The following is a 57,041-nucleotide window of genomic DNA, read 5'->3' on the forward strand; positions in this document are numbered from 1 at the left end:
GCCCCGGTGACGCACACCGCCAAGGGGACGCCGTTGCGGTCGACGATCAGATGCCGTTTGCTGCCGAGTTTTCCACGATCGGTCGGGTTCGGGCCGGTGTAGGCGCCCCCCGGGGGGCGGCCACACTGGCCGCGTCCAGACTCGCTCGGCTCAGATCCAACCGCTCGGCGCGCCGTAGCTCGGCCAGCAATACCTGATGCAGACGATGCCACACACCGGCAGCTTGCCAATCGCGCAACCGGCGCCAGCAGGTCATGCCGCTGCCATAGCCGAGTTCGATGGGTAGGTCTTCCCAGGGAATGCCCGTACGCAAGACATAGACGATGCCGTTGAGGGCTTGCTGATCACTGATACGCGGCCGTCCACCTTTGGGCGAACGCTTCACGTGCGGAATCAGTGACTCGATGCGCTTCCACAGCGCAATGGGGATCTCTTTGCGACGTGTCATGTACGCAACTTTGCCACCAGCGAGGCAAGATTCAAGGGGTTTTGTTAGCCGCTCTTAGTCAATTGGTCGTCAAGGCACGTAATCAGCGCGCCTGCAATTGCGTGCAATGGGTGATGCCCCACCTTGCAGCAGGGGCGCCATATAAACACGCGAGCAAGACAACACGCAGAGACCTCTGAAGCCTTAGATCCAATGCCTACGACCTAGTGTCTTCGGCCTTCTGCCTGCAGTTAACGCAGGTTGACTGCCTGGTTGAACGCAGAAGTTTGACCATGCAACTTATTGTTCGCTTGTTGGCTGCAAGCGATAGCTGCAAGCGAAGAGAGTTCGCAGCCTGCCAAGCACATTCTCCAACGGCCTGTTTTCCAACATCAGAAAAGATAAAGACGCACACCGAGGCGACAAGCAAAGCATGCGGACCGAGCGAAGTGGTAGCCGCCCACGGACAGGTTGCCTCGACAGCGCCCCTCGGTGCCGACATCGGCGAGAGACGGGACCGGTCAGACCCAGCAACTACATGTCGGTTGCGATCTGTAGGTTGCGCCGCACTGCGGGGCGGCAGTACCAGCAACAAACTGATCGTCCTGCGGCATGTCCTGCCATCACTCAAATCACCAGCCAGCAACGACACTCGCGAACGGCACCTTGCGGCGGCCATCCGTTATCGCAGGCGATACCGTTGAGCAGAAGCGAGCGCTGCCATTTGCGCCGCTCGCGTTTCGCAAGATGTCGGAGCTTCCCGCGACCAAGCTATCGATTGCATCTTTGTGCGTCTTCAACTCAGAAGCTCGTTTGCGCATTTTCAACCCACAGATTCGCCTGCCCCGAGCGTCGTAGGCTCACATCGTTGATGAAAAACGTACGGCACGCCATGTCACCGGCGACAAGCGATCCAACAACCTCGATAGCGGAGGCCGCGACGGTCACGGCGATCAAGAAATAGCGTCGCGGGAAGGCATGAGTGCTGAGCAGTCCCAAAGCTCGAGCAACGCATGACATCCGCAGGCCGTCGCAAGCGAGGCATTCGCAGTGGCGGTAGTTTGACTGCCGGCTATCGACTGGCGCTGCGCGCGCCCACCAGATCAAATAAAAACGCCCGCAAATCATTGATTTGCGGGCGTTTAGAACACTGGCGGAGCGAGAGGGATTCGAACCCTCGATAGAGCTTTTGACCCTATACTCCCTTAGCAGGGGAGCCCCTTCAGCCGCTCGGGCATCGCTCCAGTTTTTTGCGTCCTGCCGCGATGTCCGTGGCAGGCCGCGAAGAATACCGGGTAACAGGGGCTAACGTAAACCCTTTATGACGATCAATTCGAAGAATCGTCGCCGTGATGCGCGCCAGAGGCGACCGGCTCGTCCCCACGTTGGATGCGCTGATAAATCTCTTCGCGATGCACAGCCACATCTTTGGGTGCGGTAATGCCAATACGCACCTGATTACCCTTGACGCCGAGCACGGTAACAGTGACCGAGTCGCCGATCATCAAGGTTTCGCCTACCCGGCGAGTGAGGATCAACATTTTGCAAATCTCCTGGAACCGGTGGGTTTCCCACCAGCATCGACGGTCTCGTGAGTGAGACGCGCCCTGGGTAAAGGGACTAGACCAGAAATGGTAGCGGGACATCCTGCTAGCCAGCAAGGCATAGCAGGACGAGTGTTCAGCCCAAGTGTTGCTTGACCCAGGAGGGCACACCGTCGAGTGCGGTCGCAAGGGCGGGCCCGTCCTCGCCACCACCCTGGGCGAGATCTGGACGGCCACCGCCCTTGCCTCCGATCTGACTGGCGATATGGCCGAGGAGTTCCCCCGCCTTCACCTTGCCAGTTGGGCTGCCATTCACGCCGGCGACAAGCGCAACCTTGCCCGCCGATGCACCGGCCAGCACGATCACCGAATCGCCGAGCTGCTGCTTCAAGCGGTCCATCGCCTCGCGTAGCGCCTTTGCATCGAATCCTTCCAGACGTACGGCAACCACCTTGACGCCCGCCACGTCGACAGCACTGGCGCCAAGATCTGCCGTCGCGCCGGAGGCCAACTTGGCCTTCAGCGATTCCAGCTCGCGCTCAAGACGCTTCTGACGCTCGGTCAGTGCACGTACCTTGTCGACCACCTCGGTGGTGTTGCCGCCAAGCAGGCTTGCCGCCTCGAACAAGCGACGTTCTTCATCGGCAACGTAATCCAGCGCACCCTGCCCGGTCACCGCCTCGATACGGCGTACACCCGACGACACGCCGCCTTCGGAGGTGATCTTGAACAGACCGATGTCGCCGGTGCGGCTGACATGGGTACCGCCACACAGCTCGGTGGAATAACCACCCATCTTCAGCACGCGCACGTGCTCGCCATATTTCTCGCCGAACAGAGCCATCGCGCCAAAATCCAGCGCTTCCTGCATGGCCATGTTGTGCACTTCGACACTGTGATTGGTGCGCACCTCGGCATTGACCTTGTGCTCGACCACCGCAAGTTCTTCCGCGGTGATGGGCTGGAAATGCGAGAAGTCGAAACGCAAGCGATCAGGCGCCACCAATGAGCCCTTCTGCTGCACATGTGTGCCCAGCACTTCGCGCAATGCGGCATGCAGCAAGTGCGTGGCCGAGTGGTTGAGGATGGTCTTGCCGCGGCGCTGCACGTCGATGCCGCCTGCCAGCACATCGCCCAGCTCCAGCGTGCCTTCGGTGATGCGTCCGACATGCCCGTAGAACTGGCCGGCGAACTTCTGCGTGTCTGCGACGTCGATGGACACGTCGGTCGTGCTCAGCTGTCCGCTATCACCGACCTGGCCGCCGGATTCGGCGTAGAACGGCGTGCGATCGGTGAACACGATGACCTCATCGCCGGCTTCGGCACGCTCGACCGGGCGTCCCTGTTTGAGCAGTGCGACCACCTTGAGCGCGTCGGCGTCATACGCCTCGTAGCCCAGAAACACCGTCGGCGACATGGTCGCAACCAAGTCGGCGGGCAGTGCGACGCCGCCACCGAACTTGCCTGCCGCACGCGCGGTCTCGCGTTGGCGCTCCATGGCGAACTCGAAGCCCTCCATGTCCACGCGCATGCCGCGCTCGCGTGCGATGTCGGCGGTCAGATCGACCGGAAACCCATAGGTGTCGTAGAGACGGAATGCATCCGCGCCAGGAATCACGTCCTGCGAGCGCGACGCGACGTCGTCGAAGATTTTCATGCCGGCATCCAGCGTCTCGGCAAAACGCTCTTCCTCGGCCAACAGGGCGCGCGCCACGGTGTCGCGCGCAACCACCAGTTCCGGATAGGCCTCGCCCATCAGCTCGACCAGGGTGGGCACCATCTTGCTGAAGAACGGCTGGCGCACGCCCAGCATCCAGCCATGCCGCAGCGCACGCCGAATGATCCGACGCAGCACATAACCGCGCCCCTCATTGGAAGGCAGCACACCATCGACGATCAGGAACGAGCAGGCGCGGATGTGGTCGGCGATGACCCGCAGCGACTTGTTTTCCAGGTCGGCGATGCCGGTCAACGCACTGGCCTTGCCGATCAAGGCCTGGAACAAATCGATCTCGTAATTGGTATGAACGTGCTGCAGGATCGCCGCAAGACGCTCCAACCCCATGCCGGTATCCACACACGGCGCCGGCAGCGGCACCAGGGTGCCGTCGGGCTGCCGGTCGAACTGCATGAAAACCAGATTCCAGATCTCGATGAAGCGATCGCCATCTTCGTCCGGCGAACCGGGGGGACCGCCAGCGATGTGATCGCCATGATCGAAGAAGATCTCGGTACACGGGCCGCATGGGCCGGTATCGGCCATCTGCCAGAAATTATCCGAGGCGTACGGCGCGCCCTTGTTGTCGCCGATCCGCACGATCCGGCTTTCGGGAATGCCGATCATGTCTCGCCACAGGGCGAAGGCTTCTTCGTCTGTGTGGTAGACGGTCACCAGCAGGCGGTCGGCCGGGAGCTTCCAGACCTGGGTCAACAGTTCCCAGGCCCAGGCGATGGCGTCCTTCTTGAAGTAGTCGCCGAACGACCAGTTGCCCAGCATCTCGAAGAAGGTGTGGTGGCGCGCGGTGTAGCCTACCGAGTCCAGATCGTTGTGCTTGCCGCCGGCACGCAGGCATCGCTGCACGTCCGCGGCGCGCACGTAGCTGCGCTTTTCCGCGCCCAGGAACACGTCCTTGAACTGGACCATGCCGGAGTTGGTGAACAACAAGGTCGGATCGTTGCCCGGCACCAGCGGCGCGGACGGCACGATGGTGTGGCCCTTCCCCTCGAAAAACGCGAGGAAGTCACTACGAATCTGGGAAGTGCTGAATTTGGCAGGTGCGTTCATGGGCTGGCATTGGGCGGGCGGCAATCCCGGTCACCCAATGACATGTGGGCGCAGATGAGCGGAACAACCTTAAACCACGAAGGGTAGCAGGCCTGACGCCCTCAGTCCTCAAGGTCGAAGCGCGTGGCGCTACGAATACTGTTGCCATCGAAACCGCGCCGGACCAGCAGATCGGCGGCCTTGCGTCGCTGCGGCAGATCTAACGGACCCTGCTCGCCGAACCGGCGCCGGATCAGATCGCGTGCGTTCTCGGTCCAATCGCCTTCAAACGTCGCCATGGCAGCACTGATGGCCTCGCTATCCAGGCCATGGGTTCCGAGTTCGGCACGAATATGCAGGGGGCCATAGCCCGAGCCCGCACGATTGCGCACCACCGCGGCAGCAAACCGGGTGTCGTCCTGCCAGCCCTCGTCCGCCAGCCGCTCCACCGCCGCCTGTGCGGCATCTGGCTCGATACCGCGCGCCAACAGCTTGCGGTTCAATTCCTTGCGCGAATGCTCGCGTCGCACCAGCAGACCGAGTGCGCGCTGGACCGGCGTCTGCTCCTTGAACCGGCGCCCCCGCTTTGGTGCGGGCTCTTGCTCGTCCATCGTGACGTGTCCCCGATCGCTAAATCAATGCGCCCTCCATGGCGCCTGCCCTCCTGGCCTTCGATAGATCTATCGCGAGAAGCAACGGCACTGACTCCGCCGTCCCCGCGATAGAAAAACGTGCTGGCTTACCGTTCCATCTGCAGCGAGATGTCGCCAAGCGCTTGAGCCCGTCATGCACTGCGAGCACATGACGGAGATAGTGCGTAGTCCTGAGAGGCTCGACAGCAATGGCTTGCTGCCGGCAGCGCTTATTCCTTCTCGGCGTCGTCGCCCGCCTCGCGCGGAGCTTCGGCGGGCTGGAACTTCTCGCGCAGCTCGGCTTCGAGCTTGGCTGCCACCTGCGGATTGTCGCGCAGGTAACCACGTGCATTGTCCTTACCCTGGCCGATGCGCTCGTCGCCATAGCTGTACCAGGCACCTGCCTTTTCTACCAGCTTGGCTTCCACGCCCATGTCGATCAATTCGCCCTCGCGGCTGATGCCTTCGCCGTAGAGGATTTCGGTCACGACCTGCTTGAACGGAGGCGCCAGCTTGTTCTTGACCACCTTGATCTTGGTCTGGTTGCCGATGATCTCGTCGCCCTTCTTGATCGCGCCGATACGACGGATGTCCAGCCGCACCGAGGCGTAGAACTTGAGCGCGTTACCGCCGGTGGTCACTTCCGGGCTCTGACCCGGCATCATGACGCCGATCTTGTGGCGCAACTGGTTGATGAAGACCACCAGGGTGTTGGACCGCTTGATGTTGCCGGTCAGCTTGCGCAGCGCCTGGCTCATCAGACGCGCCTGCAGACCTGGCAGCTGGTCGCCCATCTCGCCTTCGATTTCCGCCTTCGGCGTCAGTGCAGCCACCGAGTCGATCACCACAATGTCGACCGAGCTCGAACGCACCAGCATGTCGGCGATTTCCAGCGCCTGCTCACCGGTGTCCGGCTGCGACAGCAACAGGTCATCGACATTGACGCCCAGCTTGGCAGCGTAGATCGGGTCGAGCGCATGCTCGGCGTCGATGAACGCAGCGGTGCCACCCAGCTTCTGACATTGCGCAATGGCCTGCAGGGTCAGGGTGGTCTTGCCCGAGGATTCCGGACCGTAGATTTCCACGACGCGGCCCTTCGGCAGGCCGCCGATCCCCAGTGCGATATCCAACATCAGCGAACCGGTCGGAATGATTTCGACCGCTTCGATCACGCGATCGCCCATGCGCATCACCGAGCCCTTACCGAATTGCTTTTCGATCTGGCTCAGTGCGGCGGAAAGGGCACGCTTCTTGTTCTCGTCCATCTGGGTGATCCTTGTCAGTGATTTCGGTGTGGAGCAAATGTAGCGGCGGTGTATCGCACAGGCTGAGACTGGCTGCGACACACTCAGATTAAGGTTGCGAACGTTGCGCTGGCAGCGGCGAATCCTGCAATGCCGGCTGGGAAAAACGCCAGCACAGGCATCGGTGCAGCCCTCAGCGATTGGGCCTCAACAGCCCGCAATACAGGCCTTCGATGGCGAAATCCTGATCCGGCAATACTTCGATCGGGGCGTAATCGGGGTTGCGTGGCAGCAGCCGGATGCGGTCCTTGCCGATCTTGAGCAACTTGACGGTGATTTCTTCATCGATCCGGGCCACCACGATCTGCCCCGAGCGCGCGTCGCGGGTACGGTGGACACCGATCAGGTCGCCGTTGAAGATGCCTTCGTCGCGCATCGAATCGCCCTGCACCTTGAGCAGATAGTCGGGCGACGGCGAGAAGAACACCCGGTCGAGCACGACGAAGTCGTCCGACCCGATATCGGCGCCGATCGGCAGGCCCGCTGCCACGCGGCCTAGCACCGGCAGACGCAGCACGTCGTCGCGCACTGGCTCGGCGACCGGCGGCGTCCGCGACTGCGCGCCCTGCCCGGCCAGCCGGATGCCGCGCGCCTGACCTGGGACACGGCGGATCGCGCCCGCCTGCTCCAGTGCCTCCAGGTGATACTGCGCGGCACGTACGCCCTTGAAGCCGAAGGCGCGGGCGATCTCGGTCTGCGAAGGCGGGACGCCGTCGGCGTCGATGCGCTCGGCGATCAAGGCCAGGATTGCTTGCTGGGTATCGGTCAGGTCCATGGTTAGTAGTATTACTACTAACGACGCCATGCGCAATAGCCCAGCGGGCGAGAACCCAGTCGACCGTTAGCGCCGGCTGCGCCAGATCGAGAACAGGATCCAGATGCCGCATACCCCGGCACCGATGAAGCCGCCCACGCCCAGCGCCAGCAGCCAGCGGCTGGCGCTGCCGCCGACGCTGTTCATGACGATCGACGAACCGATCACCAGGGCCGCGGTCACAATGCCCATGGTGAGCCGATTGGCGGCGCGGTCGACCTGCTCGCCGAACTCGCGCAGGGCGCGCGTTTCCACGTGCAGCTGCAACTTGCCGCGCCGTGCGGCCTGGATCAGGCGCTTGAGATCGCGTGGCAGATCGCCGATCAGATCGATCGCGCCGGTCACGGTACGCCGGCTGCGACGCAACATCGCGCTGGGCGCATAGCGCTGCAACACCACGCGCTCCAGATACGGCCGCGCTTCGGTAGCCATGTCGAAATCCGGATCGAGCTGGCGCCCCATCCCCTCGAGGGTGAGAAAGGCCTTGATCATCAACGCCAGATCCGACGGCAGGGTCAGCCCGTGGTCGCGCAGGATGGCGGTGACATCACCGAGCATCGCGCCGATGCGTAGCTCTTTCAGCGGCACGCCGCGGTATTCGTCGACGAACGCGCCGATGTCTTGTTGCAGCCGCGCCTCGTCGATATCCAGGCTGGTGCCGGCCCACTCCAGCAACACATCGATCACGGCGTCGGCGTCGTAGCTCACCATGCCGTGCAGCAGCTGCGCGACCTGGAAACGGCGCTGTTCGGAGACGCGCCCGACCATGCCGAAATCGATGACGGCGATACGCCCGTCGCGCAGATAGAAAATATTTCCCGGATGCGGGTCGGCGTGGAAGCAGCCGTCCTGCAGCACCATCTTGAGCACGATGCCGGCACCCGTGCGCGCAAGCGCCTTGCGATCCAGCCCAGCCGCATCGACCGACACCATGTCGCGCCCGGGGATGCCGTCGATGAACTCCTGCACATTGAGCGACTCGCAGGTCCACTGCCAATACACCGCGGGCACCACCACCTGCGGGTCGTGCGCGAAATTGGCGGCAATGCGCTCGGCATTGCGGCATTCGGCAGCGAAGTCGAGCTCGCGCCGCAGCGACACGGTGAATTGCTGTACCACTTCAGCCGGGCGGTAGCGCTTCAGATCCGGTGCGCGCGTTTCGACGATGTCGGCCAGCCGCGCGAGCAGGCGCAGATCCGCATCGATGGTGTCGCCGATGCCGGGCCGACGGATCTTCAAGACCACCGGCGTACCATCGGCCAGCCAAGCGCGATGCGTTTGCGCCAGCGACGCAGCGGCCAGCGGCTGTTCGTCCAATCGCGCGAACACGCTTTCCGGCTCTGCGCCCAATGCGGCGACCAATTGCGGCCGGATCTGTTCGAACGGCAATGCAGGGACCGCGTTTTGCAGTTCGCTCAGCTCTTCGATCCATTCCGGCGACAGCAAGTCGATACGCGTCGCCAGCACTTGCCCCAGCTTGACGAAGGTTGGCCCGAGCTCCTCCAGCGCACGACGCACACGCGTGGCGGCCGACATCCGCAAGCGGCCCTCGGCGTTGTTCCAGTGCAGCAACTTGCCGGCGCGTTCGAGCACGTCGGCCAACCCGATACGGCGCACCACATCGCCAAAGCCGTATCGAATCAGGACCGAGGCGATTTCCTGCAGACGCCCGAGGTCACGCACAGTGCCAAGTGCCTCCCACATCAGTGCACCGCCTGCGCAGGTTCGAAACGGGTGGCTGGCGCGCTACACGCCTGTGCGCAGGCCCCAACGTGAGCGATCTCTCGATGCGATCGCGCTGCCTTACGAACCGACCGGTCCACTACGACAGGCCCACCAGCATCACGTCCCGGCAAGCCAGCCGCGTGACTCCCCGCCTCACGCCACGCAAGCCGGTGCACATGCATTGCAACAACGCACGACGCACCAGGCGCGCTGCGCCGGATGAGGATGGATGGCAACGTATCGAACACGGCAGTGGGAAACGCGAACATCGGCACACAGGCTGGCGAACAGACTCTAGTTTGTAGCCGATCTCCCTGCCGCTGTCGCGCTTCTGTGCGCTGTGGGCTTAGCGTGGATTGTGCTGCGCACACTCTGCAGCTTCGACTGTGCAGCAGCCAGTGCGGCGTAGCGGCCTCAATACCGCAGTCGCAAGGTCACGCCATAGGTGCGCGGCGCGCCGAGAAACGCATTCCAGGAGCCGGCCTGCAGCGGCGTATCGATGACGATCTGCCGATAGGTTTCGTTCCCCAGATTCTCTGCCCACGCTTCCAGCAGCCAGCGTTTGTCGTCGGCGCCGACGCCCACGCGTGCATTGAGCAGGGTGTAGCCCGGCTGCGCCTTCTGCGGATCCAAATCACTGCCGGCGTTGTACTCAGAAGTGTATTTGGCGCCGACATTGAAACAGCCGGTCAACCGATTGCCCACGGCATGCTCGTAGGTGACCGATAGATTCGCCGACCAGCGCGGCGCAAAGCTCAGGCGGCTGCCAGGCAACAACGCCAACTCTGTATCCGGCAACGGGTCGTCGCCATACGTGGTGTCCGCATAGCTGAGCCCGCCTTGCAGCATCAGTCCGGGCAAGGCGCCCTGCCACAACAGTTCGGTGTCGATGCCGCGCGAGACCACGGTAGGAATGGCGCGCACCACGAAGCTGGTGCCGAGGAAGTTATTGAGCTGGAAATCGCTGAAATTCTGGTAGAACAGCGTCGCGTTCAAGAGCAGGTTGCCGCCGAGCCAGGTGGTCTTGGCGCCGAGCTCATAGCTGTCCACGAACTCGCCTGGAAATGCGGTGTCATCGACCGGCAGGATGCCTTGCACGCCACTGGACAGACCATCGGACGACTGCACACGATCCAGGTTGAAGCCACCGGCCTTGTAGCCGCGCGCCGCCGACGCATAGGTCATCAACGCATCATTCCAGCGATACGCCAGCTTGGCGGTACCGGACCACGCGCGCTCGGTGAGGCGTTGTTCGGTCAGGCGACCGGCGTGGGCACTATTGGCCCACGGCAGGCAGGTGAAGCCGATCACCTGCGGCGCGATGGCCGGCACTGCAGCCGCGGGCACGCCACGTGCGGTCAACGCTGCGCCAATACGTCGCAACGCCACCGGACTCACGCTGCCATTGGGTGCGAAATAACTGGCGCACGCCGGGCTGCCATCTGGATTTTCGAACGCGGATCGCAGCGCCTTGTGTTCGTAGGTGTAACGCAGGCCCACAACCACATCCAATGCGTCGGTGGCGTGCCAGGTGTTGTTGGTAAACAACGCCGCGCTGGTGCCATCTTGCCGAAAACGATCCTGGCTCCCCTGCCCGCGAAACAGGCTGCCCGCAGGCAGACCGGTGGCATCGGCCAGAAACCGCGTCGCATCGGCACGCGCAGCCAACGCCGGATTGACCCGTGCCAGTAGCACGCTGGACAGATAGGGTTCGTACGCACTGCCGAACCGATAGGATTCATTGCGATGCAGGGTTTCATCGGCGTAGAACGCGCCAACCAGCCAATCGATGCTGTCGGTGGATCCGGCCAGGCGCAATTCCTGGCTGAAGGTGCGGAATTTGGTGAGCATCTCGTTCTCGCGGGGTTCGCGATAGAGGATGTCGGCCGCGCCATAGTCGAAATCCAGGCCGTTGACCGACTTCCAATCGCGCAGCGCAGTGATCGAGGTCAGCACCGCATGGTTTAGCCAGGGAGTCGCCCAATCGACCTGCGCCGATACACCGCGGTCCTGGATATCCTGCGCGGTGCTGCGATTGCTGTAGGCACGGCGGCGGGCCGGCTCCGCGCGCGGACTGGTGCCCTGCCCACCCGGTGCCAATGCATCGATCAACGCAGCGGTCGGGCCACGCTCGGTGGTCACGGTGACGCAGCAATTTTCCTTGCGGCTGGTGGCATCGGCTGCCAGGTTGATATCCAGATCCTCGGTCGGTTCCCACAACAGCTGCACGCGCGCGGTCCGCAGGTTCTGGTCGCCATCATCGGTGGCGGTGCGTGGGCCGGCGCCGGTCACCACCTGTTCGAACCCATCGCGACTGCGCCTGGCCGCATAGACGCGCAACGCGCTGGTTTCGCCGAGCGCATCATTGAACGCGCTCGCGACGCCTAGCGCACCGTAGTTGCCGGCGGTGAGTTCGGCATCGGCACTGCGGGTAAAGCTCGGTCTGCGCGTGACCACATTGATCACGCCGGCCGAGGTGTTCTTGCCGAAGACGGTGCCTTGCGGCCCTTTCAGCACTTCGATGCGTTCCAGCTCACCAAGGTCGGCGAAGCTCACGCCATTGCGTGCGCGCGCCACACCGTCGATGACCACGCCGACCGACGATTCGAGCCCCGCGTTATCGCCAACCGTACCGATGCCGCGGATGCGCGCAGTGGTCTGCGCGGCGCTCTGGCTGCTGGTGACGATCAAACCGGGCACCAGCACCTGCAGTTCCTTGATGTCGTGCACGCCGCTGTCCTGCAACAGTTGCTCGGGCAAGACCGAGACCACTACCGGCACGTTCTGCAGCGATTCTTCGCGCTTTTGCGCGGTGACCTTGAGCGCAGACAGCGTCGTCGGCGTCTCATCCGCTGCGCTCTGTGCATACAGACAAGGCGCAGGCAGCGCAGCCAACAGTGCCAGCGTCAGCAAGGTGCAACGTTTCTGTTCGATTTTCATGCGTGTCCCCCCGACGGACGCCTGCGCGATGCGCTGCAGCCAATGCCGCAGCTGGCGCGAAACCTCACCTTAGCGATTTCGCTGCAATCCAAAGCGCGGGTAGCGGAATGCACGGAGCGCACGACGAATGCCGCCCCGCTAGGCATGCATGCTAGCCATGCGTCGCATGCGGCATTACTCAGGGCACGTGGAGACTCGGCGGTTGCAATCACAGGGCGATCCGAAACCACGGCATTGATGGTTTCGATTGCCCGCTCTGATGAGTTACAGCAGCGCGCTCAGGCCACGCAACGCCGCGACCACGGTTTGACGACGGACCGCATCGCGGTCGCCATCGAACTGGAACAACTGCGCTGTGGCGTAGCCGCCGCGGCGCTTCCAGCCGATCCATACCGTGCCGACCGGTTTGTCTTCGCTGCCACCACCCGGCCCGGCGATGCCGGTCACGGCGACCGCAATGCTGCCACCGGACGTCACCAATGCACCGGATACCATTTCGATCACGGTTTCCCGGCTGACCGCGCCATGCACCTCCAGCGTCTGCGGCCTGACCCGGAGCAGCGCCTGCTTGGCCTCGTAGCTGTAGGCCACCATGCCGCAATCAAACCAGTCCGAGGAGCCGGCAATGTCGGTCATTGCCTTGGCGATCCAGCCGCCGGTGCAGCTCTCGGCAGTCACCAGCCGCTCGCGCGCAGCGCGTAATTGGGCGCTCAGCGACTCGGCGAGCTGCAGAAGGTCGTGATCAGTGGGAGACGTCATCGCGGGGGTCAGGATTGGACAGCGGTCACTTTTATCCGAATTTGCCCGCGCTGTCTCCCGTCCGTCGACCGCTCAGCGATCGGTTTTGGTCAGCTTGCCTGTTTCGGCACGTGCCCTAACGCAATGCGGCTCAGCACCGAGGCAACTACAGCGGCATAGCGCCACCTGCGTGACTGTTCCCGCTGATCTGCACACAAAAGGCCGGTCGCGATGCAGGGAGCGCACGCGGCACCGCTGTCATGCCGTCTCTGACGATCCATATCTACGCGTCGCCCGGTGCGTCGTGACGCATGCGATCGGTGGACGGGGCCTGCGATGGGACGCTGGCGCGCAGCTAGCTGCGGCCAGCCCCGTCGAAGCGCCCGTCAGGTCTCCCAGTCTTCCCGACGGTCCGGCAGCATCGCGCGCAACGGCCCGCCGTCATCTCCGGCGGCAAGCCGTTCGGCTTCGACCATCGGCAGATCGACTTCCAGCAACCAACCGTCCTCGTCGGACTGATCGTTGCGCACCACTTCCAGCTGATGCAGCTTGGAACGCAGGCGACCGGCCGACGACGGCAAGCGCAGCTGTCCGGTCAGATGACGCAGATCCAGGCGTTGACCGAGTGCGTGCTGCAGTTCCTGCAAGCCACGCCCGTCGCGCGCCGACACCCACACGCGTTCACGCCGCGCCTGATCCGGAATGCCGTCCTGCGCATCGTGGCGAACTTCGGCACCGTCGATCTTGTCGATCTTGTTGAACACCAGCAACTGCGGCAGATCGCCAGCGCCCACCGCCTGCAACACCTCATCGACTTGCAGGATGCGTTCTTCGCGCAGCGGGTCGGCGGCATCGACGATATGCAACAACAAATCGGCGTCGCGTGCTTCTGACAACGTCGAACGGAAGGCAGCAACCAATTGGTGCGGCAAATCGCGGACGAAGCCCACCGTATCGGCAAGAATCGCACTGCCGCCTGGCAATGCGATGCGGCGCACGGTGGGGTCCAGCGTGGCGAACAATTGATCGGCCACATAGGCTTGCTCACCGGTCAACGCATTGAACAGCGTCGACTTTCCCGCGTTGGTGTAGCCGACCAATGCAATGCGCGGCAATTCGCTACGCATCCGCGCACGGCGCATCTGGGTGCGCTGCACCTCGACTTTTTCCAAGCGCTGCTGCAACTGCTCCACGCGCTTCTGCAGCAGGCGGCGGTCGGTTTCCAGCTGGGTTTCGCCGGGGCCGCGCAGACCGATCGCACCGCCGCGCTGACGCTCCAGGTGGGTCCAGCCGCGTACCAGCCGTGTGGCCATATGACGCAGCTGCGCCAGTTCCACCTGCAGCTTGCCTTCGTGGCTGCGCGCGCGTTGCGCAAAGATATCCAGGATCAGGCCGGTACGGTCGATCACGCGCCGCTCCAGGTAGCGCTCCAGATTGCGCTCCTGACCCGGCGACAAGGTGTGGTTGACCAAGACCAGATCCGCGCCAGTCGCCTCGGCGGCGGCCTTGATCTCTTCCAGCTTGCCGCTGCCGATCAAGGTCGACGGGCTGGGCTTGTCGATGCGTGCGGTGAGCGTTGCCGCCACCGTGGCGCCCGCCGACCTCGCAAGGTCGGCGAACTCCTCCAGCACATCGTCTTCGGCAGGCCCACCTGCATGGGTCTGAATCAACAGCGCGTGCTCACCCTTGCGGGAACGATCAAACACGCGTTACTCCATTACTGCTCGACGTCGTCATCTTCCGCTTGATTACCTTCATTGGATTGCACATACCCACCACCCGGCCCCACGCGCACGTTGCGCGCCGGCACGACCGTGGAGATGGCGTGCTTGTAAACCATCTGACTCACGGTGTTGCGCAGCAGGACCACAAATTGGTCGAACGACTCGATGGTGCCCTGCAGCTTGATGCCGTTGACCAGATACACAGAGACCGGCACCCGCTCGCGCCGCAGCGCATTCAGGAATGGGTCCTGCAACGATTGCCCCTTAGCCATCGAAAAATCCTCTTCATTATTGTTCTTATTGTCCCGGTCGACACCTGCCATCCCCAGCCGGCCCCGGAAACGGGATGTTACACGCCTGAAGCCTGCTGCACAGTGGAACGATGAGCGAGGAAGCCGACAAGTGCGTCGTCCAATTGATGCCGATCACGCTCCGGGTCGAACCAACGTGCGTCGAGCTCGCCACGCAGCCAGGTGAGCTGCCGTTTGGCCAGTTGCCGGGTCGCCTGGATCGCCTTGTCGCGGAACCCGGCCAAGCTGCCGGCGCCGTCCAGATACTCCCAGGCCTGGCGATAGCCGACCGCGCGGACCGCGGGTAGATCCAGCGGCGCAGCCCCTGCGCGCATCTGCGGCAACTCCCGCAATCGCCTCACCTCGGCAAGGAAATCCTGCGCCAGCATCGCGTCCAGCCGCTGCGCGATGCGTGTGTGCAGCACCGCTCTATCTTGCGGCGCCAGCACGATTTTCAAGACCCGCAGCGGCAGGCGCGGCCCGGGCGGAAGCGCCTGCCAGTCGCTGATCGGCCGCCCGCTGAGGCGATACACCTCCAGCGCACGCTGGATGCGCTGCGGGTCGGTAGCGTGAATGCGCGCTGCGGCGATCGGGTCGACCTGCGCCAGTTGCGCATGCAATGCGGCCCAGCCTATCTGTTCGGCCTCGGCGGCGATTGCGGCGCGCACTGTCGGGTCGGCTTCGGGCAATTGCGACAGCCCTTCGAGCACTGCACGGAAATACAGCCCGGTGCCGCCGGCAAGGATCGGCAACTTGCCGCGCGCAACGATGTTGTCGATCGCCTTGCGTGCATCGGCGGCGAACTCAGCGGCCGAATAGATCTGCCAGGGGTCGCGCAGGTCGAGCAGATGGTGCGGTACTGCGGCGCGCATCGCGTCATCGGGCTTGGCCGCGCCGATATCCAGCCCGCGGTAGACCAGGGCCGAATCGACGCTGACGATCTCTCCGTTCCAGCGCTCCGCCGCCTCCAGCGCCAACGCGGTCTTGCCGCTGGCGGTAGGGCCCATCAGGGCGATCGCCAGCGGGCGTCGGTCGGCCGGCATCAGTCCTCGTCCGGCCAGCGAATGGTCGGCGCGGCCGGCGCACCGACCCGCGGGGTCGGAATCGCCGCCACCGCGTTCCAGACCTTCAAGGCATCCACGGTCGCCGCCACATCGTGCACGCGCAGCAACAGGGCACCGTGTTGCGCGGCGATCAGATGCGCGGCAACCGAGCCAGGCACCCGCTCGGCGGCAACCTCGCGCCCGGTCAATTCGCCGATGCTGCGTTTGCGCGACAGCCCCGCCAGCACCGGCAAGCCGAACTCCTGCAGGCGCTGCAACTGCGCAAGCACGGTCAGGTTATGCGCGGTGGTCTTGTCGAAGCCGAAGCCCGGGTCGAGGATCAATCGGCGCTTGTCGATGCCGGCCATCTCGGCGGCAAAAATGCGCTCGGCCAGAAAGCGATGCACCTCGGCCACCACGTCGTCGTACTGCGGCGCGTCCTGCATCGCATGCGGTGCGCTGCGTGCGTGCATCAGCACCACCGGCACGCCCAGTTCGGATGCTGCGTCCAGCGCACCCGGCGAACGCAACGCATAGACATCGTTGATCATGCCGGCACCGGCCGCGACCGCCGCGCGCATGACCTCCGGCTTGAAGGTGTCTACGCTGATCGGCACGCCGGTCTGCTGTACCAATGCCTCGATCACCGGGATCACGCGCTGCAATTCGTCTTCCAGCGATACCGCCGTGGCACCGGGACGGGTGGATTCGCCGCCGATGTCGAGCACTGCAGCGCCCTGCTCCACCAACCGCAGCCCATGCGCGATCGCTGCCTCGCAGGTCGCGTGCTGGCCGCCATCGGAGAACGAGTCGGGCGTGACGTTGACGATCCCCATCACCTGCGGCGCGTCCAGTCGCAAGCTGCGACCAGCGCAATCCAGCTTGAGGGCGGTATCGAACATCGGTGGTTTCTCCTGAGGCGGATGAAAGCGTGAGAGACGGAGCGCGGTGGTGCACGAGCAGGCAATGGCCTGCAGATTCGGTTGCGGGCAGATGATCGCTATCGACCACAGCGCCTGCATAAACCCGGGGAACGGCTGGAACTAGCGGATGCTGCTTGTTGCCACGACACGGTTCATTGTCGCGCAGCCCGCGACGCGTCGCATCCCGTGCATTGAGGATTCAATGCCACACCCGCCACCGCAATGTTGCACGGATGGCATCCGTCGACGCGACAGAAACGCTTCACAGATCGCATCCGCCGGGACCACGTACCGCACGCTTCATCACCGGCCACCGGCAGATCGCTCAGCGTGTCGGTACTGCGCAACGCAGCGGGGCCAGGAATCGCTTCCTGGCCCCGCTGGACACCTGCAGCTGCAAACGCCTGCTTTAGATCTGCTCGGCAGGTCCTGCAATCGGCGGCAAGGGACGCGGGCTACCCTTGTCGTTGTTGTTGCCACCGTCCTTGTCGGACTTGGCCCAACCGGCCGGCGGCGGCGGCTCGCGGCCTTCCATGATGGCGTCGATCTGCGGCACGTCGATGGTTTCGTACTGCAGCAGCAATTGCGACATCGCGTGCAGCTTGTCCAGGTTCTCGGTGAGGATGGCTTTGGTCTTGCTGTAGGCCTTGTCCAGGATCGAACGCACCACTTCGTCGATCTTGCGCGCGGTTTCGTCCGAGACGTTCTTGTGCTGAGTCACGGAGCGACCCAGGAACACCTCGTCCTCTTCCTCGCCATAGGCAACCGGGCCTAGCTCGTCGGACAAGCCCCATTTGGTGACCATGTTGCGCGCCATCTTGGTGGCACGCTCGATGTCGTTGGACGCACCGGTGGTGACCTTGTCGCCACCGAAGATCAGCTCTTCGGCAACGCGGCCGCCATACAGCGAACACAGCTGCGATTCGATTGCGACACGGTTCATCGAATAACGGTCGCCTTCCGGCAAGTACATGGTCACACCAAGCGCGCGGCCGCGCGGAATGATGGTGACCTTGTAGACCGGGTCGTGCTCCGGCACCAGACGCCCGACAATGGCGTGGCCAGCTTCGTGATACGCGGTCAGCGTCTTCTCGTCCTCGCTCATGGCCATCGAACGACGTTCGGCACCCATCAAGATCTTGTCGCGGGCGCGGTCGAAGTGGTCCATACGGACTTCCTTCTCGCTGCCACGCGCCGCAAACAACGCGGCTTCGTTACACAGGTTGGCCAAGTCGGCACCGGAGAAACCCGGGGTACCGCGTGCGATGACCATCGGCACCACGTCGTCGGCCAGCGGCAGCTTGCGCATGTGCACGCGCAGGATCTGCTCGCGGCCCTTGACGTCCGGCAGCCCGACCACGACCTGGCGATCGAAACGGCCCGGACGCAGCAGCGCCGGATCCAGCACGTCCGGGCGGTTGGTGGCCGCAATGACGATCACGCCTTCGCCGCCCTCGAAACCGTCCATCTCGACCAGCAACTGGTTCAGGGTCTGCTCGCGCTCGTCATGACCGCCGCCCAGACCGGCGCCGCGATGACGGCCCACCGCATCGATTTCGTCGATGAAGATGATGCACGGCGCGTGCTTCTTGGCCTGCTCGAACATGTCGCGCACGCGGCTGGCACCGACGCCGACGAACATTTCGACGAAGTCCGAGCCGGAGATGCTGAAGAACGGCACCTTGGCCTCGCCGGCAATCGCCTTGGCGAGCAGCGTCTTGCCGGTACCCGGTGGGCCCACCATCAGCACGCCGCGCGGGATCTTGCCGCCCAGCTTGGTGAACTTGGTCGGGTCGCGCAGGAAGTCGACCAACTCGCCGACTTCTTCCTTGGCCTCGTCGCAACCGGCAACGTCGGCAAAGGTGATCTTGACCTGATCTTCGCCCTGCAGCTTGGCGCGCGACTTACCGAAGCTCATAGCACCCTTGGCACCGCCGCCACCGCCCTGCATCTGGCGCATGATGAACAGCCAGAAGCCGATGATGAGGATGACCGGCAGGAAGTTGAGCACCAACGACCAGAAGCCCGGCCCCGTGGACGGCTTCTGGCGGGTCATTTCAATGTTCTTGCTGTACAGCACGTCGACCAGCTTGTCGTCGCGCGGACCGTAAACCGTGGATTCGCTGCCGTCGGTGCGCTTGAAGCGGATCGCGTTGACCGCGAGGTTGGTCTCATCGGTGTAATCCACCGATTTGACGCGCCCGGAGTCCACTTCTTTCAGAAACTGGGTGTAGGTGATCGAGTCGGCACCGACGCCACCCGCCATCCGCGGCGAGAAGCTCTGGAAGACGACCATCAGCACAACCGCGACGACCACCCACAGCAGCAGATTCTTGGTCAAGTCGTTCATCCTCATTGGCTCCGGTGCCCTCTACTCTTCTATTCTTGAAATTCAATGATCATGGGCAGCTTACTTGATCTGGACACGCTTGCCCTGACCGAGCGCATAAACTTCCGGGGAGCGCTTGCGCGAGGCCGCCGGTTTGCGAATCGTCACCTTGTCATAGCGGCGGCGAAGCTCGCGAATGTAGTCGTCGGACCCAACACCCTGGAACAGCTTGATCAAAAACGCCCCACCCGGCTTGAGGTGGGTGTCGGCAAATTCCATCGCCAGTTCCGCCAGGTGCATCATCCGCGGTTGGTCGACCGCATCCATGCCACTCTTATTGGGGGCCATATCGGACAGAACAAGGTCCACCGGCACATCGCCCAACATCGCTTCGAATTCCGATAGGACGGCTTGTTCCCTGAAGTCGCCGTGAAGGAAGTCCACCCCTGCCAGGGCCGGCATGTCCAGGATATCCAGCGCCAGCACGCGGCCGCTGTCGCCCATGGACTTGCGCACCTGTTGCGACCAGCCGCCCGGCGCGGCGCCCAGATCGACCACCACCATGCCGGGCTTGAGCAAACGATCGCGCTGCAGCAACTCTTCCAGCTTATAGGCTGCACGCGAGCGCATGCCTTCGGCCTGGGCCTTCTTCACGTAAGGGTCGGCGAAGTGTTCCTTGAGCCAGCGCTGGCTGCTTTTACTACGGGAAGGCATTGGCAACGGGGGTCCGAACGGGCCGCCATGATACCCTGAACACCCTTTGCTGCCTTTCGATCCTGCATGTCCATTGTTCTCACCTCCGCCCAGAACCGTTTCCTGCGCGGCCAGGCCCACGACCTCAAGGCGCTGCTGCAAACCGGCGGCAAAGGGGTCACGCCGGCATTTCTGGCCGAACTCGAGGAAGTGCTCGAGCGCCACGAACTGATCAAGGTGAAGGTGGCCTCCGAGGATCGTGAGACCCGCGACGCGCTGATCGCCGAACTGGTCGGGCACACCGGTAGCGCCCTGGTGCAGCGGATCGGCCACGTCGCCATCCTGTACCGCCCCAGCAAGGAAAAGCGCCAGATCGTACTGCCGCGCGGCTGACCAACCGAGTCCGTTATGCCTTTAAGCCAGGAACACCCCGACTACGCCTATGCGCTGCGCGCGGCCGACGGCCGCCATGCCAAGGTCAACGAGCAGATTCTGCAGCAGAGTTTCATCCTGATGCCGGATGAACTGGTGGAACGCTGGCCGGTGCAGGATCTGGAACACCTGCAGGCAAGCCATATGGACGCGGTACTGGCGCTGGCGCCAGCCGTCATTCTGCTGGGCACCGGCGAACGCCAGCGCTTCCCGAGCGCACAAGTCCTTGCCGCCTGCCTGACCCGCGGCATCGGCCTGGAAGCGATGACCAACGCCGCCGCGGCACGCACCTATAACGTGCTGGCCAGCGAAGGCCGCCGGGTGGCGCTGGCGATGGTCTTGCCTGGCTGATTGGTTGGGACGGAATCGGGAATCGGGAATCGGGAATCGGGAATCGGGAATCGGGAAAGCGTGTTTCCGCAGGTTTCGCTGTCAAGCGAAAACTCCCCAACCCCGCAATCAGCCGGCCTTAGCGCGGCGACCCAGCCCCATCCCGCAGCGCCAACAGCCCCAGGCTGTTACGAATCCCGAATCCCGAATCCCAAAATCACTTCTTCGGCAGATACAGCAACGGATCGAGCGGCTTGCCGTTGTAGCGGATTTCGAAGTGCAGCATGTCGCGGGCGGCGCCGCTGCGGCCCATCTCGGCGATCTGCTGGCCGGCCTTGACGCTCTGGCCTTCGTTGAGCAGACGCTTGCGGTTGTGGCCGTACGCCGACAACCACTGGTCGTTGTGCTTGATGATGATCAGCTCGCCATAGCCGACCAGGCCAGCGCCCGAATACACCACCACGCCATCGGCGGCGGCGCGCACGGCCTGGCCGCTGGCACCGGCGATATCCACGCCTTGCTTGGTGGTTTCGCCGGCGACGAAGGTACCCACCACCACGCCATCGGCGGGCCAGCGCCAGGAAAAGCCGCTACTGACCGGTGCGGCGATAGGCGCAGCCGGACGCGGCGGCACCACCGTACCAACCACCGGCGCGCTGGTTCCCGGCTTGCTGGCACCGGGCGGATACAACTTCAAAGTCTGGCCGGGATAGATGGTATTGGGCGAGGACAGGCCGTTCCACGCCGCCAGGTCCGGCGCGGTGATGTTGGTGCGGCGCGAAATCGCATACAGCGTGTCGCCGCGCTGCACCGTCACCGTCGCGCCCGGGCGCGGCACCGACGGACGTGGCGCTGCCGTGGGCCGCGAGGAAGACGAACCGCCACCTGCGCCAGGCGAACGCACCACTGTGGCGCTGCTGCAGGCGCTCAGCCCGATGACCACCGTGAGCACGACTGCTGTCTTGCGTACCAAATTCATCTGCGTCTTGCTCATCCGTTCGTTGTCTTCCACACAACCCAACCCGCGCCTGCGGCAAGCACCGCCATCGCCACCCAGCCCAGCGGCTCGATCCAGCGATGCAGCGCCGCTTCGGCCCGTGCGCCGCCGAGGCGGATCGCGCCGGCAACCAGATACACGCGCTTGCCGCGGCCGACCAGCATGCTGGCGATGAAAGGCAGGATCGGCACGCCGACCACGCCCGAGGCCCAGGTAAAAATCTTCAGCGGAATTGGCGTGAAGCCGACCAGCACCAATGCCCAGAACGCCTTCCAAGGCGACTCGGCCACCAGCGCGCGCAGGGTTTCGATCTGAGCCTGGATCTTCGCGCTCCAGCCCAGCCATTCGATCAGCGGCTGCAGCGCGGCGAAGGCGAAATGCCCCAGCAGATAGCCGACCAACGCCCCGCACACCGAGCCAGCCAGGCTCAAGGTGGCAAACCATAATGAGCGCTTGGGCTCGGCAAGCGACATCGGCGCCAGCATCACTTCCGGCGGCACCGGAAAGATGAAGCCCTCCACGAAGCTGAGGCCGGTCAGCAGCGTCGGCGCGCGGCGGTGGCGCGACCAACGGATAGCCACGTCGTACAACGGCCCGAAAATCTTCATCGAGGAACTCTCATTGGTTCAATCCAGCATGCCCGACAACAGCGGGACGAACGTGACCGGCGCCAGAACCTGTTGCTCGATCTCGCCATCGGCAGCGCGGGTGAGCTGCACCAGCGACTGCGAGGACGCGCCGCCGACCGGGGCCACCAGGCGCCCACCGACTGCGAGCTGATCGACCAGCGCATCTACCAGCGCCGGCGCGGCCGCGGTGACCACGATGGCGTCGTACGGGCCGTGCTCAGGCCAGCCGATACGGCCATCGTCATGCTTGCTGCGCACGTTCATGCCGAGATGGCGAAAGCGCTTGCGCGCCTGCCGCAGCAGGTCGCCGATGCGCTCGACGGTATAGACCTCCAGACCCAGCGCGGCGAGGACCGCGCCCTGATAGCCGGAGCCGGTGCCGACTTCCAGCACCTTGGTCGGCGCCACCTGCAGCACGGCCTCGGTCATGCGCGCGACCACCCAGGGCTGCGAGATGGTCTGGCCGTGGCCGATCGGCAGCGCGGTGTCTTCGTAGGCACGCGAGGCCAGCGCTTCGTCGATGAACAGATGCCGCGGGACGGTGCGCATGGCGTTGAGCGTGGCTTCGTCCTGGATGCCGGCCTCGCGCAGGCGCTCGACCAGACGGTCGCGCACCCGCTGCGAGGTCATGCCGATGCCGACCGATTCCGGTTGCAGCATGCGCAGCCTCGGCGTCATGCCGGGCCGTCCAGCGCAGCGGTCAGCCCGCCGACCCAGCCGGCCACCGTCTCCAGCGCCTGGTAGCGGGTGAGATCGACATGGATCGGCGTGATCGAGATATGCCCGGTGCGCACGGCATGGAAATCGGTGCCGGCGCCGGCGTCCTGCTCCGGACCGGCCGGGCCGATCCAATACACGGTGCGGCCGCGCGGGTCTTGCTGCGGCACGCAAGGCTCGGAGCGATGCCGGTTGCCGAGCCGGGTGACTTCGAAACCGAGCACATCCGACCAGGCCAGATCCGGCACGTTGACGTTGAGGATGGTGTCGGCCGGCAATGGTTCGGCCTTCAGCCGCGCGACGATTTCCACTGCGGCGCGCGCGGCGGTGTCGTAATGATGGGCTTCGTGGTGATGCGTCACCAGCGACACCGCCACGGCGGGCAGGCCCAGGAAGCGGCCCTCCATCGCGGCAGAAACGGTGCCGGAATAGATCACGTCGTCGCCGAGATTGGCCGAGTTGTTGATACCGGAGACCACGATGTCCGGGTCGTAATCCAGCATGCCGGTGAGCGCCAGATGCACGCAGTCGGTGGGCGTGCCGGCCACCGCGCAGGTTTGCGCGTCGATGCGGCGGGTGCGGATCGGCACATCCAGCGTCAGCGAATTGCTGGCGCCGGAGCGGTCGCGATCGGGCGCGACCACCATCACTTCATGACCGGCATGCCGCAGCGCCTCGGCCAGGATCTGGATGCCGGGGGCGTCGACACCGTCGTCGTTGCTAACCAGTACGCGCATGAGACTCCTCGGAAAACCCGCCCATGATACCGGATGCGTCCATGCGCTTGGATGCTTGATCTTCGCGTGTGTCTGAGGTTGGACCGGTTACGCTGTACCGATGTCACACCCTGAAGACGAAGACGACAGCGCGCTGTTCCGCGCGGCGATCGGCGCGGTCAAGCCAATCCGCGAAGTGGCGCCGCCGGCCAATGCCAAACCGCGCCCGAAACCCCGCGCGCGCATGGCCGAGCGCGACGAGGCGCAAGCTCACACTGAATTTTCCCGATTGCTGCGTGACAGCGCACCGCTGGAAGCCGGCGATACGGCCAGCTATCGCCGCGAGAATCTTCCCACGCGTTTGTTTCAACGCCTCAAGCGCGGGCAGTTTTCGGTGCAGGACGAACTGGATCTGCATGGCGCCACCGCAGCGCAGGCCGAGACGTTGCTGCGGCAGTTCCTGCTGGATGCGCATGCGCACGAACGTGGCTGCGTGCGCATAATCCATGGCAAAGGCCTGCAGTCGGACAAGGGCGCACCAGTGCTGAAGAACCTGATGGACCGCCTGCTACGACAGCGCAACGATGTGCTGGCATTTCATTCGGCGCCGCCGACGCAGGGCGGTACCGGCGCGTTACTGGTGTTGTTGGCGCGGCGATAGTGCGGGGATGCGTGGGTAGGTGCTGGCGTGTTTGCTGCCTGACAGGCCGCCGTCGTGTTGAGACGGGGTGTGGCCTATCCGCGTGCAGCCTGACGCTTGCGTTGCGAAACCCATATCCAGTTCCGAACGTTCGCTGCGCGGGAGAGGCTGCTTCGCTTGCAACCGTGCTTGCGTGCGATTGATCAGCGATCGGTCGTGGAGGTCGCGGCCGGGGCCGCTCCTACGAGAGCGGGACTCGCTGTTGTGCGTGCGTCAGCGGACGGCTTGCTTGATCCGCTCAGTCGTCTTCACTCCCGAGTATTCGCTGCGCCGGATAGGCGGCTTCGCTTGTAGCCGCGCTTGCGTGCGGCTGACAAGCGATCGGTCGTGGAGGTCGCGGCCGGGGCCGCTCCTACGAGACGGATGGCTGCGTGGGGTCTGGCATCTGCGACATAGGGCGCTCTGGTTGAGCAAGCTCAATCGTCGGAACGACTGGTTGCCGCTGCACGACCCGCATCGCTGACATCGCCCAGCTCCCACAGCACTGCAGTGGCGTAGCAGCCCGGTGGCAGCGCGAATTCCACCTGCAAGGTCTGCTCGTCCAGCCAGCGATAGTGCAGATCCTGTGGCCGCAGGCGCAGCGCACGGCGCTCCTGTTTCAACTCGGCAGCCTCCAGTCCCTGGCGCAACACCTCTGATTGCGGGTCCGCTAACGCGCCCTGCTCCACCGCGGCGGCCTGAGCGGTGGGACGCAGTTCGCCCACGCCCCACAGCGGACCGCTCGGATGGATGTCGAAGCGTGCCAGCCGCTCGGCCAACACCTCGCTCCACGGCTCGGGGCCGAATACGCTGCGCGAGCCATCCAGCATCCACGCTTCGCCATCCAGCGCCGCATCCCAGCTGCCCTGCGCCACACGTGCGCTCAGCACGCGATTGAACAGCGACGAGCGCGCCGCAGATAGCAGGATCGAGCGTTGATCGTTGCGCAGACGCCGCTTGGGGGCCGGTACCAGCGTGCCGTCGGCCTCTTGCAGGTAACCGAACATCGCCAGTGCAGACGCCACGTTGCCGCCATCGCGCCCGAAGCGCTGTTCGCCAAACCAGTTGGGGATGCCGCGCGCGGCGATTGCCTGCAAGCGTTGCTCGATGGCGGCGCGCTCGCCCTGCACCTGACGCAGCGTCAGCACGAAGCGATTGCCCAGCAGCGCGCCGCGTTGCAGCTTGCGGTTATGCCATGTGCTGTGGACCACCTGCATCTGCGCATCGTCGAGCGTGGCAAGGTCCGGCGCGATGCGCTTGGGCAGGTGCACACTGAAACGTTGCGTGGTCACCGCATGGCGATCCTTCAGCCCTGCATAGCTGACGCCCATCTCCGCGATGCCCGCCCATTTCGCAAGGTATTTAGCGATGTAAGCCGTGTTCTGCCCACGCTTGCGAATGGTGAGCAACAGATGCTCGCCTTCGCCCGAGGGCTCGAACGACGGCAGCTCATCGACCTGAAAATCTTCCGGCGTGCTGCGCATTGCCGCGCTGAGGACCGCTGCGCCATGCGCGCGCGGAAGGGAGGAGGTCTCGCTCATGGTGTGGTTCGCCTTCGCGCCGACGCATCGTGCGCTATTTGCCGAGCTCTCGGCGCGGAATGTCGTGATGCACGCCGGCGACCCGGCATGCAGAAGTGCAGTTTAGAGCAGCCAACACACCGATACGCTCACCACCCGGCGGGCGCGACCGGCGCTGGACGCGGCATGTACCGCTCATGCAATCGCGGCTCTGAGCGCGCTGTGCAGGCCTATCTCAAGAGTGCTCGCTAAAGTGTATTCGCCGCGCTTAGGGCGCGATCTTGCCCAGCAGCACTGCAGCCTGCGCGGCGATGCCTTCGCCACGACCGGTAAAGCCAAGCTTCTCGCTCGTCGTCGCCTTGACGCTGACCGCATCGAGCTCGATGCCGAGCAGCCCGGCGATGCGTTCGCGCATGGCCAGCGCATGCGGGCCAACCTTGGGCCGCTCGCAGATCACGGTGATGTCGGCATTGCCCACACGCCAGCCGCGCTCGCGCAACAACTGATCGCAATGCTGCAGAAACTGCGCGCTGTCGGCATCCTTCCAGCGTGCGTCGGATGGCGGAAAATGCTGGCCGATATCGCCCAGCGCCAAGGCGCCCAGCATCGCATCGCAGAGCGCGTGCAACACCACGTCGCCGTCGCTGTGCGCGAGTACGCCCTGGCTATGCGCAACACGCACGCCGCCGAGCATCACATGATCGCCATCGCCGAACGCATGTACGTCGTAGCCCTGGCCGATTCGGAAATTGAAGGACATGGAAAACCCGTGGTGATTTAAGAGGCGTCGCTGCCGTGGTCGGCAACGGCGGCAAGCCCGGTATCGCTGTGCGCGGCTGGCGCAATCTCTTCGATGGGCGCAGCGGCAGGATCGGCATCGACCGCAACGCCGCGGCGGACAAGTTCGAACTCGAAGCGCGCCAGATCCGCCGGCGTGGTGACCTTGAAGTTGTCCTCGGCCCCCTCCACCAGCAACGGACGCAGCCCGAGCCGCTCCATCGCCATCGCCTCGTCGGTGACGTCGACGCCGGCAGCCGACGCGTCGGTAAGGCCACGAATCAGCTGATGCCGCCGAAACAGCTGCGGAGTCAGCGCACGCCATAGGCGCTCGCGTGGCTCGGTGCGATCGATACCGCCGTCGTCGCCGGCACGTTTGAGCGTGTCGCGCACCGGTGCGGCCAGAATCGCGCCGACCGGGTCGCCACGGCCGATTTCCAGCAACCGGTCCAGATCCGCCAATGCCAGATTCGGGCGCGCGGCATCGTGCACTAGCACGAAGTCGTCCGCACGCACGCTCTCGGGCAGGGCCAGCAAGCCGGCCAGCACCGAGGCTGCGCGGGTAGCACCGCCAACGCAGGTCAACACGGGTTTGGACTGCACTGCCGTCCAGCCCGGCCAGTCGGCATCGCCCGGTGCAATCGCCACCAGGATGCCGGCGACCGCCGGATGCGCAGCCAGGGCTGCCAAGGTATAGGCCATCAGCGGTTGGCCCGCTGCTGGCAGATATTGCTTGGGAAGCGCGCCACCAAACCGCGTGCCGCGCCCTGCGGCCGGCACGATCGCCCAGATCGAACCGGTCATGGATGCGGTTCCGTGGTGGGTGCAGGATCGGATGTGGCCGGCGCGGGTGCCGCTTCGGCGGTTGCGGCAGGCAGTGGCGGTGCATCCTCGACCACGCGATAGAACGTCTCGCCCGGTTTGATCATGCCCAGCTCGCTGCGTGCGCGTTCTTCGATTGCTTCCTCGCCGTCCTTCAAATCCTTCACCTCTGCTGCCAACGCCTGGTTGCGTTGGCGCAGACCTTCGTTGTCTTGTGTCTGATGCGCGACCTGGGCTTCCAGCATCATGACTTCACCGGAATTCCCAGGCCCGAACCAGAAGCGGTACTGCAGCCAAGCCAGCAGCACCGCCAGCACCAGCAGTAGCCAGCGCCAGTTGCGCACGGCTTATCGCTTGATCGAAACGAACGCGTCGCGGCCGGCGTAACGCGCGCCGGAACCCAACGCCTGCTCGATGCGCAGCAGTTGGTTGTACTTGGCCACACGGTCGCTGCGGCACAGCGAGCCGGTCTTGATCTGCGTGGCGGTGGTGGCCACGGCGATGTCGGCAATGGTGGTGTCTTCGGTTTCGCCGGAACGGTGCGAGACGATGGACGCGTAGTTGGCTGCGTGCGCCATGGCGATCGCTTCCAGCGTTTCGGTCAGCGTGCCGATCTGGTTGACCTTGATCAGGATCGCGTTGGCGGTGCCCGAGTCGATGCCCTGCTTGAAGATCTTCGGGTTGGTGACGAACAGATCGTCGCCCACCAGCTGCACCTTCTTGCCGACGCGGTCGGTCAGCAGCTTCCAGCCGGCCCAATCGTCTTCGGCCAGGCCGTCTTCGATGCTGATGATCGGGTACTGCGCCACCCAGTCGGCCAGGAAGTCGACGAACTGCTCGCTGGTCAGGCGCTTGTTCTCACCGACCAGGTTGTACTTGCCGTTGTCGTAGAACTCACTGGAAGCCACGTCCAGGCCCAGCAGCACGTCTTCGCCGGCGGTGTAGCCAGCCTTGCCGATCGCTTCGAGAATGGTGTCCAGCGCTTCGACGTTGCTGCGGAAGTCCGGCGCAAAGCCGCCTTCATCGCCCACCGCCGTGCTCAGGCCGTGGCCCTTGAGCACCGCCTTGAGCGAATGGAAGATTTCGGTGCCGGCGCGCAGCGCTTCGGAGAACGAGCTGCAACCGACCGGCAGCACCATGAATTCCTGGAAGTCGACGTTGTTGTCGGCATGCGCGCCGCCGTTGATGATGTTCATCATCGGCACCGGCAATTGCACATCGGATTCGGTGATGGTGGACAGGTACTGCCACAGCGGCTGCTTGCGCGAGGCGGCAACCGCATGCGCGGCGGCCAGCGACACACCCAGCAGCGCGTTGGCGCCCAGGCGGCCCTTGTTCTCGGTGCCATCCAGGTCGATCAGGCGACGGTCCAGACCCTGCTGGTCGGCCGCGTCGAAATCCTTGAGCGTCTCGGCAATGGTGCCGTTGACGTTGTCCACCGCGTGGCGCACGCCCTTGCCCATGTAACGGGTCTTGTCGCCGTCGCGCAGCTCCACCGCTTCCTTGGTGCCGGTCGAGGCGCCCGAGGGCACGGCGGTGCGGCCGAACGAGCCGTCTGCCAGCGTGACTTCGGCCTCCAGCGTGGGATTGCCGCGGGAATCGAGGATTTCGCGGGCGAGGATCTTGGCGATAGTGGTCATAGGTCGATCGGTTACCAGTAAGGGGGAAGTACACCGGAAACAAGCTGCCGGATTATCGCTGCACGCCGGTCCATTGCCAAATCGCATGGGGCCGGATGCCTGCCAGACCGGCAAGCCGGCAAGACTGCGCGACTAGGCTTTCAGGGCCAGCAGCGATAAACAAAACAGCAGTAGCAAGAGCAGCAGCAGCGCCAGGCCCATGGCTGCAGCGCCCGGCTGGCGACGCTGCGAAAACGCGACCGGGCTGGCGACAAGACCGCCCAGCGTCACCAGCGCGCCAACCAACAGCGTGACAACCATCGGAATGCGCGTGGCCTGCATCGCATGGCTGCCGTCGCCCGGCATGCCGATGCTGGCGGTCACCAGGAAGGCCATCACGGCCAGACAGGCCCATGCCGCGAGCGACAACCCCAATGCCATCCAGCCCCACGGCCAATGGCGCCAGTGCCAGCGTTGGCGACGCGCTGCCACCAACGCCCAGGGGTCGGAACTCATGCGACGTCGGAACTCATGCGAAGCGCGCGAACCCGTGCTTCTTGGTCACCGCATCCAGTTCCATCAGCGTTTCGAGCAGTTCTTCCATGCGGTCCAGCGGCCAGGCATTGGGGCCATCGGAGAGCGCTTTGGACGGGTCCGGATGGGTTTCGGCGAACAGGCCGGAAATGCCCACCGCCACCGCAGCGCGCGCCAGCACCGGCACGAACTCGCGCTGGCCACCGGAGCTGCTGCCCTGCCCGCCCGGCAACTGCACCGAATGGGTGGCATCGAACACCACCGGGCAGCCGGTGTCGCGCATGACGCTCAGCGAGCGCATGTCGCTGACCAGATTGTTGTAGCCGAACGAGGCGCCACGCTCGCAGACCATGATCTGCTCGTTGCCGGTCGACTTGGCTTTTTCCACCACCGGTTTCATGTCCCACGGCGCCAGGAACTGGCCCTTCTTGATGTTGACCGGCTTGCCGGCGGCGCAGACGTTCTTGATGAAGTCGGTCTGGCGCACCAGAAACGCCGGGGTCTGCAACACGTCGACGACCGCAGCGACTTCGTTCATCGGGGTGTATTCGTGCACGTCGGTCAGCACCGGCACGCCGATCTGCTGTTTCACCGCGTCCAGCACCTTCAGGCCTTCTTCCAGGCCGGGGCCGCGGAAGCTGGTGCCCGAGGTGCGGTTGGCCTTGTCGAAGCTCGACTTGAAGATGAAGTTGACCCCGAGCTTGCCGGTGATCTCCTTGAGCTTGCCGGCGACGTCGAGCTGCAACTGCATCGACTCGATCACGCACGGGCCTGCAATCAGGAACAACGGCTGGTCGAGGCCGACTTCAAAGTCACACAGTTTCATCAGGTCACCTTATCTCGATTGAAGCCTCTCTCCCGTCGGGAGAGAAGCTGGGGTGCGGGTACGTTTGCGAAGCGCTTGCGAAGCCCGATGGTTTGCCCTGGCTGGCGCGTAGCGACGCGTTTGTCATAGCTGGCAACTTCCAGCGCGTTGCGGCGCCCCCTCATCTAGCGCTTGGCGCCACCTTCTCCCGACGGGAAAAGGCACTGCTCACGCACGCGCTTCCTTCAGCAGCTTGCCGCCGGCCTTCTTCTCGCGCGCAGCGCGCACGAAGCCGATGAACAACGGGTGGCCGTCGCGCGGGGTGGACAGGAACTCCGGATGCGCCTGGCAGGCCAGGAACCAGGGGTGTGCATCGCGCGACAGTTCGACCACTTCCACCAGCGTGTCGTCCATCGACTTGCCGGAGATCACCAGGCCGGCATCTTCCAGCTGGGTGCGGTAGCGGTTGTTGAACTCGTAGCGATGGCGATGACGCTCGGCCACCACGTCCTTGCCATACACCTCGCGCGCCAGCGTGCCCGGCTTGAGCCGTTGCTCCTGCAAGCCCAGCCGCATGGTGCCGCCCAGGTCGGATTTTTCGTCGCGCTTTTCGACTTCGCCGGTGGCGGTGCGCCATTCGGTGATCAGGCCGATCACCGGATGCGGCGACTGGCGATCGTTTTCGGTGCTGTTGGCCGCGTCCAGATTGACCACGTGGCGCGCGTAGTCCACCACCGCGGCCTGCATGCCGTAGCAGATGCCGAAATACGGCACCTTGTGCTCACGCGCGAACTTGGACGTTTGCACCTTGCCTTCGAACCCGCGATCGCCGAAGCCGCCCGGCACCAGGATGCCGTCGATGTCCTGCAAGGCCGCCATATCGCTGCCTTCCAGATCCTGCGCTTCCAGCCATTTCAAGTTGACCTTGGTGCGCTGGCGCAGGCCGCCGTGACGCAACGCTTCGGCCACCGACTTGTAAGCGTCCTGGTGATCGACGTACTTGCCGACCACCGCGATGGTGACTTCATCGAGCGGATGCTTGACTGCATCCACCACTGCCGCCCATTCGGACAGATCGGCTGCGGCGACCTTGTCGCGCAGCTTGAACTGGTCGATGACCAACTCGTCCAGGCCCTGGCGCAGCAATTCCAGCGGCATGCCGTAGAGCACGTCGATGTCCGGGCAGCTGATCACCGCGCGCTCGGAGACGTTGGTGAACAAGGCGATCTTGCGGCGCTCCGAATCCGGCACCGCCTGCTCGGAGCGGCACAGCAGCACGTCCGGCTGGATGCCGATCGAGCGCAGTTCCTTGACCGAGTGCTGGGTCGGCTTGGTCTTCAACTCACCGGCCGCGGCGATGTACGGCACCAGGGTGAGGTGCATGAACATGGCTTTTTCCGCGCCGCGCTCGGTGCGGACCTGGCGAATGGCTTCCAGGAATGGCAGCGATTCGATATCGCCGACGGTGCCGCCGATCTCGATCAGCGCCACATCGAAGCCGGCCGTGGCCTCGTCGATGCAACGGCGGATTTCGTCGGTGATGTGCGGGATCACCTGCACGGTGGCGCCCAGGTAATCGCCACGGCGCTCCTTGCGGATCACGTTCTCGTAGATCCGGCCGGTGGTGACCGAATTCTTGCGCGACAGCCGCGTGCGCACGTAGCGCTCGTAATGGCCCAGGTCCAGGTCGGTTTCGGCACCGTCGTCGGTGACGTAGACCTCGCCATGCTGGAACGGGCTCATCGTGCCCGGGTCCACATTGATGTACGGGTCCAGCTTCATCATCGTGACCTTGAGGCCACGCGCTTCCAGAATGGAGGCAAGCGAAGCGGCGGCAATGCCCTTGCCTAGCGAGGACACTACGCCGCCGGTAACAAAAATCAGGGGGGTCATGGGGCTTGAAGCCTCCCGGAAAGCCATAGTTTAGCGGGTGACGGGCGAATGCCCAAGGGTTGTGTGACGCCCAGGGCGTCGCACGCTGCATTTGCGCGCCATGGCGCGCAAATGCAGACGCCCCGGCCGAAGCCGGGGCGTCCGTGGAACACGTCGCGCTGCGCGGATGCGTCAGCGTGCGGGCTTCTCTTCTTCCTCTTCCTCACGCGGCGCGCTGTCGGCCTTGGGCTTCTGCGCGGCAGCGGCGGCGCGGCGCTCGGCCTTGCGCTCAGCGTCGGTCTTGGCCTTGGCATCGTCGGCCTTTTGCGCGGTGGCGCCCTGCCCGGTCTGCTGCGGAGCCGCCTGGGCCAGGGCAGGAAGTGCTGCGACCGCGGCCGCACCGAGGGTGAGCATCAGGATGTGCTTGAACTTCATGGCGTCCTCTTTGGCGTCGGTGACATCCTCAGGTGGGGACGTTTGGTTCCGAAACCAACGCCAGGGTAGCCAGTGGTACCCGGCCGCGCACTGAATGCCGGTCGCGTGCAAAAAAACGCCCCAGCCGCCACACTTGTGCGTCGTTTCACGTGCCAGCGAGATGCATGAACACCCGTTATAACGCCGCCGATATTGAAGTGCTGTCGGGCCTGGACCCGGTCAAACGCCGCCCGGGCATGTATACCGACACCGCGCGCCCGAACCATTTGGCGCAGGAGGTGATCGACAACTCCGTCGATGAAGCGCTGGCCGGACACGCCCGGCAGGTCGAAGTCACCTTGTATAAGGACGGCAGCTGCGAAGTGTCCGATGACGGGCGCGGCATGCCGGTGGACATGCATCCGGAAGAGAAGATTCCCGGCGTCGAACTGATCCTGACCCGCCTGCACGCCGGCGGAAAATTCAATAACCGCAACTACACCTTCTCTGGCGGCCTGCACGGCGTGGGCGTGAGCGTGGTCAATGCGCTCTCGACCAAGGTCGAGCTGTTCATCAAGCGCGAAGGCAGCGAGCACCGCATGGAGTTCCGCGACGGCATTGCCGCCTCCAAGCTGGAGGTCGTCGGCACCGTTGGCAAGAAGAACACCGGCACGCGGCTGCGTTTCTGGGCCGACCCGAAGTACTTCGACACGCCCAAGTTCAATGTACGTGCGCTGCGCCATCTGCTGCGCGCCAAGGCGGTGTTGTGCCCCGGCCTGACCGTCAAGCTGCACGACGAAGCGACCGGCGAGCAGGACAGCTGGTACTTCGAAAACGGCCTGCGCGATTATTTGAAGGGCGAGATGGCCGAGCACGAGATGCTGCCGGCCGACCTGTTCGCAGGCAGCCTGAAGAAAGACACCGAGATCGTCGACTGGGCCGCCGCCTGGGTACCCGAAGGCGAGCTGGTGCAGGAAAGCTACGTCAACCTGATCCCGACCGCGCAGCACGGCACCCACGTCAACGGCCTGCGTTCGGGCCTGACCGATGCGCTGCGCGAGTTCTGCGACTTCCGCAATTTGCTGCCGCGCGGCGTCAAGCTGGCACCGGAAGACGTGTGGGACCGGGTCACCTTTGTGCTTAGCCTGAAGATGACCGACCCGCAGTTCTCCGGGCAGACCAAGGAGCGGCTGTCCTCGCGCCAGGCGGCCGGCTTTATCGAAGGCGCCGCGCACGATGCCTTCAGCCTGTATCTCAATCAGAACGTGGACATCGGCGAGAAGATCGCGCAGATCGCCATCGACCGCGCTAGCGCGCGGTTGAAGACCGAAAAGCAGATTGTCCGCAAGAAGGTCACCCAGGGCCCCGCCCTGCCCGGCAAGCTGGCCGACTGCATCAGCCAGGACCTGTCGCGCACCGAACTGTTTCTGGTCGAAGGCGACTCGGCCGGCGGCTCGGCCAAGCAGGCGCGCGACAAGGATTTCCAGGCGATCCTGCCGCTGCGCGGCAAGATCCTCAACACCTGGGAAGTGGCATCGGGCAGCGTGCTGGCGTCCGAAGAAGTGCACAACCTGGCCATTGCGATCGGCTGCGACCCCGGCAAGGACGACATCACCGGGCTGCGCTACGGCAAGGTGGTGATCCTGGCCGATGCGGACTCCGACGGCCTGCATATCGCCACGTTGTTGACGGCGCTGTTCCTGCAGCATTTCCCCGCGCTGGTGGCCGCCGGACATGTGTTCGTGGCGATGCCGCCGCTGTTCCGCGTGGACGTGGGCAAGCAGGTGTTCTACGCGCTGGACGAAGAAGAAAAGACCACGCTGCTGGACAAGATCGCGCGCGAGAAAATGAAGGGCCAGATCAGCGTGACCCGCTTCAAGGGCCTGGGCGAGATGAACCCGCAGCAGCTGCGCGAATCCACCATTCATCCGGACACGCGCCGGCTGGTGCAGTTGACCATCGACGACGGCGAACAGACCCGCTCGTTGATGGACATGCTGCTGGCAAAAAAACGCGCGGGCGACCGCAAGCAGTGGTTGGAATCCAAGGGCGACCTGGCGTCGCTGGAAGTCTAAAGTTCTGCAAAAACGCCCTCTCTCAACACAAAGAGGGCAACGTACACGCGTACGCTTCTTGCCCGCGTGTGCGTGGTTAAGCGCCCTCTCTCAGCGTAGAGAGGGCGTAGTACACGCTACCGACGCGCGCGTGGCGCCAAGAGCCTTGCCGCATGCATGGTTGCGCAGGCAAAGCAGATACAGCGATGACCGTGTGCGGTACTGATTTCCGCCATCTCCCGGCAGCGATCCATCTGTTTGAACTGCAATGCATCGCGTTGAAAGACCAGGGCGCGCTGACGAGCTGGTCTAACACCCACCTCAACGCACGCCCGGCAACACCTGCGTTGCACCGGTCACCAGACCACAGGCGTGGTCCTGCACTTCTTCGCCACTGGCGCGGTTACCGCTGCGCGCATCCTGCCGCGTCGCCAGCAGAACGAACCCCGGTCGCCCGTCCTGCAGTTGCGCGCCGGCGACCACCAGCGAGTAATCGCGCAAGCTGGCATCGGCGGCAAGCGCGTCTGCGAGCAGGCGAATCGGATCTTGCTCCAGCGCATCGCCTTCCAGCGTCCTGGCCAGATACATATGGCCCCGCAGTGGCTCGGCCAGGGCATGCCATTTCGGGCCGATCTTCATGCGCTGACGCTGCAGCGCTGCGTACACGTCCGGACGCAGGCAATCGATGTGGATATGCAGTTGCTCCTGCGAGCGCCCGTGCGGCGAGTTCAACGCAAGACTCACGTATTGCCTTGGCAGCGGACGTTGCAATGCCTGCGCCACGAAGCTGCGCGCATCCCAGGCGCTGGCGAAATAATTCGGCGCGTCGGCGCTTAGCAACGCGGGGTCTTCGATTCCACTGACCCGCACGCTGGGCACCAACAAATACTGGAAGCTGCCGTGACGGTCTTTCAACACCACCGCCTGGCGCGCCGGATCCGACCACACGGCGGCGCAGTCGGGTGACCGCGGCGCCTCTGCCAGGCAGCGGGTGGAGACGATGCGCCACAACGCATCCGGGTCGCTGGCATGGCGCACCGGTGCAGGTGGCGCTGCCGCGCAGCCTGCCAACAACAGCGCCACGGCACATGCATAGCGAACGGCGCCAGGCCTCATCTGCAGCTCGATCACCAGGGCGCGCCATGATAGCGACCCGGCATCGGTGAGCGCGACAGCCATGTCTTTTTGCACATCCACCGCGCGACGCCGCGGCCTAGCATCGGCGTTCTTCCGTTCCAATGCCGATTGCCCATGCCCTCCTTGTTCCATACCGGCCTGCTGGCCTGCCTGCTGTTCGGCGTGTCGGCATTCGCCGCCGCGCAGGACAGCAAGACCGATTCCAAGCCTGACGCCAAGGCCGATACCGCTGCGAGCAAACCCGCACCGCTGCCGGCCGATGTCAGCGTGCGCCAAAGTACGCGCCTTGCCGAGCGAACGCTGAGTTACACCGCCACCGTCGGCACGTTGCCGGTGCGCGATGCGCAGGGCAAGACCACCGGCGAGGTGGTATTCACCGCTTATACCGTGGACGGCAAGGACCGCCCGGTGACCTTTGCCTTGAACGGCGGGCCGGGCGCGGCGTCGGTCTATCTGAACATGGGTGCGATCGGGCCGAAGGTGGTCGCCTTCGGCGCCGAAGGCGACAGTGCATCTGCGCCGGCGACCTTGCGCGACAATCCGGGCACCTGGCTGGACTTCACCGACCTGGTGTTCATCGACCCGGTCGGCACCGGTTTCAGCCGCGCACTGATCGGCGATGACGAGGCCAAGAAGCAGTTCTACAACCCGCAGGCCGACGTCGAGTATCTCTCGCGTGTGATCTACGATTGGTTGCTGAAGAATCGCCGCCTGCAGACGCGCAAGTATCTGGTCGGCGAAAGTTATGGCGGTTTCCGCGGCCCGCGCATCACCCAGTATCTGCAGACCCGCCTTGGCGTGGCCATGAGCGGTGTGGTGCTGGTCTCGCCGTTTCTCAACCCGACCCTGGACGACAACAGCGACGTCTCGCCGCTGGCGTGGATGCTGACCCTGCCCTCGATCGCCGCTGCGCACCTGGAGCGCCAGGGCCAACTCAGCGACAGCGCGATGCGCCAGGTGATCGACTACACCCGCAGCGACTACGCGGTGGCGCTGATGAAAGGCCGCACCGACCCGCAGGCCAACGAGGCGATGCTGCAGCAGGTCACCCGCATGACAGGGCTGGATCCGGCCTATGTGCGCCGCTCCGGTGGACGCCTGGAAACGCAGGCATATCTGCGCGAAGTGTTTCGCGACAAGGGCAAGCTGGGTAGCCGCTACGACGCCAACGTGACCGCCTTCGACCCGTTCCCCAACGACCCCACGCAGCGCGCCAGCGACCCGCTGCTGGACAGCATCATCGCCCCGACCACCACCGCGATGGTGGACTTCGTCACCCGGATCGTCGGCTGGAAAGTCGATGCCCGCTATCAGGCGATCAATTACGAGGTCAATACGGCGTGGGACTGGGGCGATGAGCTGCGCAAGGGCGCGGTGACGCAGCTGCGTCAGTCGGTGGCGATCGACCCCAAGCTGCGGGTGCTGATCGCACATGGCTGGAACGATCTCTCCTGCCCGTTCATGGGCTCGGTGCTCACCGTGGATCAGATGCCGGCGATGGGCGACCCTAACCGCGTGCAGGTACACGAATATCCGGGCGGCCACATGTTCTACAACCGCGCCGATAGCCAGGCCGCGTTCCGTCGCGACGTCAAGGCGATGTACGAAACGCGCTGAGCGCATGCAGTACCGGGCGTGCGACTCACGCCCGGCGATGAATCAACCGCGTCGTGACGCGTTAGACCGCGCCGGGCGCGGTCGCTTTCACGTTCCAGCCCATCCACTGGTACAGCCGATACCGCGCGATGCCCAGGTATTCGTGCAAGGCGACATCGGCCAGGGTGAAGTTGTAGCTCTGCGGCAGGATCGACCAGGAGGCGGTCAGCCAGTCGGCGCGCACCGGGATGGCATCGATCCCGAAGTGCCGGAAGTACAGCTCGGCGCGGCGCAGATGCGTGGCCGAGGACACCAGAACGACGCGATCGGGCCGGTGCGCGCGCAGCAAGGGCTGACTGAACTGCGCGTTCTGCCAGGTGTTCATGCTGGACGGCTCCATGATCAGATCCGCTTGATCGATCCCCAGCCCGATCAACACGCGCTGATACACCACCGCCTCCGACAGGCCCAGGCCGCGGGCGTCGCCGCCACTGATCTCGATCTTGCAATCGCCGCCGCTGTGCCGGCATTGCCGGTACAGCCGCGCCGATTCGACGATGCGGCCGTAGGCGAACAGATTGGCCTCGGCCACCGCATCGCGGCCTTCCGGACGCACGGTGCCGGCGCCCAGCAGCACGATGACGTTGCGCGCGCCCCACGCATTGAAATCATTGACGCCGGTACGCTGCAGGTTCTGCAGCATCCACGATGGCAGCGGCCCGCAACCGACCGCGAACACCAGCGCCAGGCTGGCCCCGGCCAGCACGCGCGACAACTGCCGCGATCCGCGACGGTCGATCAACCAGGCCAAGCCGAACAACACGCACACCAGGGCAAGCATCATCGCGGAAGGTTCTCACTCAGCACGCGCAGGCAGACCCGGTCACGGCAGATCCCCAGCGCAATAACACCGCAGCGTGACAGCGGCGCGTGACCGCACCGCGACATCGGCTCAGGTCCAGCCAAACAGCTCGAACAGCGTCAGGATCAGATACGCCACACCGCCTGCAGCGGGGATGGTGAGAATCCACGCCCACACAATGCGCTCGATCACGCCAAGCCGCAGCGAGCGAGGGTTCTTGGCAAACCCCACACCCATGATCGCGGTGGAAATGCTGTGCGTGGTCGACACCGGCATGCCGAAATGCGCAGCCACGGTGAGCACGGTGGCCGAGCTGGTTTCGGCGGCAAAGCCGTGGATGGGATGCAGCTTGACCATCTTGTGGCCGAGCGTCTTGATGATCTTCCAGCCACCGGATGCGGTGCCGGCCGCCATCACCACCGCGCAGGTCAGCACGATCCACATCGGGATGCCGTCGCCGGCGGCCAGGCCGGTGCCCGGATGCAGGAACGCCAGCCAGCTCGGCAGGTTGTCCAGTGCACCGGCCGACTGCGCGCCGATCAGGGTCATGGCGATGATGCCCATGGTCTTCTGCGCATCGTTATGGCCATGGGCGTAGCCCATGTATGCAGCCGAGGCGATCTGCGCCTTGCCGAAGAACGCATTGACCCAGCGCGGCCGCGCCAGTCGCCCGATCGGGCCACCGAGCCGCGACATGCCGGCGATGATGGCCCACAGCAGCAGCATCACCACGATACCGAGCAGGAAGCCGGCGATCGGCGAGGTGATCATCGGCACGAACACCTTCCACAACAGCCCCTTGTTCTTGGCCCAGTTGCCGACGCTTTCCGACCAGATCAACGCGTCCCAATTGTTGTGCGCGGCGGCCAGACCGGCGCCGCACAGGCCGCCGATCAGCGCATGCGAGGACGACGAAGGCAGCCCCTTCCACCAGGTGATCAGGTTCCAGATGATGCCGCCCAGCAGCGCGCACAAAATCACCTGCGGGGTGACCTCGACCACGTTGGTGTTGAGCAGTCCCGAAGCGATGGTCAACGCCACCGCAGTGCCGGTCAGGGCGCCGATCAAATTCATGCCGGCGGCCAGCATCACCGCCCAGCCGGGCGACAACACCTTGGTGGCGACGACGGTGGCGATGGAATTGGCGGTGTCGTGGAAGCCGTTGATGAACTCGAACACCAACGCGGCCAGGATCACCACCAGAACAAGGGTAAGCACGCGGCGACCTCAGCTGTTCTTCAATACGATCTGGTACACCACCACCCCTGCCTCGCGGCAACGGTCGATGGCTTTTTCCAGGATCTCGAAGAACTCCTTGAGCAGGAACATCTGCAGCGTGTCCAGGCGGCCGGAATAGATGTCGCGGTACAGCTCGAGCATCAGGCGGTCGGCCTCGTTTTCCAGCGTGCGCAGCTTGTCGTTGAGCGCAGTCATGCGATCGATGTTCATCTGCGGCAGGTCGGTGACCATTTCCACCACTACCGCGGCGGCCTGCTCCAGCATCGCCGCGCGCGGAGCGAAGTCGATGTGTTCCAGGTGCTTGGTGGCCAGCGAATAGCGGTCGGCGAATTTTTCGACCTGCTTGGGAATCTTGTACAGCGCCGAGCCCAGCGCTTCGATGTCTTCGCGCTCGATCGGGGTCATGAAGCTGTCCACCAGCGCCTGGCCGATCTTGTCGGAGGCGGCGCGTTCGCGCAGGCGGGCCAGCTTGAAGGCGTCCAGCGCCGGTTGCCGGTCGGACGTGCGCATCATGGCGTGCAACGCCTTGGTGCTGTCGTAGGCGGCCTGCGCCGCTTCGTTCAGAAGCGCATAGAACTGCTTGCCGGAGCCGAAGATGGTCTGCAACGAGAACATGGGTGGAAAACTTCCTGCCGTCGAGGGAGAGACGGGCGCCAAGGACGAATTATGACCGTTCCATGACCTGTCTGGGTATATCGGCACCGCGCGCGGCCTTCACACCGGCATTTCCCGGCTCGAATCACCCTGCGATTTGCTAACATGCCCCCGCGCCTTCGGGCGCACCCTATGGAAGACGACCCTATATTTCCGCGTTGCCGCCCCGCCTTCGCGCGCGCCGGCCAACCCCGTGCTTGCCCGCCCTCCCCTTCACTGACCGGGGAAGACGCCCGTGGTTGAGTTTCTGATCGTCATCGCACTGATCGTGTTGAACGGCTTCTTCGCCATGTCGGAGATGTCGCTGATGACCTCGCGCAAGAGCCGCCTGAAGCAGATGGCCGGCTCCAGCAAGCGCGCCGCGCGGGCGCTGGCCTTGGCCGAGAGCCCGGAGAACTTCCTGTCCACGGTCCAGATCGGTATCACCTCGATCGGCATCCTGACCGGCCTGTTCGGCGGCGAAGCCATCGGCGAGGCGATCGGCGAGCGGCTGCAGCTGGCCTTCCCTGCGCTGTCGGCCACTTTCTCGTTGGTTGGCGACCCCAAACCGTATTCGGCAGTGATCGGCAGCACCCTGGCGGTGGCGCTGATCACCTTCCTGACGCTGATCTTCGGCGAGCTGGTGCCCAAGCGGCTGGCATTGCGCAACTCCGAAGATATCGCCGGTTTTGTCGCGGTGCCGATGACCTGGCTGGCCAAGATCGCCGCGCCCGGGGTCTGGGTGCTGGCGCGCTCCACGCGCTTGGTGCTGCGCATGTTGGGCATGGGCAAGGACGAATCGGCATCGATCACCGAAGAAGAGATCCGCATGCTGGTAGCCGAAAGCCACGAAGCCGGCGTGATCGATGCGCACGAGCGCGACATGATGAACCGGGTGATGCGCCTGGGCGACCGCACCGCCGACAGCCTGATGACGCCGCGCAACCGCATCGCCTGGCTGGATGCCAATGCCGAGCCGGAACGCAACCTGCAGATGATGCGCGAGCACGAGTTCTCGCGTTACCCGGTGTATCGCAGCAGCGACCAGGACATTGCCGGCGTGCTGGAAGTCAAATCGCTGGTCACGCGCCTGGGCGGGCACGGCGAGAACCTGTTCCAGGCACTGCGCGATACCTTGTTCGTGTCCGAGTCCACGCATGCGATGAAGCTGCTGGAGATCTTTCGCGAAGAACAGCAGTCGATGGCGTTGGTGGTGGACGAATACGGCGAAATCCGCGGGCTGGTCACCATCAGCGACCTGATGGGCGCGGTGGTCGGCCGTCTGCAGGCGGTGGAAAACACCGACGAAGACGCGCTGGTGATCACCCGTGCCGATGGCTCGCTGCTGATCGACGGCTCGCTGCCGGTGGAAGAATTGCGCGAAGTGCTGGGCGCCGAACTGCCGGAAGCCGACGAAGGCGATTACCACACGCTGGCCGGGCTGTGCATTTACTACTTCGGACGCATTCCGCAGGCTGGCGAATTCTTCGATTGGGCCGGTTGGCGCATCGAGATCGTGGATCTGGATGGCGCGCGTGTGGACAAGCTGCTGTTGAGCCGCATCGGCGACGAGGACAGCGATGACATCGTCGGATAACGGCGTTCCGCCATCCGACGCGTCCGGCGGCGAGCAGATGCGGTACCGCAATGAAGGCATCCGCAGCTTGCTGGCGGCCTTCAGCGGTGGCGACCCGGAGCAGGTGCTGCGGGTGCGCGAGATCCTGGCCGACCTGCAGCAGAGCGCGTTCGGGGTGTTTTTGTTTCTGGCGATCCTGCCGTCGTTCATCCCGATTCCCGGCGTGGCAGGCGGAATCAGCGGGCCGCTGACGGTGCTGATCGGCGTGCAGATGATGTGCTGCCTGCGCAAGCCGTGGGTGCCGGCCTTTATCGGCAACCGTGGGCCGCGGCGACGCACCAGTCAGCGTTTCGTGGCGAAACTGGCACCGACATTGCAGCGGTTGGACCGCCTGCTCAAGCCGCGTTTGCACGGCATGCTCGATCGGAGACCGGCGCAGATGTTCACCGGCTTGCTGCTGGTGCTGGTCGGTATCTTGCTGACGCTGCCGATCCCGTTTACCAACTATCTGTTCGGCCTGATCCTGCTGCTGTTTGCGCTGGCCTTGCTGGAACGCGATGGCGCGTTGATGTTGGTGGGCTGGGCGGCGGCGCTGGTGTCGATCGCGGTATTCGGGATCACCTCGGATCAGTTGGTGGACCTGATTCGTGGCTGGTGGCCCGTGGCGTGGCGTTGAGTTCTACCGTCGAGTGCGCGCCGGATTGGGCTTGCTGGCGCTGACGGATCACCTCTGATGCTGGAATGGGTGACACTTCTTCGCTGGCGAACGCTGGTTGGGATGTTCGTTCAACGTCGACGTTACTGGCGGACGTACCCTCACCCCAACCCCTCTACCGCAGGAGGGGGCTAAAGCACTTGGCGGGCGGTTGAGCGATCCTGGGTTGCGGTGGTGTCGTGATACACACCATGCGGATAACGCCTGAATTAATCCGAGCCGCGAAGCGGGTTCGGCTTGAATGAATTGTTAGACCCCACTGCCACCATACGTACTCTGGCATACCGGACACATATGGCTAGCCAAGTCTTCTAACGTTTTGGATACTGGAACCAAGCGGATTGTTTTACTCGAATTATCGTAGCAGCCGGAGCAAAACGGACCTTCACCGTCTTGCTTGAAGTACGCGCCGTTCTTGAACTCAAGGGTAGGCGTAGATTGCTTGACGGCCAACCGCGTTTTGAGGTTTGTGTTCTCCTCCACGACACTGGCCAGCTCGGATTTAAGCTTTGCGAGCTCCAACCCGAGGTCGGCAAGCGCGTTGCTGAACTCTGCGTTCTCAATGTTCTTGTTTATCTCTCTGAGGCGCGAAACAAGTTGCATTGATGTTGCTACTGCCGCGAATACGGTGGCTGCCATTGAAGTTCCTTATGGGGTCTAACGCTGCGTTAGTAGGCGACACGTTGCGCTACAGGCGAACCAGACGACCAATGCGGCGATTGGTTTTCGCCGCACTTAGAAGGACCGAGCGCCTAGAACGCCCGATCGGCGTACTAAAGACAAGCCTTGGTCATTGGATCGGGACTTGTCGCTTACGTCCGGTCCTGGTGCTCAGATCAGGGCTTGGCGCTTACGTCAGGTCTTGCTTACTTCAGATCGACCACGCGGTTGTCCGAGAGGCTGGCGGTATCGTCGGTGACGGCGGTCATGACGAAATACAGCGCCTTGCCCAGCAGGCCGCTGGGGCCGTCCCAATACTCTGCCGACTCGGCACGCACGTGGATCAGACGCAGGTTGGGGTCGTCCTTGCCGCCGGGGAAAAACACTTTCATTGCCGGCGACCACAACGCGTCGATCTTGGCGCGGTCGTGCACCACGCGGGCGGTGCCGGCGACCGACACATAGGTATTCTTGGATGCCGAGGCGTAGGCCACATTGACGCGCGGGTCGGCGGCGATTTCCGCCACTTTCGGGCTGTCGGCGGCGGTGGCGAACCACAGGTCGCCGTCGAACTCGACTTCCTGCGTGCCCAGCGGGCGGCTCACCAACTTGCCGTCCGCCGAGACGGTCGTGAACATCGCAATGTCCACGCCGCGAATCAATTCCGCCAACTGCTTGATGCTCTCGCTACGTTCCTGAAATTGCATGCGTGTTTTCCCAATGGAGATGCACGCATCTGAGCGGATTGCCGCGCAAAGCGACGTGAATCACGCCGTGGTCACGTCCAGCTCGCGGACCGCTTCTGCCGCGATCTCGAACGAACGCAGGCGCGCGGCGTGGTCGTAGATGTTGGCGGTGAACAACAACTCATCCGGGCCGTGACGATCGATAAAGGCGGCCACGCCCTGCGCGACCTGGTCGGCATCGCCGAGCACGGTGCATGCAAGGGCACGCTCGACGCCGACCCGCTCATGCGGCTGCCAGAAGCTGCCGATGTCGTCGATGGGCGGCGGGATCTTGCCGGGCTTGCCGCGACGCAAATTGACGAAACTCTGCTGCTGGGTGGTGAACAACCGACGCGCCTGCGCTTGGGTCTCGGCAGCCACCACGTTCAGGGCGAGCATGACGTGCGGCTTGGACAACTGCGCGGACGGGCGGAATTCGCGGCGGTAGATCGCCACCGCCTCGTCCATCGCATCGGGCGCGAAATGCGAGGCGAACGCGAACGACAACCCCATGGCGGCCGCCAGGCGCGCACTGAACAGACTGGACCCCAGCAGCCACACCGGCACGTCGAGCCCGGCACCGGGAACCGCCTGCACCAACTGCCCCGGCACCGCGGGGGCGAAGTAACGCAGCAACTCGGCCACATCCTGCGGGAACTGGTCGGCACTGTCGAAATAGCGGCGCAAGGCGCGCGCGGTGGGTTGATCGGTTCCGGGCGCGCGGCCCAGGCCCAGATCGATGCGCTGCGGATACAGCGACGCCAGCGTGCCGAACTGTTCGGCCACCTGCAGCGGTGCGTGATTGGGCAGCATGATGCCGCCGGAACCGACGCGAATGGTCTTGGTGCCGCCGGCGACGTGGCCGATCAACACCGCCGTGGCGGCGCTGGCAATGCCCGGCATGTTGTGGTGCTCGGCCAACCAATACCGATGATACCCCCAGCGCTCGGCGTGTTGCGCCAGATCGAGCATGTTGGCGAAGGCGTGAGTGGTGTCGCTGCCCTCGCAGACGGGCGCCAGGTCGAGCACGGAAATGGGCGTCATCGGACGGCTCCGGAACTGAGTGATGTGCAAGAGATGGGGCTGCCCGAGCGGCATTGCCAGCCGCTTGCCTGACGCTGACAGGATTACAGCATTCCAGCAGCCGAACACCGGGTGCGGCGGAGGCTTGCGTCATCGAGCGCGGCTGACAACCCAATGTGCGGAAAGTCGTCAGCTGGATGTGGACGGCTCACAAGGACCGAAGTGCACGGTGGTCCCATGCCGCACCTGGCACCAGCCGCGCCCGCCTAACGGCAGCACAGTCGTTTTATCGACCGCTCTATGGACAGATGGCCGCGCCGCTGCAGCAGGGATGCATCGACCAAGGCGCGAACACGTTGCCGGTGCCACGAAGGGCCGGAGCTACCGGATCAGGCCGCTGGCTATGATGCGGGTTGACCTGGCAATGCGAGACAACGATGGCGATGAGCGCCTCAGCCACCCCTGACTCCAGTGCCGCACAGATTGCCGCGCGCATCGACCGACTGCCGGCCAGCGCGACGCTGTGGCGGTTGGTCGGCCTGCTGGCGCTGGGCGGGTTCTTCGAGTTGTACGACCTGTTCCAAACCGCCTACATCAGCCCGGGACTGATTGCCGACGGCATTTTTGCCAAGGGGGCCGATGGGGTGTTTGGGATGTCGGATCAGGCTGCGTTCGCTGCGGCAACGTTTCTTGGCCTGTTCGTCGGCGCCGCGCTGTTGAGTCCGTTCGCCGACCGCTTCGGCCGCCGCCTGGTGTTCACCTTCGCACTGGTCTGGTACACCGCCGCCACCGTGGCGATGGGCCTGCAGAGCATGGCCACCGGGGTCATCGTGCTGCGCTTCGCGGTGGGGATCGGGCTAGGCATCGAGCTGGTGACCATCGATACCTACCTGTCCGAGCTGGTGCCGCGGCACATGCGCAGCGCGGCGTTTGCGTTCGCCTTCTTTGTGCAGTTTCTGGCGGTCCCCACGGTGGCCCTGACCGCCTGGCTACTGGTGCCGCATGCGCCGCTGGGAGTGAGCGGCTGGCGCTGGGTGGTGTTGCTGAGCGGTGTGTTTGCCCTGGCGATCTGGTGGTTGCGCAGCCGCTTGCCGGAATCGGCGCGCTGGCTTGCCGCGCAAGGCCGCCATGCCGAAGCGGATGCGGTGCTGAATCAACTGGAAGCGCGCTGCGTGCGCGATATCGGCGCGCCCTTGCCCGAGCCGCAGCTGGCTGCCGCAGCGCCTGCCGCTCAGGCGCGGGTATCGGCCTTGTGGCAGGCGCCGTATCGCGGGCGCATCGGCATGCTGGTGGTGTTCCACATTTTTCAGGCCATCGGTTTCTTCGGCTTCGGCAATTGGTTACCGGCGCTGATTGCAGCGCAAGGCACCGGTGTCACCAAGAGCCTGGGCTATTCGTTTGCGATCTCGCTGGCCTACCCGCTTGCGCCGCTGCTGTTGCTGCGCTTTGCGCAGCGCTGGGAAAACAAGTGGCAGATCACCGCGTCGGCGCTGGGCGCGGTGTTGTTTGGCGTGCTGTTTTCGCTGCAGCATGACGCCATCGGCATGGTGCTGTGCGGGGCCATGATCGCGTTCTGCAATGCCTGGATGAGCTTTGCCTACCATGGCTATCAGGCCGAACTGTTCCCCACCGGATTGCGTGCGCGGGCAGTGGGGTTTTGCTACTCGTTCAGCCGTCTGTCGACGGCGGTGAGCAGCGTGTTGATCGGTTGGCTGCTTGCGCAGGTCGGCAGCCATGGCGTGCTGACGTTTATCGTGATCAGCATGTCGATCGTGGCGAGCGTGATCGCCGTATTCGGGCCGCGCACGCGCAATCTTGCGCTGGAAGAGATTGCCCGCTAGCGCCTGCGCAGTGGTGTGACAGCTCGGCGATGCGCGCGGCGCACGTCATGCTCCGTAGCGTGTCACCAAGGCCGCGCTCTTGCCCTGCGGCTGCAAAACCGCTGCCTGCCCAAGCGCGATGGTGCGATCGGCGACCGAGGCCAGGCTGGTGCGATGCGAGACCACCACCAGCACGGTGTGCGGCAGACGCTGTCGCAAGGTACACAGCAGCTGATGTTCGGCCTGCGCGTCGAGTGCACTGGTCGCCTCGTCCAGCACCGCCAGGGTCGGCGCGCGCAGCAACACTTGCGCCAACAGCAGGCGTTGCAACTCGCCGCCAGACAGGCGGCTTTCCGGGCCGTTGATCGCTGTCAGCAAGCCATGACCGTCGCGCTGCAGACGCGCGTGCAAACCGACATCGGCCAGCGCCTGCCACATGCGGGCCTCGGTGGCACCCGGCAACGCCCATTCCAGGCAATCGCGCACGCTGCGCTGCCAGGGCCGCACGCCCTGGCCGATGTAGGCGCTGTGCCGGATCAGTTGCCGATAAGCGGCAAAATCCAGCCGACGCCCGCCCATGTGCGCATCGAACGCTGCGGGCGGCGTCTGCCCGGAGAGCACATCCATCAAGCTGCTCTTGCCGACGCCGGAGGCCCCGACGATCAAGGCCATTTGGCCGGGCACCAGCAGCAGCGGGCCGATATCCAGCGCAGGCAACGGCGGCGCCAGCTCGATGCGCTCCACATGCAAGGCGGCCGGCAGCGGCTGCGCTGCGTCGACCGATGCCTGCAAGCGCGTTGCACCCAGATCCACATGGCGCCGCCACAACTGCAGCGCCGGCCAGGCAGAACGCAATTGCTGCACGCTCTGCCGCGTGGTGACCAGATACGGCAACAAACGGCCGAGCAGCAGACTGACAGTGATCAGCGCGGCGCGGTCGGCACCTTGCCACAGATTGGCCAGCACCAAAATACCGGCGATTGCGGCCACGGCGGTGAGTTCCAGGACCAACCGGCTGCTGGCCACCAGTTCCTGCTGCTGCGCGTAGCCTTGCCCCAACCGCGTCGAAATGCGTTCGTAATGCTGCGTTTCGACCGCTTCGCGCTGGAACGAACGCACATGGCGCAGGCGACGCGGGAAATCCTCGCTCAACCAGAACAGCTGCGTCATGTCGGCCACATAGTCGCGGCTGATGCGTGCCTGCGCATCGCTGCTGGACAGGCGCACACCCAACCAGGCCAGCAGCAACAGCAGCGGCGTTGCAAACAGCAGCGCAGGTGCAATCAACGCGGCAATGCACACGCTCACCACTGCAGTGATGCCTGCCACCAACAACTGCAGCACGGCGCTGAAGCCTTGCGTGGCGATCTCGATGTTGTAGGTGAGCACGTTGGCGATCTCCGCCGAGCTGGCGCCAGCCAGTGCCGGTAACGGCGCATCGATCAACGCGGCATGCACACGTCGACGCAGGCCCACTGCATAGCGGCTGGTCAGGCGTGCGGCCAGGCGCGCCCCGCACCAACGTAGCGCAGCGAACAACAGGCTCACCACCACAAACAGGCTCACCTGCAACGGCAGACCACCCGGCAATGCGAGTTGGTAGCCGGCCAACTGCACGCTGTGGCCGGGTTGCACCAGCGGTACCAGGCACACTGCGACGATGCTGCCAACGCATGCGGCGGCCAGCGACAGCACGACGTACAGCGCGACAGCCGGCAGGTCTGCGGGCACCAGCGTGTCGGTAAAGCTGCGCAGCGCCGCTTGCATCCGGACGCTATGTGCGGGCTTATGCATCAGCTGCGCCGCAGGCTTGATGGGCCATTCGGTCCGCGACACGCGCCACGCCGCACGCGTGCGAGATAGGCAAGCCCATCATCGCAGCACCTGCAGCACGGCCTCCACCGAGGCATGCGGGTGCGGACCGCGGCGCAGGGTAAACATGCCCACGCGCTGCACCTGCGCAACAAACCGCTGCCAGCCGGGCTGACCGGCAGCGTACGGCTGGTCGCGCGCCAGGGATTGGGCAATCTGCGTGAGCGGCACCGGCACCAGGCTCGGTGCTGAGGCATCGGCAGGCTGGCTGGACAGCATCAATACCGCGCTTAGCTGCAATGGCGTGGACGCAAGCGTGGCATGGCCGTGGCGAATATCGACCTCGTACTTTTCCACGCCGCTGCGGCGACGAATGCTGGGCGCTGCAGTGATCCATGCGCGCGTGCGCGCATCGAGCAGGCCAAGCGATTCCGGCCTTAGATGCAGAAAGTTGGCCACACCGGTGGTCAGCAGACTCTCCGGCGCCACGAACACGCCATCTTCGGCGATGAACTCCAGGCCGTGCAGCAGACTGTGCAGCGCCAGGGTGGATTTGCCCGCACCGCTGGCGCCCAGCAACAGCACACAGCGACCGTGCCGGCCCACGCAGGCACCATGCAAGGGCACCAACCCGATGCCGCGCGCAGCAAGCAAGAACACCGCAAATTCGATGAGCTCGTAACGCACGTGATAGGCGTGGGCCAGCATGTCTTCGGACACCACCAGCATCGCGCGGCGCTCGGGTACCGAGAGCATCAGGTAATTGCAGGCATCCATGACGCCGCAGACCAGCCCGCCAACCGCATGGGTGCGTACCGGCGGCGGTACATCGACGACAGCGTCCGGCGCGCGTGGTACCAGATCCAGCGTGAGATGGAACTGCGGTGCGGCAGGCAGGCAGTGCGCCGGCAGGCCGGCATAGGCGGCATCGACCAGCGCCAACAGCGCCTCGCTATCGCTATGAAAGTGGAAGAGCGCACCGAGGACCTGCCGCTGCACGCTGAAGCGCCGCGCACGCTGCTCGCCGAACGGGTCTGCCGCGCCCGTGTCCGGTGCGAGCGTACCCGGCGGAACCACGCATGCGTGCTCGCTCACCGGCATGTGTTGCGCCAACGCAGCCGACTGCGGCATGCCTGTCATCCATTGCATCGATCAACCCGTGTGTGCGCGTTGTATCGCGAAAGGTTGCATTGCCGCATGCGCTGAACTGGCGCATCACAGCGACGCTACTACGCAGCGCGATGGCGCAACCAAAGGCGCCTGCGTGCGCACCTACTGCCGAGCCGAATGCCGGTGTCTGCGCATGCTACCGCTGCGCGTCATCTGGCAACAGAACGAGAGCCTTGTGCAGATGCTAAAGATCCAGGTCAGTCATTCGTATTTCCTGCGTTACGATCCGAAACAATGGGAGCGCGGCAAGCCGTATCCGCCGTTGGCCACCTTACAGATTGCCGCGTTGCTGCGCGAGCGTGGGCATGCGCTGAGCCTGTTCGACGCCATGCTGGCCGACGACGTGGAGGACTATGCCGGCGCGCTGCATGAGGCACAGCCGGACCTGGTGGTGTTCTACGAAGACAACTTCAATTTTCTCACCAAGATGTGCCTGAGCCGGATGCGCGACGCGGCCTGCCGCATGATCGGGCAGGCGCGCGCCGCCGGGTGTCGGGTGTTGGTGGCGGGCTCGGATGCCTCCGACAACCCCGATGTATTTCTGGCCGCCGGCGCACATGCGGTCTTGATCGGCGAAGGCATCGCGCCGTTGATCGAACTGATCGAACGTGTGGAAGCCACCCCGCACCTCGATGACCAGGCCTGGCTGGCGGGCGTTGCGCGCATTGCCACCAGCGACCCGGTCGCGGTGCGCGCACATCCCGGTGCGCAGCCACCGGATGCACGCCTGAGCGGGCTGCCTGCCTGGGACCTGGTCGACATGCCGCGCTATCGGCAGTTCTGGCAGCAACGGCATGGCTATTTCAGCTTGAACATGGCGGCCTCGCGTGGCTGCCCGTTCCGCTGCAACTGGTGCGCCAAGCCGATCTGGGGCAACCATTACAAACGTCGCGGCGCCGAAGACGTGGCCGCAGAGATGATCCATCTCAAACGCAACTTCCAGCCCGACCATCTGTGGATGGCCGACGATATCTTCGGCTTCCATATCGATTGGGTCGAGACATTTGCGCAGCACTTGAGCGAGGCCGACGGCGCCATCCCGTTCACCATCCAGACCCGCGCCGATCTGGCCAGCGATCGCATGGCCGCCGCGCTGTCGCGTGCTGGTTGTACGGAAGCCTGGATTGGAGCAGAAAGCGGCAGCCAGCGCATCCTCGACAAGATGACCAAGGGCACGCAGGTGGCCGAGGTGATCGCTGCACGCGAACGGCTGGGCGCACATGGCATTCGCGTAGGCTTCTTCATCCAGCTGGGGTATCTGGGCGAGGAGCTCGACGACATTCTGGCCACGCGCGCACTGGTGACACAGGCCAACCCGGACATCATCGGCGTCAGCGTGTCGTATCCCCTGCCCGGCACCAAGTTCTATGAAGAAGTGAAGAACCAGCTGGGCGGCAAGACGCATTGGCAGGACAGCGACGACCTGGCGATGATGTTCCATGGTGCCTACGACTCGGAGTTCTATCGCAGCGTGCGCAATCTGCTGCATACCCAGGTCGACCTGCAGCAGGCGCGCACGACGATGACGGCCGACGCCGTTTCGCAAGCGTCAGAGCAGCTGGAAGCGCGTTGGGCCGCATTGATCGTATCGGAACATCTCCACCGCACCGAGCCGCTCGCCACCCTGGCGGCGCGTCAGCCACGCCAACTGGAAACGGTGCTGGTGGGCTGATCAACCACGGCAGCAAGCAGCCGCGTGACCGCCTTGATGGGGCATGCGCGCGAGTCGCATTGCAGCACTGCCGCACTGGCATCACCGCCCGCCAACCGCATCGCCAGCACTTTCCATCGTCATCCTGTTGCCAACCTGTTCGACTTTCCGGATCACCTGCATGCAGCCTTCGCTTCGCACCATCAGACATGGCCTGCACACTGCCACCGAGCAGCTGGCGCACGAGCTGGCGCAGCCTGGCGACAACGCGCCGCAGTGGGACCGGCTGCAGTGGCAGCTGGCCGCGGCGGCCGCGGCGGCGCATGGCGTGTCGCCGTTGCTGCAGCGGCGCTCGTTGTGGCAGAACGCCGAATGGACGGCCTTCCTGAGCGAGCAACGCCGCCATGTCGAAGACCGGCATCGGCGGATTGCGCTGCTGCTGACGCAGATCGACGCGGCTGCACGCAGTGCCGGCATTGCGCTGGTGGGACTGAAGGGCAGCGCCTTGCATCGGCTTGGCGTGTATCTGCCCGGCGATCGTCCGATGGCCGACATCGACCTGCTGGTGCAGCCGGACGACGCGCCTGCGGCGGCAGCGTTGTTGTGCGAACTTGGCTACGTGGCGTCGTTCGAACAATGGAAGCACCAGGTGTTCAAACCGCTGCACGGCGACGCCGTTGCCGGCTTGGGCGAGCACCGCGACGCGCCGATCAACATCGAGCTGCATACGCGCATCCAGGAACGCCTGCCGGTGCGCAGCGTTGACATCACCGCGCGGATCTGGCCGGAACGCCCACAGCCTGGGCTGAATCCGTACCCCTCCACCGGCGCCTTGATGTGCCACCTGCTGCTGCACGCGGCCGGCGGTATCTGTCACCGCAGCATCCGGTTGATGCATCTGCACGATCTGGCGTTGCTGGCAACGCGCATGGGCTCACGCGACTGGCAGGAGCTGTGGGAAGACCCGGCGATTTCGCCCTGGTGGGCCTTGCCGCCGCTGTTGTTGCTGCAGCGCTATTACCGCGCGGTAGTGCCAGCGACGGTGATGGCGCGCCTGCATGCGCAGTGTCCGCGGCTACTGCGTATCCGTTCCGCCCGGCAAACGTTGACCACTGCCTCGTGCTCGAACCTGTGGTTGTCGGCACTGCCCGGTATCGAGTGGTCGGGATCGTTGCGTGAGGCGCGGCAGTATCTGCACCAACGCGTGGTGCCGTCGGCAGAGAGCCGCAAGGAGCGTGCCGACATGTTGCAGACCCAGTTGTGGCTGCAAGACCAACCGTGGGTGCGCCAGACCCAGGCCCGCCGCCTGATGACCCGGCTGACCCGGCCGGTCCCGCGCACCGACATGCTGTATGTGGTGCGTGCCGCGCTCGATGGGTATCTGCAGCCTGCATAAGGCTGCGTTGCTGTCCTGTGGAATGCCGTGTTGGCATCTGATGGCTGCGTTGGCGCGGAACATGCGCCGACACCGGCCTTGCATGCTGCGTTGGTCGTCGCGGTCAAGATGACTGAGGAATGCAGCAATCAGTGGATTGCTTCGTGCTTAGCCACGCTACATTGCCTCTGGACTACAGAGTGCGTACTGGCTGCGCACGATGTGTCGTTGAATCGCGCCCTCAAGCGCGATCAAAACAACGTGGCGAGCAGTCGCTAGGTGGATATGGCCGGCGCGCTCAGCTCCGCCGGGTCCGCGTGCCACATGCCGAACCGAGTACCAGCTTTTTCAGCCTGGCAGTTGCGCAATAGGTTTTGCGGTCGCTCTAGTTTGTCGAGCCCAGCGGCCTGCGCTCGCATAACTGACGGTAGATCTGTTCGAACAGACGCGTGGTCATGGCCGCGTCTTCGCGCACCGCGCGGCACTGCGCTGCCCATGCCAGACGCAGGCGCAGTTCGTCATCGCCGAGCACTTGCCGAATGGCTTCGGCCATGCCCGCCCAATCGCCTGGCGGCACCGCCAGCGCAGCGATCGGCGCCCATTCCACTAAATGCCCGACAGCCGTGCCGACGGTCGGAACACCGGCCACGGCCGCTTCCAGCAGCACCATCGGCCCTGCTTCGTGCAGAGACGACATCACCAGCAGGTCGGCGGCCAGCATGATCGGGCGCAATTCGCGCTGGGTCTTGAAGCCGAGAAAGCGTACCTGCTGCTGCAGATCCAGCTGCTGCACCAGGTGCTGCATGGCACCGTCCAGCGTGTCGACACCGACCATGTCCAGCGTAAAGGCGACGCCGGCCCGCTTGAGTGCGGCCATCGCGCGCAGCAAGGTGCTCTGGTCCTTGACCGGATTGAGGCTGGCCACGTGCAGCAAACGTGCAACTACGCCTCCGCGCGGGCGCGGTGGTACTGGCTGCCAGGCCCGCAGATCCACCCCTAACGGCACGCGCTGCGCGCCGATACCGAGCGCTTGCAACGAATCAATGATCGGCGCGCTGGCAGCGGTCACACGATCGGCCAGGCGCAGGATGACCGCTTCGCGCAGGCGCCCGCGCCACCGCCGCCGGCCGCCATAGCCGATGGCATGTAGCGCCACCAGTTCACCGCCGGCGATATGCACCACGCTGGGACGTCGCAGCAGCTTGGCTGCACTCACCGCAATCAGGCTGCAATAGCCGGAAAAGATCGCTTGGATCACCGCGAACGGGGCGCGCCGATGTTCTTCGACAATGGCGCCGATGGCACGCAGCCGCGTACGTCGCGCGCCGATGTTGTGCACCTTGGCGCCGCGCAGCATCCAGGTATCGGGCAAGGGTTCCTGATGCAGCACGAACACGTGCACCTCGTGGCTGCGTGCCAGCCATTCGATCAAGGTCAGGAATACCGGAATCACGCGAACGTCGCCGCTGCGATCCACCCCGCCCGGCACCACCAGCGCCAACTTCATCGCGGGCGCGCTCGCATTGGCTTCAGCAGGCTTGCATACGCCTGCGCCCAGCGCTGCCCCACTGCCGCGAACGACAGCCGCGTATCAAAATGCGCCCGCACCTGCGCACGGCTGGGCCGCTGCCGCGCAACGCGCAACAACAATTCCGACAATGCGCTGGCATCGCCCACCGGCCATAGCTCGCCGACCGCGCCGTCATCGCTGAGTGCGCGGAAGGCCGGAATGTCGGTCAACAACGGCAGCGCGCCGCAAGCATAGGCTTCCAGTGCCGCATAGCCGCAGCTCTCCGCGTGGCTGGCGGACACGAAGACGTCGCTCGCCTGCAACAGTGCCTGCACGCGCGCATGCTCGACCTTGCCCAACAACTGCACACACCGCGCCAGACGCGCATCGTCGCGCATCCGCTGCTGCACCCGTTCCAGCAAGGGGGCCTGGTCGAACACGCACCACAGCCGCAAACCGGGCAACAGGCCGGCCGCCATGGCAACCGCATCGAGCACGCACAGCGGGTCCTTGGCTGCGCTCAAATGGCCAATCCACAGCACGCACGGGTCGCCATGCAGTTGCGTCTGCTCGCGTGCCAGCAGGCGATCGCTCGGCGCAAAGCGGCTGCTGGATTCGGGAATCGCAAACAGCTGCGTACGGCTGCGAAACAGGCGCGCGCGCACAAACGGCTGTGCCATCTCCAGCGAGGTAAACGCGATGCCGGCAGCGGCGCCATAGCGAGCCCGCCACACTGCCCTGTTCCACCAATGTGGCGGGCGATTGGCATGATCCTGCAGCAGGATCGGCATGTGCGGCAGCAGGCGCGCAAGCCTGCGCGCATCGCCAGCAAATTCCAGGCCATGCACGTGGATGACATCGGCGCCGATGTCGCGCAACAGCGCCGACAACGTGGCCGCGCGCGCAGCGCTTCCGCGTGGACCAAGCGCGACGAAGCGATAATCGACGCCCTGCCGTGCGATCTGCGTGTTCAATGCAGAAGCCTGGATCACCGAAACGCGCACACCTGCGCTGGCCACCGCCTCGGCAATGTCGGCAAGCGAAGGCCAGTGCGCGAAGACCTGCTCAGCGCTCAAACCGACAGGCGTTGGCAGCAGATTGAGCTGTGCAACATGCAGGGTCACGGCGCGATTGCCGATGGCTTGGCACGGTGTGCATGGGCGGCGCAATCACGCTTAACGCAAGACGACGCCAGGTCATGCTGATTGCCTGCGCCGCATGGATTGCGGGGGCAACGTGTCAGCGCGATGCTCACGCCAGACGCCGCAGCCGCAGCACCAGCGCCACCGGCACCTGCAGCGCCGTCTGGTCGAAATGCGCGCCGGCAGGAATATCGGCCGGGTCCAGCATCGGCTCGGCCACCGCTTCGATCGCAAAGCCCAATGCCGTGCATGCGCAATGCCAATGGCTGTACAGATGCTGGGTATGGCGCACCGCATAGTGCCGGCCATCGGCCTTGAAATCGCGGCGCCAGCCCAATGCATGGCCAATCGGATGCACGTCGCTGCACAACACGATGCCGCCGATGCGGGTGACGCGATGCAATTCTTCCAGCGCCGGCCAAAGCCGTTGCAGGTGCCCGACCACCAGGCCGCACACGCTGAGGTCGGCAACCGCATCGGCAAGCGGCAACTGGTCCAGACTGCCCTGCTGCAGCTGCACCCGCGCAGCTGGCCAATGCTGCGACAGTTCGGTTTGGGCGCGCGCGAGCATCTGCGGCGACAGATCGACACCAGTGACATGGCGTGCGCCACGGCGTAACGCATGCAGCATGTAGCGGCCGCTACCGCAGCCGGCATCCACCACATGCTGGTTCTGCAAGGTGGTGGGCATCAAGCCAAGCATTGCGCGCTCTTCGGCCTGCATCACCGGGTTATGCGCGTGCGGCGGATACGCCTGGGCCCACAATGCATACGCCGCGTCAGGCTCGAGTACCGGAACCGCGCTCACGACGCGACGCCCATCGCTGCCATTGCGCTCGACGCTTGCTGCAGGTCCTGCACACGTTGCAAGCCGGGTTCGAGCGCCAGCACGGCCGGGTCCGCCAAGCTGGCGTCCAGCAACTTGGGGCGTCCATCCAGCACCACCGGAACGGTCCGGATGCCGGCGGCGTCGAACCACGGTGCAAAGTCCGGATCGGCGATGCGTGGTTTGCCATCGCGGATCACCGCGCGCAAGTCGCTGCGTTCGCAGCCGATCACGCTGCTGGCGGGTTCGCCGCCGCGGTCGCGCACGATCACCAGATCCGCAGCAGCGCCCGGCGCGATGCGCCCGCGCGTAGCCATGCGCAAAATGCGTGCGGATTGGTCGGTGGCCAGACCCAATAGCAAGTCCGGCGCCAGCCCGCTGCTGGCAGCAATACGCAGTTCTTCGAGCAGATCGCGTGCGCCACTGACGCGTGAGTCACTCCCCAGCGCAAGCCGCCCGGCCATGCACAACCGCCATGGATCGAGCGTGCGCCCGAGCAGCGCCAGATTGCTCGACGGGCACCACACCACCGCCGCGCCACGCGCGATCACCCGCTCGATATCCTGCTCGCCCATGCCAACGCCGTGAATCAGCACCGTGTTGGACGCCAGGCAACCGAGCCGATCCAGATCATCGAGTTCGGCCCGCGCCACCGCGTCGGTGCCTTCGGCCAGATGGATCATCCACGGGTGCGCCGCCGACGTTGCCGCAAAGCTGCCCTGCACCGGCGGGCCGTAGCCGGTCCACCCCAATGCATAACTC

At 64.6% G+C, this 57,041-nt stretch carries 49 protein-coding genes, 1 tRNA gene and 2 pseudogenes (1 of these 52 running past the window's edge); 10 read left to right on the top strand and 42 right to left on the bottom strand.

All coding sequences use genetic code 11. The features are described from left to right. The 16 genes and pseudogenes from XdyCFBP7245_RS13750 to rlmE form a co-directional block, all read right to left on the bottom strand. Window positions 1–448 (bottom strand): annotated as a pseudogene (locus XdyCFBP7245_RS13750) (IS5 family transposase); the annotation flags it as partial. 1,130 nt (window positions 449–1,578) lie between these two features. Then, window positions 1,579–1,671: transfer RNA gene (locus XdyCFBP7245_RS13755), tRNA-Ser, on the bottom strand. Between the two features lie 84 nt (window positions 1,672–1,755). Further along, complete coding sequence (gene csrA, locus XdyCFBP7245_RS13760; protein WP_003481884.1) at window positions 1,756–1,968, bottom strand: carbon storage regulator CsrA; 213 nt, start codon at window positions 1,966–1,968, stop codon at window positions 1,756–1,758. A gap of 139 nt (window positions 1,969–2,107) precedes the next feature. Next, window positions 2,108–4,756, bottom strand: coding sequence for an alanine--tRNA ligase (gene alaS / locus XdyCFBP7245_RS13765; protein WP_104616153.1), 2,649 nt, complete (start codon window positions 4,754–4,756; stop codon window positions 2,108–2,110). Between the two features lie 101 nt (window positions 4,757–4,857). Further along, the gene (recX, locus tag XdyCFBP7245_RS13770; protein ID WP_104616154.1) at window positions 4,858–5,346 is read right to left on the bottom strand and encodes a recombination regulator RecX; all 489 of its coding nucleotides are present in this window, start codon (window positions 5,344–5,346) and stop codon (window positions 4,858–4,860) included. A 251-nt stretch (window positions 5,347–5,597) separates the two neighbouring features. Beyond that, complete coding sequence (gene recA, locus XdyCFBP7245_RS13775) at window positions 5,598–6,632, bottom strand: recombinase RecA (protein ID WP_104616155.1); 1,035 nt, start codon at window positions 6,630–6,632, stop codon at window positions 5,598–5,600. Between the two features lie 172 nt (window positions 6,633–6,804). Then, window positions 6,805–7,446, bottom strand: a complete 642-nt coding sequence (gene lexA, locus XdyCFBP7245_RS13780) for a transcriptional repressor LexA (protein WP_104616156.1) — start codon at window positions 7,444–7,446, stop codon at window positions 6,805–6,807. A 66-nt stretch (window positions 7,447–7,512) separates the two neighbouring features. After that, window positions 7,513–9,189 (bottom strand): 2-polyprenylphenol 6-hydroxylase, encoded by a 1,677-nt coding sequence (ubiB, locus tag XdyCFBP7245_RS13785; RefSeq protein WP_104616157.1) that lies wholly within the window; start codon window positions 9,187–9,189, stop codon window positions 7,513–7,515. Between the two features lie 435 nt (window positions 9,190–9,624). Continuing rightward, window positions 9,625–12,150: a TonB-dependent receptor gene (locus XdyCFBP7245_RS13790; RefSeq protein WP_104616158.1), complete on the bottom strand. Its 2,526-nt coding sequence runs from the start codon at window positions 12,148–12,150 to the stop codon at window positions 9,625–9,627. Window positions 12,151–12,414: 264 nt separating this feature from the next. Next, on the bottom strand, window positions 12,415–12,909 hold the full coding sequence (locus XdyCFBP7245_RS13795) for a CinA family protein (protein WP_005992383.1): 495 nt from the start codon (window positions 12,907–12,909) through the stop codon (window positions 12,415–12,417). A gap of 365 nt (window positions 12,910–13,274) precedes the next feature. Beyond that, window positions 13,275–14,594 carry a ribosome rescue GTPase HflX gene (gene hflX / locus XdyCFBP7245_RS13800; RefSeq protein ID WP_104616159.1) on the bottom strand — a complete coding sequence of 440 codons (1,320 nt, stop codon included), beginning with the start codon at window positions 14,592–14,594 and terminating at the stop codon, window positions 13,275–13,277. 11 nt (window positions 14,595–14,605) lie between these two features. Continuing rightward, on the bottom strand, window positions 14,606–14,884 hold the full coding sequence (gene hfq / locus XdyCFBP7245_RS13805) for an RNA chaperone Hfq (protein ID WP_005915027.1): 279 nt from the start codon (window positions 14,882–14,884) through the stop codon (window positions 14,606–14,608). A gap of 77 nt (window positions 14,885–14,961) precedes the next feature. Beyond that, a complete protein-coding gene (miaA, locus tag XdyCFBP7245_RS13810) occupies window positions 14,962–15,945 on the bottom strand; it encodes a tRNA (adenosine(37)-N6)-dimethylallyltransferase MiaA (protein ID WP_104616160.1) in 984 nt (327 codons plus the stop codon). Beyond that, window positions 15,945–16,847 carry a dihydropteroate synthase gene (gene folP, locus XdyCFBP7245_RS13815; protein WP_104616161.1) on the bottom strand — a complete coding sequence of 301 codons (903 nt, stop codon included), beginning with the start codon at window positions 16,845–16,847 and terminating at the stop codon, window positions 15,945–15,947. The genes miaA and folP overlap by 1 nt, the downstream gene beginning before the upstream one ends. Window positions 16,848–17,277: 430 nt before the next feature. Further along, entirely contained in the window at window positions 17,278–19,218 is a 1,941-nt protein-coding gene (gene ftsH, locus XdyCFBP7245_RS13820; protein ID WP_170068647.1) for an ATP-dependent zinc metalloprotease FtsH, read from the bottom strand. Between the two features lie 60 nt (window positions 19,219–19,278). Next, window positions 19,279–19,911: a 23S rRNA (uridine(2552)-2'-O)-methyltransferase RlmE gene (gene rlmE / locus XdyCFBP7245_RS13825; protein WP_104611353.1), complete on the bottom strand. Its 633-nt coding sequence runs from the start codon at window positions 19,909–19,911 to the stop codon at window positions 19,279–19,281. A gap of 66 nt (window positions 19,912–19,977) precedes the next feature. Here rlmE and yhbY point away from each other — a divergent pair, with 66 nt between their 5' ends. Further along, a complete protein-coding gene (yhbY, locus tag XdyCFBP7245_RS13830) occupies window positions 19,978–20,283 on the top strand; it encodes a ribosome assembly RNA-binding protein YhbY (RefSeq protein WP_104616163.1) in 306 nt (101 codons plus the stop codon). Between the two features lie 15 nt (window positions 20,284–20,298). Further along, window positions 20,299–20,673: an Mth938-like domain-containing protein gene (locus XdyCFBP7245_RS13835; RefSeq protein WP_104616164.1), complete on the top strand. Its 375-nt coding sequence runs from the start codon at window positions 20,299–20,301 to the stop codon at window positions 20,671–20,673. Between the two features lie 196 nt (window positions 20,674–20,869). Here XdyCFBP7245_RS13835 and XdyCFBP7245_RS13840 read toward each other — a convergent pair whose 3' ends face one another. From XdyCFBP7245_RS13840 to surE, 4 genes are read right to left on the bottom strand one after another with little or no spacing between them, the layout of a single operon-like run. After that, complete coding sequence (locus XdyCFBP7245_RS13840) at window positions 20,870–21,646, bottom strand: peptidoglycan DD-metalloendopeptidase family protein (RefSeq protein WP_170068648.1); 777 nt, start codon at window positions 21,644–21,646, stop codon at window positions 20,870–20,872. Then, window positions 21,643–22,257 carry a YqaA family protein gene (locus tag XdyCFBP7245_RS13845; RefSeq protein ID WP_104616166.1) on the bottom strand — a complete coding sequence of 205 codons (615 nt, stop codon included), beginning with the start codon at window positions 22,255–22,257 and terminating at the stop codon, window positions 21,643–21,645. Before XdyCFBP7245_RS13845 ends, XdyCFBP7245_RS13840 begins: the two co-directional genes overlap by 4 nt. A gap of 18 nt (window positions 22,258–22,275) precedes the next feature. Next, window positions 22,276–22,956 carry a protein-L-isoaspartate(D-aspartate) O-methyltransferase gene (locus XdyCFBP7245_RS13850; RefSeq protein ID WP_104616167.1) on the bottom strand — a complete coding sequence of 227 codons (681 nt, stop codon included), beginning with the start codon at window positions 22,954–22,956 and terminating at the stop codon, window positions 22,276–22,278. Beyond that, entirely contained in the window at window positions 22,953–23,732 is a 780-nt protein-coding gene (surE, locus tag XdyCFBP7245_RS13855) for a 5'/3'-nucleotidase SurE (protein ID WP_104616168.1), read from the bottom strand. The genes XdyCFBP7245_RS13850 and surE overlap by 4 nt, the downstream gene beginning before the upstream one ends. A gap of 100 nt (window positions 23,733–23,832) precedes the next feature. On the opposite strand from surE, the gene XdyCFBP7245_RS13860 reads away from it, so the two are divergent. After that, window positions 23,833–24,372: a Smr/MutS family protein gene (locus tag XdyCFBP7245_RS13860; protein ID WP_104616169.1), complete on the top strand. Its 540-nt coding sequence runs from the start codon at window positions 23,833–23,835 to the stop codon at window positions 24,370–24,372. 455 nt (window positions 24,373–24,827) lie between these two features. On the opposite strand, the gene truD is transcribed toward XdyCFBP7245_RS13860, so the two are convergent. The 9 genes from truD to XdyCFBP7245_RS13905 all read right to left on the bottom strand — a co-directional run bounded on the left by truD (window position 24,828) and on the right by XdyCFBP7245_RS13905 (window position 32,774). Continuing rightward, window positions 24,828–25,931, bottom strand: a complete 1,104-nt coding sequence (gene truD, locus XdyCFBP7245_RS13865; protein WP_104616170.1) for a tRNA pseudouridine(13) synthase TruD — start codon at window positions 25,929–25,931, stop codon at window positions 24,828–24,830. A 247-nt stretch (window positions 25,932–26,178) separates the two neighbouring features. Beyond that, window positions 26,179–26,670 (bottom strand): 2-C-methyl-D-erythritol 2,4-cyclodiphosphate synthase, encoded by a 492-nt coding sequence (gene ispF / locus XdyCFBP7245_RS13870; protein WP_104616171.1) that lies wholly within the window; start codon window positions 26,668–26,670, stop codon window positions 26,179–26,181. Between the two features lie 17 nt (window positions 26,671–26,687). Beyond that, the gene (ispD, locus tag XdyCFBP7245_RS13875) at window positions 26,688–27,491 is read right to left on the bottom strand and encodes a 2-C-methyl-D-erythritol 4-phosphate cytidylyltransferase (RefSeq protein WP_104616172.1); all 804 of its coding nucleotides are present in this window, start codon (window positions 27,489–27,491) and stop codon (window positions 26,688–26,690) included. Further along, complete coding sequence (gene ftsB / locus XdyCFBP7245_RS13880; RefSeq protein ID WP_104616173.1) at window positions 27,488–27,853, bottom strand: cell division protein FtsB; 366 nt, start codon at window positions 27,851–27,853, stop codon at window positions 27,488–27,490. The genes ispD and ftsB overlap by 4 nt, the downstream gene beginning before the upstream one ends. A 3-nt stretch (window positions 27,854–27,856) precedes the next feature. Next, window positions 27,857–29,149 carry a phosphopyruvate hydratase gene (gene eno, locus XdyCFBP7245_RS13885; RefSeq protein ID WP_104616174.1) on the bottom strand — a complete coding sequence of 431 codons (1,293 nt, stop codon included), beginning with the start codon at window positions 29,147–29,149 and terminating at the stop codon, window positions 27,857–27,859. Between the two features lie 132 nt (window positions 29,150–29,281). Then, window positions 29,282–29,644, bottom strand: coding sequence for a hypothetical protein (locus XdyCFBP7245_RS13890; RefSeq protein WP_104616175.1), 363 nt, complete (start codon window positions 29,642–29,644; stop codon window positions 29,282–29,284). 13 nt (window positions 29,645–29,657) lie between these two features. After that, window positions 29,658–30,488 (bottom strand): 3-deoxy-8-phosphooctulonate synthase, encoded by an 831-nt coding sequence (gene kdsA, locus XdyCFBP7245_RS13895; protein WP_104616176.1) that lies wholly within the window; start codon window positions 30,486–30,488, stop codon window positions 29,658–29,660. A 207-nt stretch (window positions 30,489–30,695) separates the two neighbouring features. Next, window positions 30,696–32,360, bottom strand: a complete 1,665-nt coding sequence (pyrG, locus tag XdyCFBP7245_RS13900) for a CTP synthase (protein ID WP_104616177.1) — start codon at window positions 32,358–32,360, stop codon at window positions 30,696–30,698. Between the two features lie 171 nt (window positions 32,361–32,531). Beyond that, complete coding sequence (locus XdyCFBP7245_RS13905) at window positions 32,532–32,774, bottom strand: hypothetical protein (protein WP_104616178.1); 243 nt, start codon at window positions 32,772–32,774, stop codon at window positions 32,532–32,534. Window positions 32,775–32,938: 164 nt separating this feature from the next. Between XdyCFBP7245_RS13905 and parE the strand changes: the two genes are divergently transcribed. Next, entirely contained in the window at window positions 32,939–34,828 is a 1,890-nt protein-coding gene (parE, locus tag XdyCFBP7245_RS13910; protein WP_104611369.1) for a DNA topoisomerase IV subunit B, read from the top strand. A gap of 300 nt (window positions 34,829–35,128) precedes the next feature. Here the strand turns inward: parE and XdyCFBP7245_RS13915 are convergent, their stop codons facing one another. Beyond that, window positions 35,129–35,923 carry a CDP-diacylglycerol diphosphatase gene (locus tag XdyCFBP7245_RS13915; protein ID WP_104616214.1) on the bottom strand — a complete coding sequence of 265 codons (795 nt, stop codon included), beginning with the start codon at window positions 35,921–35,923 and terminating at the stop codon, window positions 35,129–35,131. 135 nt (window positions 35,924–36,058) lie between these two features. Between XdyCFBP7245_RS13915 and XdyCFBP7245_RS13920 the strand changes: the two genes are divergently transcribed. Beyond that, window positions 36,059–37,561, top strand: coding sequence for a S10 family peptidase (locus tag XdyCFBP7245_RS13920; protein WP_104616179.1), 1,503 nt, complete (start codon window positions 36,059–36,061; stop codon window positions 37,559–37,561). Between the two features lie 61 nt (window positions 37,562–37,622). Here the strand turns inward: XdyCFBP7245_RS13920 and XdyCFBP7245_RS13925 are convergent, their stop codons facing one another. From XdyCFBP7245_RS13925 to XdyCFBP7245_RS13935, 3 genes are all read right to left on the bottom strand, one after another. Beyond that, window positions 37,623–38,384 carry a YdcF family protein gene (locus tag XdyCFBP7245_RS13925; protein WP_104616180.1) on the bottom strand — a complete coding sequence of 254 codons (762 nt, stop codon included), beginning with the start codon at window positions 38,382–38,384 and terminating at the stop codon, window positions 37,623–37,625. A gap of 108 nt (window positions 38,385–38,492) precedes the next feature. Beyond that, window positions 38,493–39,620, bottom strand: a complete 1,128-nt coding sequence (locus XdyCFBP7245_RS13930) for an inorganic phosphate transporter (RefSeq protein WP_104616181.1) — start codon at window positions 39,618–39,620, stop codon at window positions 38,493–38,495. A gap of 9 nt (window positions 39,621–39,629) precedes the next feature. Next, entirely contained in the window at window positions 39,630–40,256 is a 627-nt protein-coding gene (locus XdyCFBP7245_RS13935) for a DUF47 domain-containing protein (protein ID WP_005992439.1), read from the bottom strand. 274 nt (window positions 40,257–40,530) lie between these two features. Here XdyCFBP7245_RS13935 and XdyCFBP7245_RS13945 point away from each other — a divergent pair, with 274 nt between their 5' ends. Next, window positions 40,531–41,871 (top strand): hemolysin family protein, encoded by a 1,341-nt coding sequence (locus XdyCFBP7245_RS13945; protein WP_104616182.1) that lies wholly within the window; start codon window positions 40,531–40,533, stop codon window positions 41,869–41,871. Beyond that, window positions 41,855–42,526: an exopolysaccharide biosynthesis protein gene (locus XdyCFBP7245_RS13950; RefSeq protein ID WP_170068649.1), complete on the top strand. Its 672-nt coding sequence runs from the start codon at window positions 41,855–41,857 to the stop codon at window positions 42,524–42,526. The genes XdyCFBP7245_RS13945 and XdyCFBP7245_RS13950 overlap by 17 nt, the downstream gene beginning before the upstream one ends. Window positions 42,527–42,814: 288 nt before the next feature. Here XdyCFBP7245_RS13950 and XdyCFBP7245_RS13955 read toward each other — a convergent pair whose 3' ends face one another. The 3 genes from XdyCFBP7245_RS13955 to XdyCFBP7245_RS13965 form a co-directional block, all read right to left on the bottom strand. Next, window positions 42,815–43,204, bottom strand: coding sequence for a hypothetical protein (locus XdyCFBP7245_RS13955; RefSeq protein ID WP_146091675.1), 390 nt, complete (start codon window positions 43,202–43,204; stop codon window positions 42,815–42,817). Window positions 43,205–43,431: 227 nt separating this feature from the next. Then, on the bottom strand, window positions 43,432–43,932 hold the full coding sequence (locus XdyCFBP7245_RS13960; protein WP_010363632.1) for a pyridoxamine 5'-phosphate oxidase family protein: 501 nt from the start codon (window positions 43,930–43,932) through the stop codon (window positions 43,432–43,434). Between the two features lie 60 nt (window positions 43,933–43,992). Next, the gene (locus XdyCFBP7245_RS13965; protein ID WP_104616184.1) at window positions 43,993–44,994 is read right to left on the bottom strand and encodes an LLM class flavin-dependent oxidoreductase; all 1,002 of its coding nucleotides are present in this window, start codon (window positions 44,992–44,994) and stop codon (window positions 43,993–43,995) included. A 416-nt stretch (window positions 44,995–45,410) separates the two neighbouring features. On the opposite strand from XdyCFBP7245_RS13965, the gene XdyCFBP7245_RS13970 reads away from it, so the two are divergent. After that, a complete protein-coding gene (locus tag XdyCFBP7245_RS13970) occupies window positions 45,411–46,814 on the top strand; it encodes an MFS transporter (protein ID WP_104616185.1) in 1,404 nt (467 codons plus the stop codon). Window positions 46,815–46,859: 45 nt separating this feature from the next. On the opposite strand, the gene XdyCFBP7245_RS13975 is transcribed toward XdyCFBP7245_RS13970, so the two are convergent. Together XdyCFBP7245_RS13975 and XdyCFBP7245_RS13980 are read right to left on the bottom strand one after the other, a co-directional pair. Continuing rightward, complete coding sequence (locus XdyCFBP7245_RS13975; RefSeq protein WP_342352093.1) at window positions 46,860–48,587, bottom strand: ATP-binding cassette domain-containing protein; 1,728 nt, start codon at window positions 48,585–48,587, stop codon at window positions 46,860–46,862. A gap of 78 nt (window positions 48,588–48,665) precedes the next feature. Then, a complete protein-coding gene (locus tag XdyCFBP7245_RS13980) occupies window positions 48,666–49,736 on the bottom strand; it encodes a phosphoenolpyruvate carboxykinase (ATP) (protein WP_104616218.1) in 1,071 nt (356 codons plus the stop codon). Between the two features lie 156 nt (window positions 49,737–49,892). Here XdyCFBP7245_RS13980 and XdyCFBP7245_RS13985 point away from each other — a divergent pair. Both XdyCFBP7245_RS13985 and XdyCFBP7245_RS13990 read left to right on the top strand, forming a co-directional pair. Further along, window positions 49,893–51,447, top strand: a pseudogene (locus XdyCFBP7245_RS13985) (B12-binding domain-containing radical SAM protein). Between the two features lie 160 nt (window positions 51,448–51,607). Then, window positions 51,608–52,822 carry a nucleotidyltransferase family protein gene (locus XdyCFBP7245_RS13990; RefSeq protein WP_104616186.1) on the top strand — a complete coding sequence of 405 codons (1,215 nt, stop codon included), beginning with the start codon at window positions 51,608–51,610 and terminating at the stop codon, window positions 52,820–52,822. 364 nt (window positions 52,823–53,186) lie between these two features. Here the strand turns inward: XdyCFBP7245_RS13990 and XdyCFBP7245_RS13995 are convergent, their stop codons facing one another. From XdyCFBP7245_RS13995 to XdyCFBP7245_RS14010, 4 genes are all read right to left on the bottom strand, one after another. Continuing rightward, entirely contained in the window at window positions 53,187–54,308 is a 1,122-nt protein-coding gene (locus XdyCFBP7245_RS13995) for a glycosyltransferase family 4 protein (RefSeq protein ID WP_104616187.1), read from the bottom strand. Further along, the gene (locus XdyCFBP7245_RS14000; protein WP_104616219.1) at window positions 54,305–55,435 is read right to left on the bottom strand and encodes a glycosyltransferase family 4 protein; all 1,131 of its coding nucleotides are present in this window, start codon (window positions 55,433–55,435) and stop codon (window positions 54,305–54,307) included. Before XdyCFBP7245_RS14000 ends, XdyCFBP7245_RS13995 begins: the two co-directional genes overlap by 4 nt. Before the next feature lie 127 nt (window positions 55,436–55,562). Further along, on the bottom strand, window positions 55,563–56,261 hold the full coding sequence (locus tag XdyCFBP7245_RS14005; RefSeq protein WP_104616188.1) for a class I SAM-dependent methyltransferase: 699 nt from the start codon (window positions 56,259–56,261) through the stop codon (window positions 55,563–55,565). After that, on the bottom strand, window positions 56,258–57,041 hold the 3' portion of the coding sequence (locus XdyCFBP7245_RS14010; protein WP_104616189.1) for an amidohydrolase family protein. It continues 446 nt past the right edge of the window; 784 of the gene's 1,230 nt are visible here — the last part of the coding sequence; its start codon lies off the right edge, out of view — the gene reads right to left on this strand; its stop codon occupies window positions 56,258–56,260. The genes XdyCFBP7245_RS14005 and XdyCFBP7245_RS14010 overlap by 4 nt, the downstream gene beginning before the upstream one ends.

It is taken from the genome of Xanthomonas dyei (genome assembly GCF_002939865.1).
GTDB classification, from domain to species: Bacteria; Pseudomonadota; Gammaproteobacteria; order Xanthomonadales; family Xanthomonadaceae; genus Xanthomonas; species Xanthomonas dyei.

Excerpts from the sequence above, each read along its gene's own strand:
- csrA (WP_003481884.1), bottom strand. The coding sequence starts at position 1,968 with ATGTTGATCCTCACTCGCCGGGTAGGCGAAACCTTGATGATCGGCGAC.
- alaS (WP_104616153.1), bottom strand. The coding sequence starts at position 4,756 with ATGAACGCACCTGCCAAATTCAGCACTTCCCAGATTCGTAGTGACTTC.
- recX (WP_104616154.1), bottom strand. The coding sequence starts at position 5,346 with ATGGACGAGCAAGAGCCCGCACCAAAGCGGGGGCGCCGGTTCAAGGAG.
- recA (WP_104616155.1), bottom strand. The coding sequence starts at position 6,632 with ATGGACGAGAACAAGAAGCGTGCCCTTTCCGCCGCACTGAGCCAGATC.
- lexA (WP_104616156.1), bottom strand. The coding sequence starts at position 7,446 with ATGGACCTGACCGATACCCAGCAAGCAATCCTGGCCTTGATCGCCGAG.
- ubiB (WP_104616157.1), bottom strand. The coding sequence starts at position 9,189 with ATGTGGGAGGCACTTGGCACTGTGCGTGACCTCGGGCGTCTGCAGGAA.
- XdyCFBP7245_RS13790 (WP_104616158.1), bottom strand. The coding sequence starts at position 12,150 with ATGAAAATCGAACAGAAACGTTGCACCTTGCTGACGCTGGCACTGTTG.
- XdyCFBP7245_RS13795 (WP_005992383.1), bottom strand. The coding sequence starts at position 12,909 with ATGACGTCTCCCACTGATCACGACCTTCTGCAGCTCGCCGAGTCGCTG.
- hfq (WP_005915027.1), bottom strand. The coding sequence starts at position 14,884 with ATGGCTAAGGGGCAATCGTTGCAGGACCCATTCCTGAATGCGCTGCGG.
- miaA (WP_104616160.1), bottom strand. The coding sequence starts at position 15,945 with ATGCCGGCCGACCGACGCCCGCTGGCGATCGCCCTGATGGGCCCTACC.
- folP (WP_104616161.1), bottom strand. The coding sequence starts at position 16,847 with ATGTTCGATACCGCCCTCAAGCTGGATTGCGCTGGTCGCAGCTTGCGA.
- ftsH (WP_170068647.1), bottom strand. The coding sequence starts at position 19,218 with ATGAACGACTTGACCAAGAATCTGCTGCTGTGGGTGGTCGTCGCGGTT.
- rlmE (WP_104611353.1), bottom strand. The coding sequence starts at position 19,911 with ATGCCTTCCCGTAGTAAAAGCAGCCAGCGCTGGCTCAAGGAACACTTC.
- yhbY (WP_104616163.1), top strand. The coding sequence starts at position 19,978 with ATGTCCATTGTTCTCACCTCCGCCCAGAACCGTTTCCTGCGCGGCCAG.
- XdyCFBP7245_RS13835 (WP_104616164.1), top strand. The coding sequence starts at position 20,299 with ATGCCTTTAAGCCAGGAACACCCCGACTACGCCTATGCGCTGCGCGCG.
- XdyCFBP7245_RS13840 (WP_170068648.1), bottom strand. The coding sequence starts at position 21,646 with ATGAGCAAGACGCAGATGAATTTGGTACGCAAGACAGCAGTCGTGCTC.
- XdyCFBP7245_RS13845 (WP_104616166.1), bottom strand. The coding sequence starts at position 22,257 with ATGAAGATTTTCGGGCCGTTGTACGACGTGGCTATCCGTTGGTCGCGC.
- XdyCFBP7245_RS13850 (WP_104616167.1), bottom strand. The coding sequence starts at position 22,956 with ATGACGCCGAGGCTGCGCATGCTGCAACCGGAATCGGTCGGCATCGGC.
- surE (WP_104616168.1), bottom strand. The coding sequence starts at position 23,732 with ATGCGCGTACTGGTTAGCAACGACGACGGTGTCGACGCCCCCGGCATC.
- XdyCFBP7245_RS13860 (WP_104616169.1), top strand. The coding sequence starts at position 23,833 with ATGTCACACCCTGAAGACGAAGACGACAGCGCGCTGTTCCGCGCGGCG.
- truD (WP_104616170.1), bottom strand. The coding sequence starts at position 25,931 with ATGAGCGAGACCTCCTCCCTTCCGCGCGCGCATGGCGCAGCGGTCCTC.
- ispF (WP_104616171.1), bottom strand. The coding sequence starts at position 26,670 with ATGTCCTTCAATTTCCGAATCGGCCAGGGCTACGACGTACATGCGTTC.
- ispD (WP_104616172.1), bottom strand. The coding sequence starts at position 27,491 with ATGACCGGTTCGATCTGGGCGATCGTGCCGGCCGCAGGGCGCGGCACG.
- eno (WP_104616174.1), bottom strand. The coding sequence starts at position 29,149 with ATGACCACTATCGCCAAGATCCTCGCCCGCGAAATCCTCGATTCCCGC.
- XdyCFBP7245_RS13890 (WP_104616175.1), bottom strand. The coding sequence starts at position 29,644 with ATGAGTTCCGACCCCTGGGCGTTGGTGGCAGCGCGTCGCCAACGCTGG.
- kdsA (WP_104616176.1), bottom strand. The coding sequence starts at position 30,488 with ATGAAACTGTGTGACTTTGAAGTCGGCCTCGACCAGCCGTTGTTCCTG.
- pyrG (WP_104616177.1), bottom strand. The coding sequence starts at position 32,360 with ATGACCCCCCTGATTTTTGTTACCGGCGGCGTAGTGTCCTCGCTAGGC.
- XdyCFBP7245_RS13905 (WP_104616178.1), bottom strand. The coding sequence starts at position 32,774 with ATGAAGTTCAAGCACATCCTGATGCTCACCCTCGGTGCGGCCGCGGTC.
- parE (WP_104611369.1), top strand. The coding sequence starts at position 32,939 with ATGAACACCCGTTATAACGCCGCCGATATTGAAGTGCTGTCGGGCCTG.
- XdyCFBP7245_RS13915 (WP_104616214.1), bottom strand. The coding sequence starts at position 35,923 with ATGAGGCCTGGCGCCGTTCGCTATGCATGTGCCGTGGCGCTGTTGTTG.
- XdyCFBP7245_RS13920 (WP_104616179.1), top strand. The coding sequence starts at position 36,059 with ATGCCCTCCTTGTTCCATACCGGCCTGCTGGCCTGCCTGCTGTTCGGC.
- XdyCFBP7245_RS13925 (WP_104616180.1), bottom strand. The coding sequence starts at position 38,384 with ATGATGCTTGCCCTGGTGTGCGTGTTGTTCGGCTTGGCCTGGTTGATC.
- XdyCFBP7245_RS13935 (WP_005992439.1), bottom strand. The coding sequence starts at position 40,256 with ATGTTCTCGTTGCAGACCATCTTCGGCTCCGGCAAGCAGTTCTATGCG.
- XdyCFBP7245_RS13950 (WP_170068649.1), top strand. The coding sequence starts at position 41,855 with ATGACATCGTCGGATAACGGCGTTCCGCCATCCGACGCGTCCGGCGGC.
- XdyCFBP7245_RS13955 (WP_146091675.1), bottom strand. The coding sequence starts at position 43,204 with ATGGCAGCCACCGTATTCGCGGCAGTAGCAACATCAATGCAACTTGTT.
- XdyCFBP7245_RS13960 (WP_010363632.1), bottom strand. The coding sequence starts at position 43,932 with ATGCAATTTCAGGAACGTAGCGAGAGCATCAAGCAGTTGGCGGAATTG.
- XdyCFBP7245_RS13965 (WP_104616184.1), bottom strand. The coding sequence starts at position 44,994 with ATGACGCCCATTTCCGTGCTCGACCTGGCGCCCGTCTGCGAGGGCAGC.
- XdyCFBP7245_RS13970 (WP_104616185.1), top strand. The coding sequence starts at position 45,411 with ATGGCGATGAGCGCCTCAGCCACCCCTGACTCCAGTGCCGCACAGATT.
- XdyCFBP7245_RS13975 (WP_342352093.1), bottom strand. The coding sequence starts at position 48,587 with ATGCATAAGCCCGCACATAGCGTCCGGATGCAAGCGGCGCTGCGCAGC.
- XdyCFBP7245_RS13980 (WP_104616218.1), bottom strand. The coding sequence starts at position 49,736 with ATGCCGCAGTCGGCTGCGTTGGCGCAACACATGCCGGTGAGCGAGCAC.
- XdyCFBP7245_RS13990 (WP_104616186.1), top strand. The coding sequence starts at position 51,608 with ATGCAGCCTTCGCTTCGCACCATCAGACATGGCCTGCACACTGCCACC.
- XdyCFBP7245_RS13995 (WP_104616187.1), bottom strand. The coding sequence starts at position 54,308 with ATGAAGTTGGCGCTGGTGGTGCCGGGCGGGGTGGATCGCAGCGGCGAC.